Source organism: Comamonas sp. JUb58 (assembly GCF_004364775.1).
Taxonomy (GTDB): domain Bacteria; phylum Pseudomonadota; class Gammaproteobacteria; order Burkholderiales; family Burkholderiaceae_C; genus Comamonas.
In genome coordinates this window covers 1-57,671 of record NZ_SOAL01000005.1, presented here as the reverse complement: position 1 = coordinate 57,671, position 57,671 = coordinate 1, and the positions used below count along the sequence as shown (strand labels likewise).

At 63.1% G+C, this 57,671-nt stretch carries 48 protein-coding genes and 1 pseudogene (1 of these 49 running past the window's edge); 32 read left to right on the top strand and 17 right to left on the bottom strand.

Going from position 1 to position 57,671, the window contains the following annotated elements:
- The 11 genes from EDF71_RS06450 to EDF71_RS06400 all read left to right on the top strand — a co-directional run.
- On the top strand, positions 1-622 hold the 3' portion of the coding sequence (locus EDF71_RS06450) for a hypothetical protein (protein WP_133855779.1). 26 nt of this gene lie to the left of the window's left edge; the window shows 622 of its 648 coding nt (coding positions 27-648); its start codon lies beyond the left edge, outside the window; its stop codon occupies positions 620-622.
- 43 nt (positions 623-665) lie between these two features.
- Positions 666-3,095, top strand: a complete 2,430-nt coding sequence (gspD, locus tag EDF71_RS06445; protein ID WP_166656472.1) for a type II secretion system secretin GspD — start codon at positions 666-668, stop codon at positions 3,093-3,095.
- Positions 3,096-3,246: 151 nt separating this feature from the next.
- Positions 3,247-3,666, top strand: coding sequence for a hypothetical protein (locus EDF71_RS06440; RefSeq protein WP_133855778.1), 420 nt, complete (start codon positions 3,247-3,249; stop codon positions 3,664-3,666).
- A 272-nt stretch (positions 3,667-3,938) separates the two neighbouring features.
- Positions 3,939-5,645 carry a cell surface protein gene (locus EDF71_RS06435; RefSeq protein ID WP_133855777.1) on the top strand — a complete coding sequence of 569 codons (1,707 nt, stop codon included), beginning with the start codon at positions 3,939-3,941 and terminating at the stop codon, positions 5,643-5,645.
- A gap of 118 nt (positions 5,646-5,763) precedes the next feature.
- On the top strand, positions 5,764-6,681 hold the full coding sequence (locus EDF71_RS06430; RefSeq protein WP_208301003.1) for a peptidylprolyl isomerase: 918 nt from the start codon (positions 5,764-5,766) through the stop codon (positions 6,679-6,681).
- Positions 6,682-6,817: 136 nt separating this feature from the next.
- Entirely contained in the window at positions 6,818-7,618 is an 801-nt protein-coding gene (locus EDF71_RS06425) for an ABC transporter permease (protein ID WP_133855776.1), read from the top strand.
- 82 nt (positions 7,619-7,700) lie between these two features.
- Positions 7,701-9,536 (top strand): LTA synthase family protein, encoded by a 1,836-nt coding sequence (locus tag EDF71_RS06420; protein WP_166656471.1) that lies wholly within the window; start codon positions 7,701-7,703, stop codon positions 9,534-9,536.
- A gap of 57 nt (positions 9,537-9,593) precedes the next feature.
- On the top strand, positions 9,594-10,895 hold the full coding sequence (locus EDF71_RS06415; RefSeq protein WP_133855774.1) for an ABC transporter ATP-binding protein: 1,302 nt from the start codon (positions 9,594-9,596) through the stop codon (positions 10,893-10,895).
- A gap of 42 nt (positions 10,896-10,937) precedes the next feature.
- Positions 10,938-11,816, top strand: coding sequence for a class I SAM-dependent methyltransferase (locus EDF71_RS06410; RefSeq protein ID WP_133855773.1), 879 nt, complete (start codon positions 10,938-10,940; stop codon positions 11,814-11,816).
- Positions 11,817-11,828: 12 nt separating this feature from the next.
- On the top strand, positions 11,829-12,698 hold the full coding sequence (locus tag EDF71_RS06405) for a class I SAM-dependent methyltransferase (RefSeq protein WP_133855772.1): 870 nt from the start codon (positions 11,829-11,831) through the stop codon (positions 12,696-12,698).
- 37 nt (positions 12,699-12,735) lie between these two features.
- On the top strand, positions 12,736-13,602 hold the full coding sequence (locus EDF71_RS06400) for a class I SAM-dependent methyltransferase (RefSeq protein ID WP_133855771.1): 867 nt from the start codon (positions 12,736-12,738) through the stop codon (positions 13,600-13,602).
- 42 nt (positions 13,603-13,644) lie between these two features.
- On the opposite strand, the gene EDF71_RS06395 is transcribed toward EDF71_RS06400, so the two are convergent.
- Both EDF71_RS06395 and EDF71_RS06390 read right to left on the bottom strand, forming a co-directional pair.
- Complete coding sequence (locus tag EDF71_RS06395; RefSeq protein WP_133855770.1) at positions 13,645-15,684, bottom strand: glycosyltransferase family 2 protein; 2,040 nt, start codon at positions 15,682-15,684, stop codon at positions 13,645-13,647.
- 64 nt (positions 15,685-15,748) lie between these two features.
- Positions 15,749-19,447, bottom strand: a complete 3,699-nt coding sequence (locus EDF71_RS06390) for a methyltransferase domain-containing protein (RefSeq protein ID WP_133855769.1) — start codon at positions 19,445-19,447, stop codon at positions 15,749-15,751.
- 60 nt (positions 19,448-19,507) lie between these two features.
- Between EDF71_RS06390 and EDF71_RS06385 the strand changes: the two genes are divergently transcribed.
- The 13 genes from EDF71_RS06385 to EDF71_RS06325 all read left to right on the top strand — a co-directional run bounded on the left by EDF71_RS06385 (position 19,508) and on the right by EDF71_RS06325 (position 33,501).
- A complete protein-coding gene (locus EDF71_RS06385; RefSeq protein WP_133855768.1) occupies positions 19,508-20,434 on the top strand; it encodes a glycosyltransferase family 2 protein in 927 nt (308 codons plus the stop codon).
- A 66-nt stretch (positions 20,435-20,500) separates the two neighbouring features.
- Positions 20,501-21,301, top strand: a complete 801-nt coding sequence (locus tag EDF71_RS06380; RefSeq protein WP_243854198.1) for a glycosyltransferase — start codon at positions 20,501-20,503, stop codon at positions 21,299-21,301.
- Complete coding sequence (locus EDF71_RS06375; RefSeq protein WP_133855767.1) at positions 21,301-22,401, top strand: glycosyltransferase; 1,101 nt, start codon at positions 21,301-21,303, stop codon at positions 22,399-22,401. The genes EDF71_RS06380 and EDF71_RS06375 overlap by 1 nt, the downstream gene beginning before the upstream one ends.
- 73 nt (positions 22,402-22,474) lie before the next feature.
- Complete coding sequence (argB, locus tag EDF71_RS06370; protein WP_133855766.1) at positions 22,475-23,368, top strand: acetylglutamate kinase; 894 nt, start codon at positions 22,475-22,477, stop codon at positions 23,366-23,368.
- A gap of 200 nt (positions 23,369-23,568) precedes the next feature.
- Positions 23,569-24,249 (top strand): nucleoid occlusion factor SlmA, encoded by a 681-nt coding sequence (gene slmA, locus EDF71_RS06365; RefSeq protein WP_133855765.1) that lies wholly within the window; start codon positions 23,569-23,571, stop codon positions 24,247-24,249.
- Between the two features lie 172 nt (positions 24,250-24,421).
- Positions 24,422-25,162, top strand: coding sequence for a TetR/AcrR family transcriptional regulator (locus EDF71_RS06360; RefSeq protein ID WP_133855764.1), 741 nt, complete (start codon positions 24,422-24,424; stop codon positions 25,160-25,162).
- Between the two features lie 27 nt (positions 25,163-25,189).
- Positions 25,190-26,992, top strand: a complete 1,803-nt coding sequence (locus EDF71_RS06355; RefSeq protein WP_133855763.1) for an acyl-CoA dehydrogenase C-terminal domain-containing protein — start codon at positions 25,190-25,192, stop codon at positions 26,990-26,992.
- Between the two features lie 66 nt (positions 26,993-27,058).
- Complete coding sequence (locus EDF71_RS06350; RefSeq protein ID WP_133855951.1) at positions 27,059-27,481, top strand: DUF2147 domain-containing protein; 423 nt, start codon at positions 27,059-27,061, stop codon at positions 27,479-27,481.
- Between the two features lie 68 nt (positions 27,482-27,549).
- A complete protein-coding gene (locus EDF71_RS06345; protein WP_133855762.1) occupies positions 27,550-29,958 on the top strand; it encodes a 3-hydroxyacyl-CoA dehydrogenase/enoyl-CoA hydratase family protein in 2,409 nt (802 codons plus the stop codon).
- A gap of 8 nt (positions 29,959-29,966) precedes the next feature.
- The gene (locus EDF71_RS06340) at positions 29,967-30,413 is read left to right on the top strand and encodes an endonuclease domain-containing protein (protein ID WP_133855761.1); all 447 of its coding nucleotides are present in this window, start codon (positions 29,967-29,969) and stop codon (positions 30,411-30,413) included.
- Positions 30,414-30,418: 5 nt separating this feature from the next.
- Positions 30,419-31,618, top strand: a complete 1,200-nt coding sequence (locus EDF71_RS06335) for an acetyl-CoA C-acyltransferase (protein WP_133855760.1) — start codon at positions 30,419-30,421, stop codon at positions 31,616-31,618.
- A 164-nt stretch (positions 31,619-31,782) separates the two neighbouring features.
- On the top strand, positions 31,783-32,625 hold the full coding sequence (locus tag EDF71_RS06330; protein WP_133855759.1) for a thioesterase family protein: 843 nt from the start codon (positions 31,783-31,785) through the stop codon (positions 32,623-32,625).
- Positions 32,626-32,718: 93 nt separating this feature from the next.
- Positions 32,719-33,501 carry an enoyl-CoA hydratase gene (locus EDF71_RS06325; RefSeq protein WP_133855758.1) on the top strand — a complete coding sequence of 261 codons (783 nt, stop codon included), beginning with the start codon at positions 32,719-32,721 and terminating at the stop codon, positions 33,499-33,501.
- Between the two features lie 7 nt (positions 33,502-33,508).
- Here EDF71_RS06325 and EDF71_RS06320 read toward each other — a convergent pair whose 3' ends face one another.
- The 3 genes from EDF71_RS06320 to EDF71_RS06310 are packed head-to-tail and all read right to left on the bottom strand — an operon-like array spanning position 33,509 to position 35,816.
- On the bottom strand, positions 33,509-34,321 hold the full coding sequence (locus EDF71_RS06320; protein ID WP_133855757.1) for a ChbG/HpnK family deacetylase: 813 nt from the start codon (positions 34,319-34,321) through the stop codon (positions 33,509-33,511).
- Between the two features lie 5 nt (positions 34,322-34,326).
- Positions 34,327-34,743: a GtrA family protein gene (locus tag EDF71_RS06315; protein ID WP_133855950.1), complete on the bottom strand. Its 417-nt coding sequence runs from the start codon at positions 34,741-34,743 to the stop codon at positions 34,327-34,329.
- Between the two features lie 5 nt (positions 34,744-34,748).
- The gene (locus tag EDF71_RS06310; RefSeq protein WP_133855756.1) at positions 34,749-35,816 is read right to left on the bottom strand and encodes a glycosyltransferase family 2 protein; all 1,068 of its coding nucleotides are present in this window, start codon (positions 35,814-35,816) and stop codon (positions 34,749-34,751) included.
- A 153-nt stretch (positions 35,817-35,969) separates the two neighbouring features.
- On the opposite strand from EDF71_RS06310, the gene EDF71_RS06305 reads away from it, so the two are divergent.
- Both EDF71_RS06305 and EDF71_RS06300 read left to right on the top strand, forming a co-directional pair.
- The gene (locus EDF71_RS06305; protein ID WP_243854209.1) at positions 35,970-36,431 is read left to right on the top strand and encodes a thioesterase family protein; all 462 of its coding nucleotides are present in this window, start codon (positions 35,970-35,972) and stop codon (positions 36,429-36,431) included.
- Positions 36,432-36,602: 171 nt separating this feature from the next.
- Positions 36,603-37,223, top strand: coding sequence for a polymer-forming cytoskeletal protein (locus tag EDF71_RS06300; protein ID WP_133855754.1), 621 nt, complete (start codon positions 36,603-36,605; stop codon positions 37,221-37,223).
- 106 nt (positions 37,224-37,329) lie between these two features.
- Here the strand turns inward: EDF71_RS06300 and EDF71_RS06295 are convergent, their stop codons facing one another.
- Positions 37,330-37,743, bottom strand: a complete 414-nt coding sequence (locus EDF71_RS06295; protein WP_133855753.1) for an acyl-CoA thioesterase — start codon at positions 37,741-37,743, stop codon at positions 37,330-37,332.
- Positions 37,744-37,784: 41 nt separating this feature from the next.
- On the opposite strand from EDF71_RS06295, the gene EDF71_RS06290 reads away from it, so the two are divergent.
- The 3 genes and pseudogenes from EDF71_RS06290 to EDF71_RS24955 all read left to right on the top strand — a co-directional run bounded on the left by EDF71_RS06290 (position 37,785) and on the right by EDF71_RS24955 (position 41,259).
- Positions 37,785-39,614, top strand: a complete 1,830-nt coding sequence (locus tag EDF71_RS06290; RefSeq protein WP_133855752.1) for an ABC transporter ATP-binding protein/permease — start codon at positions 37,785-37,787, stop codon at positions 39,612-39,614.
- Between the two features lie 94 nt (positions 39,615-39,708).
- A pseudogene (locus EDF71_RS25390) lies at positions 39,709-40,026 on the top strand (nucleotide pyrophosphohydrolase); the annotation flags it as partial.
- 18 nt (positions 40,027-40,044) lie between these two features.
- Positions 40,045-41,259 carry a PIN domain-containing protein gene (locus EDF71_RS24955; protein ID WP_243854208.1) on the top strand — a complete coding sequence of 405 codons (1,215 nt, stop codon included), beginning with the start codon at positions 40,045-40,047 and terminating at the stop codon, positions 41,257-41,259.
- Positions 41,260-41,293: 34 nt separating this feature from the next.
- Here the strand turns inward: EDF71_RS24955 and EDF71_RS25275 are convergent, their stop codons facing one another.
- From EDF71_RS25275 to EDF71_RS06270, 3 genes are all read right to left on the bottom strand, one after another.
- Positions 41,294-41,728, bottom strand: a complete 435-nt coding sequence (locus tag EDF71_RS25275; RefSeq protein WP_208301002.1) for a polyhydroxyalkanoate granule-associated phasin — start codon at positions 41,726-41,728, stop codon at positions 41,294-41,296.
- A gap of 171 nt (positions 41,729-41,899) precedes the next feature.
- Positions 41,900-42,301, bottom strand: coding sequence for a DUF779 domain-containing protein (locus EDF71_RS06275; protein WP_133855751.1), 402 nt, complete (start codon positions 42,299-42,301; stop codon positions 41,900-41,902).
- 137 nt (positions 42,302-42,438) lie between these two features.
- Positions 42,439-43,959, bottom strand: a complete 1,521-nt coding sequence (locus tag EDF71_RS06270; RefSeq protein WP_133855750.1) for an aldehyde dehydrogenase family protein — start codon at positions 43,957-43,959, stop codon at positions 42,439-42,441.
- 297 nt (positions 43,960-44,256) lie between these two features.
- On the opposite strand from EDF71_RS06270, the gene EDF71_RS06265 reads away from it, so the two are divergent.
- On the top strand, positions 44,257-46,245 hold the full coding sequence (locus EDF71_RS06265; RefSeq protein WP_133855749.1) for a sigma-54-dependent Fis family transcriptional regulator: 1,989 nt from the start codon (positions 44,257-44,259) through the stop codon (positions 46,243-46,245).
- Positions 46,246-46,314: 69 nt separating this feature from the next.
- Entirely contained in the window at positions 46,315-47,160 is an 846-nt protein-coding gene (locus EDF71_RS06260; RefSeq protein WP_133855748.1) for a creatininase family protein, read from the top strand.
- Positions 47,161-47,178: 18 nt separating this feature from the next.
- On the opposite strand, the gene EDF71_RS06255 is transcribed toward EDF71_RS06260, so the two are convergent.
- The 7 genes from EDF71_RS06255 to EDF71_RS06225 all read right to left on the bottom strand — a co-directional run bounded on the left by EDF71_RS06255 (position 47,179) and on the right by EDF71_RS06225 (position 53,559).
- Positions 47,179-48,147, bottom strand: a complete 969-nt coding sequence (locus tag EDF71_RS06255; RefSeq protein WP_133855747.1) for a threonine dehydratase — start codon at positions 48,145-48,147, stop codon at positions 47,179-47,181.
- 33 nt (positions 48,148-48,180) lie between these two features.
- The gene (locus tag EDF71_RS06250) at positions 48,181-48,873 is read right to left on the bottom strand and encodes a VOC family protein (RefSeq protein ID WP_243854197.1); all 693 of its coding nucleotides are present in this window, start codon (positions 48,871-48,873) and stop codon (positions 48,181-48,183) included.
- Entirely contained in the window at positions 48,870-49,808 is a 939-nt protein-coding gene (locus tag EDF71_RS06245) for a PhzF family phenazine biosynthesis protein (RefSeq protein WP_133855746.1), read from the bottom strand. The genes EDF71_RS06250 and EDF71_RS06245 overlap by 4 nt, the downstream gene beginning before the upstream one ends.
- A gap of 22 nt (positions 49,809-49,830) precedes the next feature.
- Entirely contained in the window at positions 49,831-50,724 is an 894-nt protein-coding gene (locus EDF71_RS06240) for a PhzF family phenazine biosynthesis protein (protein WP_133855745.1), read from the bottom strand.
- A 77-nt stretch (positions 50,725-50,801) separates the two neighbouring features.
- Positions 50,802-51,443 carry a glutathione S-transferase gene (locus EDF71_RS06235; RefSeq protein WP_133855744.1) on the bottom strand — a complete coding sequence of 214 codons (642 nt, stop codon included), beginning with the start codon at positions 51,441-51,443 and terminating at the stop codon, positions 50,802-50,804.
- A 70-nt stretch (positions 51,444-51,513) separates the two neighbouring features.
- Complete coding sequence (locus tag EDF71_RS06230) at positions 51,514-52,701, bottom strand: PLP-dependent aminotransferase family protein (protein ID WP_133855743.1); 1,188 nt, start codon at positions 52,699-52,701, stop codon at positions 51,514-51,516.
- 261 nt (positions 52,702-52,962) lie between these two features.
- Entirely contained in the window at positions 52,963-53,559 is a 597-nt protein-coding gene (locus EDF71_RS06225; RefSeq protein WP_133855947.1) for a LysE family translocator, read from the bottom strand.
- A 236-nt stretch (positions 53,560-53,795) separates the two neighbouring features.
- Here EDF71_RS06225 and EDF71_RS06220 point away from each other — a divergent pair, with 236 nt between their 5' ends.
- Positions 53,796-55,262, top strand: coding sequence for a PLP-dependent aminotransferase family protein (locus tag EDF71_RS06220; RefSeq protein ID WP_133855742.1), 1,467 nt, complete (start codon positions 53,796-53,798; stop codon positions 55,260-55,262).
- Between the two features lie 31 nt (positions 55,263-55,293).
- Here the strand turns inward: EDF71_RS06220 and EDF71_RS06215 are convergent, their stop codons facing one another.
- The gene (locus EDF71_RS06215; RefSeq protein ID WP_133855741.1) at positions 55,294-57,204 is read right to left on the bottom strand and encodes an ATP-binding cassette domain-containing protein; all 1,911 of its coding nucleotides are present in this window, start codon (positions 57,202-57,204) and stop codon (positions 55,294-55,296) included.
- Positions 57,205-57,671 lie beyond the last annotated feature (467 nt).

Here is a 57,671-nt window from a genome sequence, read left to right as displayed (position 1 = left end):
GATAGCTGCCAATGTCGCGTTGGCCCTGTTGTTGGTCTGGATGTGGTTCAGCCCCAGTGGCGGGCTGAGGAATACCCAGTGGGCAATGCCCCGAGGCCAGAAGGCCAATCTGGATGGGATCGTGCCCCGCCTGGGCAAGGCGCAGGCGATGGACCAAAGACAGTTCCTGGCGATGCTCGACCGTCCGCTTTTCTCGCCCACCCGGCGCCCACCACCTCCGCCGCCTGTCGCTGCGGCAGCAGCGCCGCCTCCACCGCCCGATTACCTGGCCGATGCCGTGCTCAGCGGCGTCTATGTCAGCGCAGATGGCAAAACTGGCGGCGTCATCATCAAGTTCCAGGGCAAGGACAAGTCTCTGCCTCTGCAGGGTTTGCTCGATGGCTGGACCTTGAGTTCGATCGCAGATAACCGGGTGTATTTCACCCGTGCCGGCGTGACCAAGGAAATTGCCTTGCAAAAGGGCAAGCTGCAGCAAGGCAATGGTCCCGCCCTGGAGAGAAATGTGCCGCAAAGAGCCATGCCTGTTCAGACCGGGCAGCCCCCTGCCAATGCCAATGCCGATGCCCCACCACGCCGTCGTGGCGCAAGCCTCGGTGGCTCAAACGCTGGCCTGCGCCCTTGAGCGCGGCAATCTTTATAAATAGATGGATCCTAGGGTTAGAACCATGAAGTCTCCCGTATTTTTCAAGACAGCGCTGGTAGTTGCATTGGGCCAGATGGGCATGTTGCTGCCGCTGCATGCGCAGACAGCGGCAACCCAACCGCCTGTCCTGCCTGCAGCGCAGTCCAATGACTCGCTGCCCGTCATTCAAGCGCCCAGCATCTTGATCGGCCCCAAGTCAGGCGTTGAAGAAGAAGGCACATCGACCGAGCCTCGCGTGCTGCGCGGCACCGACAAGCTGCTCAACATCGACAAGTCGACCCCCATTGCTGGTGGTGCGCCGGTCAGCTTCCGCTTTGAAGAAGCCCCGGTGGCCGAGGTGGTGCGCACGGTGCTGGGTGATATCCTCAAGATCGACTATGTGATGCACCCGCCGCTGCAAGGCACGGTGACCTTGACGACGCCCAAGCCGATTGACCCGGACAAGGCGGTGTTCTTGCTGGAAGCCGCGCTGCAGGCCAACGGCCTGGCAATGGTGCGCGATGCGCGCGGCACCTACCAGGTCGGCAAGCCCGAGGTGCTGCGCAGCCTCGTCGGCAATGTGCGCATGGCCGGTGCCCCCGGCAGCATGGCACCCGGTTATGGCGTGATCGTGGTGCCGCTGCAATACATCGGCGCCTCCGAGATGGCCAACATCCTCAAGCCCATCATTCCGGGAGAGGCCTTGATCAAGGTGGACACGGTGCGCAATGTGCTGATCATGCAGGGCACGCGTACCCAGTCCGAGGGCTGGATGGAGATGGTCAAGACTTTTGACGTGGACCTGCTCAAGGGCATGTCCGTGGGCATCTACCCGCTCAAGCACGCATCCATCGAAGAGGTCAGTGCTGCGCTGCAGATGGTCAATGGTGGTGGTGGTCAGGCGGCCCAGGGCGGCGCTGGCTCTGCAGGTATCGCGGGCGGCACTGCCAGCGCTGCAGCACGCCGTCCCGGCCAGCCTGCCAGCGTTACCGCCGGCGGTAATGCCAACAACCAGCTCAGCGGCAATGCAGCCGCAGCGGCTGCGCTGCTGACATCGCTGGGCGACTCGAACCCACTGTTTGGCGCGCTGCGGGTGCTGCCCATCCCACGCCTCAATGCACTGATGGTGATCACGCCGCGTGCCTCCTATCTGGACGAGGCCGAGCGCTGGATTCGCCGCCTCGATGTGCCGGGCTATGGTGGCAGCGAGCCCGAACTCTATGTGTACCGCGTGCAAAACGGCAATGCCAAGTATTTGGCCCAGGTGCTCAACGGCATCTTTGGTGGCCAGCAGGGCGCCGGTGGCAATATGACCTCGGGCGTGGCACCGGGTCTGAATGGTGTCAACAACAATAACAACAACCGTTTTGGCGGTGGTTTCAACAGCTTCGGCAGTACCTCCGGCTTCTCCTCGGGCTTCGGCAACAACAACAGCAACCGCTTTGGCAACAGCGGAAATTCCCAGCAGCAGGGCGGTAGCCCCAGCATCATTGCCACCGCCATTGGCGATATCCGCGTGGTGGCCGATGAGTTCAACAACACCATCCTGGTCTGGTCCACCGGCTCGCAGTTCCGCAAGATCGAGGCATCGCTCAAGCGCCTGGATGTGGCGCCTATCCAGGTGCTGATCGAGGCCAGCATCATTGAGGTGACACTCAATGACAATCTGGCATATGGCGTGGAATGGTTGTTCCGCAACAGTGGTATCGGGGGACGCGATTACTCGGGCACGGGTAGCCTTGGACGTTTGGGTGCCACGGGGACTGGCACCGGTGCCACGGCAGGCAGCTTTACCTATTCGCTATTCAACAACGGTGGCGATATCGCCGCACGTTTGAGTGCCGTGGCGGGTAAGACCCAAGTGAAGATGCTGTCCAGCCCTTCGGTGATGGTGATGGACAACCACCCAGCGTCCATTTCGGTGGGCGAGCAGATTCCAGTGAAGGTCAGCAGCACCGTCACCTCGACCAGCTTCTTGTCAGACAATTACCAGCTCAAGGACACGGGTGTGATTCTGAATGTCACACCTTCCGTGAACTCCGGGAATATGGTCAGTCTGCAGATCGACCAATCGGTGATCGATAGCGCCGGCCTCGACACCGCGTCGCAACAGACCAAGTTCTCCAACCGCCAACTGACCAGCAAGCTGGCGGTGCGCTCGGGTGAATCGATTGTCATGGGCGGTTTGATCAGAGACCGCAATGAAGACACCAACTCAGGCATTCCCTTGCTGAAAGACATTCCGATCATCGGAAAGGCCTTTAGCACTACCAGCCGAGATACCACCCGTACGGAACTTCTGCTGGTCATGACGCCTCGTGTCATACGTACCGATGTGGATGTGCGCGAAGTCAGCGAAGAACTGCGTGACCGTTTGCGCGGCCTCAATGACGACCTCTTTGTAAAAGATGCCAACAGCGCATCCGCAGAACGCAAGCCCATCAGCACCGTGCAGCCCCTGCAGGCCCAATAAAAAGTGAGCTACTGACGCGCGTTGCGCCTAAGTTTTATATGTAAAGCATGCTAAAAACAAGCGTCATAAAGCGCCATTAGCTCCTATTTTTAATCAAACCCTGCCTTCCATTCTCTCCCCGTAGAGGCCCAAACCATCACCAGGAGCACCCATGCCCACCCGCAGCACCTTCCCCTTCGGCATCCAAGCCGCCATCGCCATCATCGCTGCCGCCACCTTGAGTGCCTGCGCTACGCAGGCCCCGCAGACGCCCGAGCAAACCGTGGCCCAGCGCGCCCAAAATTACTGGGACGCCCGCATCGCCGGCGACAAGGCCAAGGCCTACGGCTACACCCATCCGTCGTACAAGCAGGTTTACACTGAAAAAGACTTTGGCCAGCAATACCCCGGCACCTTTGCCAAATCTGTCACCGTGAAAAAAGTGGAGTGCGACGCAGAAAAATGCGATGTGGGCATTAACATGCGCGTGGTGCCGCCCATCATTGGCAACAAGATGGCGGAAGTGGACATGTACGCCACCGAAACCTGGCTGCTGGCCGATGGCCAGTGGTGGATTTATATCAAGCCCTAATAAAAACCAAGCCAAGGCCGCCAAAATTGGTTAACATCGCAGACCGGTGGTCAGCGTACCACTCGCTGAGCTAGGCGGCCTTTGGGCCGTGGGAGCGCGGGTAGGCCCGCAGTAGCCGCACGGCATAAGAGGGGGATGTTGTAAATTCTCAACAGCCCCGCAAAAAAAACACCGTCTTGCCAGCCTTGCCCGAGTGGCCTTATGCTACTATTTCTTAGCGTAAACAATCGTGGTAGTTGCGCTGACTAACTTTTTTTAACTGGAGTGTGTTTATGAAGAAAAATGTTCTGGCTCTGAGCATTGCTGCCATGATTGGCGGCTTTGCTGGTGCTGCATCTGCTCAAAACGTAGAGCCTGGCACCGGCCCCCTGGCCATCACCAACGACGCAAACTCGACGATGGATGCATCTACTGCAACCAAGTTTGCAGTGTCTGAAGGCGGTTCGGGTCACATTCTGCTGGTGCCTTACTTCACCTCGCAAGAAAAGAACATGTCGGTGATCCACGTGGTCAACACCGACCTGAACAACGGCAAGGCTGTCAAGGTGCGCTTCCGCGGCGCCGCCAACTCTGACGACCTGCTGGACTTCACCGTGTTCCTGTCGCCTGGTGACGTGTGGACTGGTGCCGTGCAAGCCAACGAAAATGGTTCGTACTTCCGTACCAACGATGGTTCCTGCACCATCCCTGACATCCGCAAGCAAGACGTGCAGTTCGGCAAGAGCCGTCTGAACAAGAGCTGGGATGCCGCCAAGCTGACCAACAACACCAAGGAAGGCTACGTTGAAATCCTCAACGCTGCTGACATCCCTGGCGACAAGATCTATGGCGCGAATGGTGACGCACAGTCCCAGCTGTACACTGCTATCAAGCACGTGAATGGCGTGGCACCTTGCACCACCACCGTTCTGGAAAAGACCCTGAACTACGAAGGTGAACTGAATACCGAAGCCCAAAAGGCCAACTACGGTTTCAACACGCCTACGGGCCAGCTGACCGGCGACTGGTACATCCTGAACGTGGACCAAACCACCACGTTCTCCGGTGCTGCTACCGCTCTGAAGGCTACTACCGCTGATAATGCTGCTGCCCGTGGTAACTACGTGCTGTTCCCACAGCAAGGTGAAACAGTTGCAGCTGCCGACAGCTTCACCGCTGACCCACTGCTGATCACCAAGCCTGCCGACAAGACCGGCAAGATCGTCAAGGGTCCTCTGGTTACGCCTAACAACGCTGACTTCCCAGACCTGTCTACGCCTTACTTCGTAGGCGGTGCTGACACTGCCGGTGTGAATGCTGCTAAGCAAGCATTTGACCTGACTGCTTCGCTGGCCAAGGGCGCTGTGAGCAACCAGTACGCTACCGACGCTAGCCTGCAAGCCAAGACTGACTGGGTGTTCTCCATGCCTACCCGTCGTTACAGCGTTGCCGCTAACTACGCTGCTACCACCGTGAACGCCGACAACTACGCAGTGTTCAACCTGGGTGTGAACGCCGCTGGTCAACTGGCAGGTGCCGCACAATCCGCAGCTACCGTGGGTGCAAATCCTACGCAAGCAGCTACCGAACTGAACTACTTCAATGGTTCTACCATCACGGTGGACGCTGCTACGGGTAACCTGTGCGTGGGCTCGACCGCTACCAAGTACTTCGACCGTGAAGAATCGTCGAAGACCGGTGGCGCTTTCACCTCGCCAGTGGACAGCAAGGTGCTGCGCTTCTGCGGTGAAACCAGCGTTCTGTCGTTCACCAACGACAAGTCGGTTCTGGGTGCAACCGTGGCTCACACTGTGACTGCTGAAGCTTATGTGAACGGCTGGGCCAATGTGAGCCTGGGCAAGCCAGCTTCGGCTGTCAACGTGGTGGGCGGTCTGCCAGTGGTGGGCTCCTCGTTCATCAAGCTGACCAACGCTGGTGGCCTGGCCAACGGCTTCAGCGGTACCTACGGTATCACCTGGCCTCACCGCTACGGCAACTAATTTGCGCAAGCAAAAAAGTTGACTTAGCCTAGGCTAAACAAAAAGGCAGGGAACTTTCCCTGCCTTTTTTCTTTCTGACAGATTTTTGATCTCTGATTCTCTGGATATGGAAAAAAGCATGAACAAGCAAATGCTGTGGAGCGCAGCCCGCCCTGTGGTGCTGGCCTTGGGTCTGGCATCGCTGTCCACCTGGGCTCTGGCGCAGGCGCCCCAGGCATTTATCACCGGCAATGGCAAAACCGTGACCTCGGCCGATGTGCAGGCCGATTCCCAGCGCATGCCCGACGATGCGCGTGCCGGCTACATGGCCAACACCAAGATCGTGCAAGAGCTGTCCACCAATCTGTACGTGCGCCGTGTGATGGCCGAGCGCGGCCGCCAGGCCGGCGTGGACAAATCCGACGAAATGCAGGCCGCCATCCAGATTGCCGTGGACAAGATCGTGTCCGACGCCTTTCTGAAGAAGTTCGATGCCGAGCACAAGCCATCGGACAAGGCCATCACTGATTTGGCCAAGGCCCAGTACCAGGCTGAAAAGGCAAAATTTGCTGAGCCCGAGCGCGTGCGCGCCGCGCATATCCTGATCTCGGGCGACAGTGCTGAATCCAAGGCCAAGGCCGAAAAGCTGCTCAAGGAGCTGAAGGGCGGTGCCAACTTTGCCACTGTCGCCAAGGCCAATTCCGAAGACCCGGGCAGCGCCGTCAAGGGCGGTGATCTGGGTACGTTCAGCCGGGGCCGCATGGTGCCGGAATTTGAAGCCGCAGTGTTCGGCCTGGCCAAGCCGGGCGATCTGAGTGGCTTGGTCAAGTCGCAGTTTGGCTACCACATCATCAAGCTGGAAGAGAAGCTTCCTGCCAAGCAACTGAGCTATGCCGAGGTGGAGTCCAAGCTCAAGGAGCAGGCAACGAATGAGCTGGTGCAAAAGGCGCGCACCGAAGCGGTCAAGGAGCTCACCGAAAAAATGACGGTGAACAAGGATGCGATCGAGGCTTTCAGCAAGCAATACGAAGCGCAAGCCAAAACGCAGGCCAAGTAATGCCTGCCTAGCGTGGGGCGCTTGCCCTGCGCCTGCAGGTATCTGCCAGGCCTAGCTGGGCTAAAATTCTACCTATTGCGACCAAGGCTGGCGCTGCGAAAGCAGTGCTGGCTTTTTTGAATTCAAGGCGGTGCCATTGACAAGCATTGGTAATGATGTTCGCGCGGTATGGAATGCGCGCTCTCTGGTGATGGTGATGGTGCGGCGTGAGGTCGCTGCCCGCCATGCGGGCACAGCGGTTGGCATTTTGTGGCCTTATCTGCAACCGCTGCTGACGGTCGCGGCTTATTACCTGGTGTTTGATATCGTGTTTTCCATGCGCCTAGGAGAGGGTGCATCCACGCATGCGGTGGGCACTTTCCTGGTGGTGGGGGCCTTGCCATGGATGGCTTTTTGCGATGCCATCGGGCGCGGCATGGGTAGTCTGCTGGAGGCGGGCGCCATGCTGCAGAAGAACCCTTTGCCGCCGGTGCTGTTCCCCGTGCGTGCCGTGCTGGCCAGCACGGCCATTTTTGGCCCACTGATGTTGCTGGTGGCGTTGTGCTACGCGCCACTGCACCATTTTCAATCGGGGCTGTTGGCATTGTTGCCGCTCATGCTGTTGCAACTGCTCATGAGCTTGCTGCTGGCCTATGCTTTGGCCATTTTTGCAGCCGCCCTGCGTGACACGGTGCAGTTGGTGGGTTTTGCGTTGTCGGTCGGTATTTACCTGACGCCGATTCTGTTTCCTATCACCATGTTTCCCGAGAACTGGCGTTGGGTTCTGTGGTTAAACCCAATGGCGTCGTATGTGCTGGGTTACCAGTCGGTGCTGCTGCAAGGGCAGTGGCCGACCATGGCCGTGTGGGCGGTAGGCCTGGTGTGGATTGGCTTGCTGGCCGGAGTGCTCAACATCCTCATTCGTCGTAGCCGTGACCAGTTGGTGGACTGGCTGTAGCCGCTCCCCACCTTCGCGCTGGCGTTGCCGCAAGCGGATGCGTGCCGGGTTTGCCCCTATTCTTGCCTAGATTTTGATGACCATGTCTTCTCAACGCTCCGGTGCCAGGCGTAAAGGCCTGCTGGGTGCTGCCCTGCTGATTGTTCTCCTGCTGTTGCTGTTGGGCTTGCGTGCCTATGTGCTGGCGGGCATAACCACAGGCTTGACCGATTGCCCTTGGTGCATGGGCGCGACGGCCGTGCAGCAGGACAGCAGCATCTTGGCGCTGTTGCTGGCCCTGACCGGGCTGTCATTGCTGACAGCGCGCTATTGGCTGCAATTGCCGTGGATGCTGATTAGCGCATTGCTCCTGCTGGCCTATGGTGTTGATGCCGTGCTGCTGAAGACCTTGGCGCAGCACCTGTACTTGAACGATATTGCCAAGTTTGGTAAGGAGATCAGTGCGATTGGCCGCTTCAGCGATGTGCTGCTGGCCTCGGCCTTGGGCAAGCTGATGCTGGTAGGTGTGGCGGTGGCTCTTGCCGTTCTTGTGCTGGCGCTTTTGCCTCGGCCACGCCGGCCCAGGGCGGCGATGGTTTGTTTTGCGGCAGCGGGACTGTGTTTTCTCATTGGGCTGTGGTCGCCGATGACGATGAAGTACATCAACTACCCTCTGTTGCAAAACTTCATTGCGGCTAACTTAGGCGACAGTGTGGACCGCAGGTATTCGCCTTCCTATGCGCAAGCATTGCGCCAAGCCTATGTGCCACCAGCACCCAGCTGCGGGCCTGGGCGCAATGTGCAGCCCAATTTGATTGTGTTGACGGTGGAATCCTTGTCGATGTACCACAGCAAGTTGTTTGGCGGCACCAATAACTACACGCCGAATCTAGATGCCATTGCCCTCAGCAATACCTATTTCCCTGATTTCATCGCCAATGGCTTTACCACCGATGGTGGCCTGATTTCTCTCATCACCGGTAAGGCGCCGGTGCCGTCGTTGGGGCGTTACCAGAGCTTTGAGGCATTTGCCGGGTTTGAGAGTCCGCAGGCTGCGTTGCCTGAGATTGTTCACGCTCACGGTTATACGGCCAACTTCTTCACCACGGGCGATCTGGGCTTTCTGGATAAACCGAAATGGCTCAAGGGGGTGGGTTTTGATGCTTGGGAGGGCGCAGAGCACCCGTTCTACGACGGTTGGAAGCGCCGCCACTTCAATGCGGCGGAGGACAAGGCGCTGTATCAGCGGTTTTTACAGTGGCTGGATGCGCGGCAAGGCAATGCCCAGCCCTGGTTATCGGTGCTCCTGACAGTATCCACCCATCCGCCCTTCATCAACCCTGAAAACGAAAGCCAGGATGAGGCTGGTGTTTTTGCTTACGCAGACAAGCAAATTGGCATGCTGTATGCGGAGTTGGAAAGGCGTGATTTTTTTCGCAATGGTGTGCTAATGATAGTCGGGGACCATCGCAGCATGACGCCACTGACGCCACATGAGTTTGCGCGATTTGGCGATAGCGCCTTGGCGCGGGTGCCGTTCGTGGTGGCAACGCAATTGCCCATTGCCAAGGGAGCTGTTGCGGGGAAGTTTCAGCAAGCGGATACACCGTCTTCCATTGCTGCATTGCTAGGTACGCAAGCGTGCCGCACAGATCGGCAAGGTGACCTTCTGAGCATGCCGCCGCAGCCCGCAAAATACGTTGTGCATGTGCGGGGAGACAGGCGCAAGCAGCTGGATATCTATTTTGACGGCCAGCAAGCCGGCGTGGAGTTGGCCGGCGACGATTCGAAATGGCTGGGAGCAAAACCGGAGAACTGGAAACAGATCATGGATGGTATTTCGCTGGACCGTATTGGACGAGGTGGCGTGGAAGAAAATGCGCTGGACTTCATGATCGATATCTTGGCTCCGAAGGCTTCCCCATCCCCCAAGGATTGAGGGAGAGTATCAATGGCTGTGGATTTTCGCTGGTTGGCGAGTGAGGGGCAGACGTAGATGAATGCAAGCAATGTGGTTCTTCAGAAGCCGGTTTTGCAGGTGCAAGGCCTGGGCAAGGAGTACAAGCTCTACGACTCGCCACGCCTGCGCGCGCGCGCCTTGTTGACGGGCCGCGCAACGCACCGCAGCCACTGGGCGCTGCGCGATGTCAGCTTCAGCCTGGAGCGCGGCCAGTGCATCGGGGTGATTGGTGACAATGGTGCGGGCAAAAGCTCGCTGCTCAAGCTGTTGGCTGGCACCATGCAGCCGTCTGCTGGGACGATCGAGCGCTCGGGGCGCATCACTGCCATTCTGGAGCTCGGCGCTGGTTTTCACCCTGACTTCAGCGGCCGCGACAACCTGTATTTTGCCGGCAGCCTGATCGGCATCAGCCATGAGGAAATGCGCAAGCTGGAGCCGGAGATCATTGCCTTCTCCGAGTTGCAGGACGCGATCGACCGGCCGGTCAAAACCTATTCCTCGGGCATGAATGTGCGCCTGGCCTTTGCGCTGGTCACCGCCGTGCAGCCCGATGTGCTGATTGTCGACGAGGCGCTGGCCGTGGGCGACCAGAGTTTCCAGAAAAAGTGCATAGCGCGCATTCTGGACTTTCGCCAAAAGGGCTGCACCATCCTTTTTTGCTCGCACAGCCCCTACCATATCCGCCATCTTTGCGATGCCGCACTGTGGCTGGAAAAGGGCCAGGTGCAGATGTTCGGTGAAACCGAGGCGGTGCTGGTGGCCTACGATGCACGCACCCGCAATTTGCAAAAGGAAAAAGACCGCCTGCAGTGGGGCGAAGATGCGCCGACGAACGCTCTGGCTATGGCGGACCATGCGGATTCTGCAGATCTGCCCGATGCCCCGGATGCACCTTTCGTCGTCAAGCCGCCCGATACCAGCCGGGTCGTTCCGCACGAAGGCGCCTGCATCCTGTCCGCCGATATCGAGAATCTGGATGGCGGTGATCCCCCGGTGCTGCGCGGTGATGACCTGGTGGTGACGATCAAGGTGCGCGGCAATGGTGATGAGGTGCCCAATGTGGGCTTCATGCTGGAGCAAAAGGATGGCGTGGGCATCACCTGCATTGCCACCCACGAAGAGGGGGCGGAGCCGCTGCGTCAGCCCGATGGGAGCTGGCAATCGGTTCTGCGTTTTACCGATTTGCCACTGCACAGCGGGGACTACACGGTGAGCGCCTATCTGTTCGATCGCTCCGGCCTCGCAGTGTATGATCATTGGTTTCAGTACCAGACCTTCCGGTTTGTGTACCCCAAGCCCTTGCCAGGCCTCGTTCGCCTCCCCCATACCTGGAGCTGAGCGCTGCGCACTGGCCGGCGAGCGCATTCCAATCTAATCTTTATGACCACGAGCTCCGAACATCCGCTCATTGATGAGGCCATGCAACTGCTGGCCGATGGCAATCGTGCCGGGGCCTCTGAGCTGCTCCTGCGTGCCCGCGCCGACAAGGCGACCTTGCTGCAGGCGCATGCCTTGATCGAACAGTACGGGCTGGACGGCTGCTTCAGCAATATCTTTGGCCTTGACTGCAGCATCTCCGACAAGGACGATATCTTTGGTTTCTTCTGCGGCCACCCATCGAGCAACAACCCCTTGCGGGACTACCTGGCCGACGGCTGGCGCACGCTGGCCGAGCTGATGACCTTGCTGGAGAGTGTGGGCAAGCCTCTGATGGGCACCCGGAACTTTCTTGAATTTGCCAGCGGGCATGGCCGTTTTACGCGGCATCTGGCCAAGGCTTTGGGCCCTGAGCGTGTGACGGTATCGGATGTGGTGGCCGATGGTGTGGCCTTTGCGAAGGCGACTTTTGGTGTGCAGGGCTTTGCCTCGGTTTCCAAGCCTGAGGACCTGCAGGCGCCGCGCCAATACGATGTGGTGTTCGTGCTGTCGCTCTTCACCCATTTGCCGCGTGCCACCTGGAACACCTGGCTCAAGGCCTTGTACGACCTGGTCGAGCCTGGCGGTGTGCTGGTCTTCACCACCCACGGCGCCAAGGCGACGGCCTATGACCGGGTCGTGCTGGATGACGAGGGCTTTTTCTTCACCCCGTTCAGCGAGTCGAACGCGATCGATTTTCAGGAGTATGGGCTGACCTTTACCTCCGAGCAGTTCGTGCGCGAACAGATCGATGCGGTCATGGGACTGGACAAGCTGCTGCGCTTCTCGCCCGTGCATTTCTGGAACCACCAGGACGCCTTTGTCCTGCAGCGTCCACTTTAAAAAAGGCGTCTGATGGCTTGGATGGATCGACTGCGCGAACGCATCTGGGGCATGGCCCCTTGGGATGCTGGCAAGATTTCCGACGAATGGTTTCGCATCCATTTTGAGTACGCCGCCGATGTAACCCACCAGTGGATTGGCAGTGTGCTGGATGTCAAACAGTCCCGGCTGCTGCAGTTTGGCTGCGGTGACAGCGTGACCGATCTGGGCATTGTGCTGCGCCATGGTGCACGGTCCATCCACTGTGTGGATGTCATGCAGGGCTACCGCAAGCTTCCCGAAGTCGCGCTGGCGCAGTTGGGCATGGCCCGCCTGCCCGCAGCGCTGAGTTACCAAACCATCCAGCCCGGTGAGGTGCTGGCTGGTCAGAAGCCCTTGTACGACGGCATCATGAGCTGGTCGGTGTTTGAGCACGTGAATCGGGAGCAGGTGCTGCCGATCCTGCGCGACCTCTACCAATGCCTCAAGCCAGGCGGCCACTTTTTCCTGCAGATCGAGCCGCTGTATTACTCGGCCTACGGCTCGCACCTGCGTCGCTTCAGCGAGGTGCCCTGGCACCATCTGCTGGCCTCCGAAGACGAACTGTGGGCAGCCGTACAGGCGCACCGCGATGCGATCAAGGCGGACGAGGCGGATCTGGCGCTGGAAGACCTAGGAATGGAGAAGTACAAGCGCTACATCTTCGATGAGTACCTGGCGCTCAACAAGTTGACGGCGGATGAGTTGGTCGCACTTGTCAAGCAGGCCGGTTTTGCCATCCTGCGCGAGAAGCGTGGCGACACCGAGCCCACTGCGCCGATCCCGGAAGCACTGCTGCAGCGTTACCCGCGCGAGGTGCTGGTCAACAACGAGATATTTTTACTGATGCAGCGTCCAGCCTGAGCTGCACGCCGGGCAGGAACGACACAAGGACGATGCCATGCAACTGCTGCGCCGACTGCAGGACAGATTTTTAGGCTTCTCCCCCTGGGACGACAGCCGGATCACCGACGAGTGGTTCCGCTCCCACTTCCACTACGCATCCGATGTGGTGGCGCAGTGGCTCAGCCCGGTGATGGATCTGAAATCCGCCCGCCTGCTGCAGTTTGGCTGCGGCGATGGGATCACCGATCTGGCCCTGGTGCTGCGCCATGGCGCAGCTGCCATCCATGGCATCGATGTGCGCCAGGAATACGCCAAGCTGCCCCGCATTGCGCAGGAGCAGCTGGGCATGCAGCGCATTCCGGCTGCGCTGAGTTTTCAGACGATCACGCCCAGCGCACCGTTGGCGGGCCAGGCGCCGCTCTATGACGGCATCATGAGCTGGTCGACCTTTGAGCATGTGCAGCGCGACCAGTTGCTGCCCATCCTGAAAGACCTGCTGGCCTGCCTGAAGCCGGGTGGGCATTTCTTCTTGCAGATCGAGCCGCTGTTCTACTCGGCCTTTGGCTCGCATCTGCGCCGCTATGACGATGTCGCCTGGCACCATCTGCTGGTGGATGAGGATGCGCTCTGGAAGGTGATTGAAGCCTATGACGGCGAACTCAGCCCCGATGAGGTGGACTTTGGCTTTGCCGATTTTGGGCCGGAGGGATACAAGCGCTTTGTGTTCAAGGAATACCAGGAACTCAACCGCCTGACCGCCGATGAGCTGGTGGCGCTGGCCAAGGAAGCGGGCTTTACGGTGGCACGTGAGGAGCGCCGCCACTATGAGCCGGCGCCCGTGCCGGAAGCCTTGTTGGCGCAGTACCCGCGCGAGGTGCTGACCAACAACGAGATCTTTTTGCTGCTGCAACGCCCCGTTTGATCGCTGGCCGGCAGCCCGCTCAGGGCCCCGGCCAGTGTGCCATCAGGCGGCGGGTTGGGTGCCTGCCGCAGACGCTGCCTGCTGCAGCGGTTCAGAAACACTGGCGCTGTAGCTCAGGCGTTGCATGCGCTGGCCCAGGCCGCTGCGGCTGAAGAGGCGGCGGTTGATCGAGGGCTGGCAGTGCAAGGGCGTGCGTACCAGCCAGCAGGTGTGGCGCACTTCAAAAGCAGGGTGGAAGTAGGGGTCGCCCTGGTCCAGGAAATCGCGCCAGCGGCTGGCGAACAGGGCCGAATCCTCGGGGTGCGGGTCATAGCCTTCGGCCTTGCCGCGGGTGATGGATTCGTGGTGGATCAAGGTGGCTTGCGGGCAGTACAGCACCCGCCAGCCCAGCTGCAAGGTGCGCAGGCACAGGTCCACATCGCCAAAGCCCACGGCCAGCTTCTCGTCATAGCCGTCGATGGCGTCAAAGGTTTCCTTTCGCATCAGCAGGCAGGCAGCGGTCACGGCAGATACCTCATGCGTGCTCACCAGGCGGCCCATGAAGGCGATGTCAACGCGGTCGGGTGGCAGCTTCAGGAACTTGCCATAGTGCTCGGCAATGCCAAAGGCGCCCACGCAGACACCGGCGTGCTGGATCGAGGTGCGATCAGGGTAGAGCAGCTGCGCGCCCACCATGCCAACACTCGGGTCCTGGCACTGCGACAGCATGTGCTCCAGCCAGCCGCTCTCCAGCGCCTCGATGTCGTTGTTGCAGAACAGGTAGTGGCTGTAGGGGCGGGTCAGCTGGCGCACGGCCCAGTTGTTGATGGCCGAGAAATTGAAGGGCCCCTGGTAGCGCAGCACGGTGGCGGTGCCTTCTTGCTGCAACTGGGCAAAGTAGTCCAGGCTGGCCTGCTCGGTTGAGTCATGGTCGATCACGATCAGGTCATAGGCGGCATGCTGCACGGTGGCGCGGATGCTGTCCACGCACTGGCGCACGAGGCTGCCGTAGTTCTTGGTCGGGATGATGATGGCCACGCGCTGGCCATCGGCGATCTGGTGCTGCGTCTCAAAGAAATTGAAGGACACGCCGGCGGCCGAGCGTGCCGCAACGCCGCTACGGTCCAGATGGCGTTGCAGCACGGCGGTCGAGGTGGCCATCACCTGGGCCATCTTGTCGTGGCCGGCCGAGCCGGTGTGGGTGCGCCATTGGTAGAGCAGCTCGGGCAGGTGCACGATGCGGCTGGCCGCTTCGCTGACCCGCAGGATCAGGTCGTAATCCTGCGAAATGCCCAGGGCCTCGTCAAAGCCGCCCAGGCTGCGCAGCAGCGCCGTGCGAAAGCCGACCATGTGCACGATATAGGGGTGGCTGCGCAGGTATTCGGGTGAGAAGGCCGGGCGGTGGAAGTACTGCAGCACCTGCTTGCCATCGGGGTTGACCAGCACTTCGTCCGAATACAGCATGTCTGGGTCATCGGCCATCACGCTTTGGGCGACGCGGTAGATGGCCTGGGGCTGGAGCAGGTCGTCGTGGTCCAGCAGCACCACAAACGGGGAGGTGGCCAGCGCCAGCGCCCGGTTGCTGGCATGCGATACGCCATGGTTGCTCTCGCCCAGGTGCAGCTTGATGCGCGGCTCCTGCGCGGCCAGTGCTTGCAGCATGCTGCGCACATGGGGCTGGGTGGAGGCATCGTCGGCGATGCACAGCTCCCAGTGCGGGTAGATCTGGGCGCGCACCGAGTCAACCATGGCGGTGAGCATGGCCGGGTCGGTGTTGTAGGTGGGAACCAGAATGGAGATGCTGACCGGCTGCGTCAATGCTGCAATCTCGGCGCGCAGCACCGGCAGCACCTCGCTGGCCAAGCGCTGCTGGTAGTCCTGCCAGGCATCGGTGGGGGCAACGGGCACGGTGGGGGCATCGGGGTGGCCCAAGGACAGCAGCTGGTGCTTGAGCATCTGGGTGCCGCCCGTGCGCCAGGCGCGCCAGAGCCGGCGGCTGTTGCTGCCCAACTGGCGTGGATCGGCGGCCAGCAGGTACATGCTGCGGCCCAGCTGGCGCAGCTTATGAGGCAGCTTGCGCAAGGTAGAGAGAGTGGATGACAAGGAGTGGCTCTTTGTTTTTGTAGCGGTGGGTGCTTGATTTGCAAGCACTATTGGCCTATTTTATTTAATTGGCCAATGGGCGCAGGCCCGTCAGGTAATCGTGTCCGTAGCTCCAGGGCTGCAGGTACTGGGCTTTCAGATCGACCGCAGCCGCCGGCGCCGGCAGCGGTGGCTGACCTTCAACGTACTGGCGCTGGCGGATGTCCTGCATCAGCGCCAGCCATTCATCGGCCGAGGTGCTCCAGGGGCGCAGCCAGGTCCAGGGGCGGCCTGCCAGGCGCTCGGGGAAGGCGCCGATATCGGGCGCGATCACCGGCACGCCGGCCTGCAGGCAGGCGCTCAAGGTGTAGCTATAGGTCTCGGGCCACAGCGCCGGGAACCAGACCACATCGGGCTGCAGGCGCGCTATCAGCGCGGGCAGGTCAGCATCGTCGTAGGGGCCATGGATGGTCAGGCTGGCATGGGGCTGGGTGCGCATGCGGCGGTGCGGGTAGCCCAGCAGGTGCAGCTCGACCGGCGCTTCGCTCTGGGCGGCGGCCAGTGCCACCGCTTCCATCACATCACCCCCCTTGGCCAGGCTGACGCCGCCGAGGATGAAGACGCGCAAGTGGGCATGGGGCGCCAGCGGCTGGCCCTTGGGCACAGGCAGCGCGGCGGCATCGGGGATGTCGTGGTGGGTGACATAGCGCACCGCTGCCTCGGGGAAGTACTGGTGCATGCGCAGCGCGGCATCCTTGCTCGGGGCCAGCACATAGCGCGCCTGGTTCAGGAACAGGCGGTGGCGCATGCGCCAGGCATCGATGTACTCGCCGGTGGGCGCCGGCTCGGCCCCCGAGCACTGCGGGCACTGCGGCACACCCAAGGCCGCATAGCGCGGGTTGTGGGTGGGTTCCATCAGGTTGATCTGCGGGCAGATGGCGTAGTAGTCGTGCGCGGTGAAGTCATAGCGCACGCCCAGCAGCTCGGGCAGGCGCATCACTTCCAGGTTCAGGCCCATCAGGTGGTGGAAGTGGATATGGCTCACGCCCAGCTCGCGCAGCAGCGCCACCAGCGCTTCCGATTGCGTGGGCCAGTGGAACTCCTCGTCATAGCCCTCGGCTGCATCCAGCCACTGCAGGCGGATGTAGTTGTCTTCCAGCGGGGTCAGGGCGAGCGATACCGCGCGGTCGCGCAGGCTGTGGGCCAGCTCCTTGACATGGCGCAGGGTGCCGCCGCCGGCGTTGTGCAACACCATCAGGATGCGCGGCAGCGGGTGCTGGCGCAGGCGCGCCTTGTCGATGGCATTGCGTGCGGCCTGGGCCGGGTTGGCTTTCAGGTGGGCTTGCACCAGGCTGTCGTAGCTGGGGTGCAGCTGCAGCAGGGTCTGGTAGGCGGCCTGCTCGCGCGGCGTCTTGCTGTCGCCAAAGCTGACGCCGCCGGTGTGCAGCACTACCGTGTCCAAGGCCAGCAGGTGGTGCCAGCCTAGGTCATGGGCGCGCATGCAGAAGTCGTTCTCTTCGCCGTAGCCCTTGCCGAACTGCGCCACATCGAACAGGCCGGTCTGCGCCAGGCAGTCGCGGCGGATGTACATGCAAAAGCCCACGCCGGTGGGCACTTCGACCGTCTGCCCGGCATTGGCGCTGGCGGCCAGGTGGTTCAGGCGCAGCAGATCGGCATCGGCCGGCAGCGCATTCTTTTCGCAAAAGCGTGGGTAGCTGCAGATCGTCGCGTTGTTGGACAGCGGCGTGACGCTGCCCACATCCGTCGCGCTGTAGGCCGCCCGGTGCAGGCGGTCCAGCCATTCGTGGGACACCTCCGTGTCGCTGTTGAGCAGCAGCACATCATGGCTGGGGTTCAGCGCCATGCCGCGGTTGACGGTTGCCACAAAGCCCAGGTTGCTGTCGTTCTCCAGCAGGTGCACGCGGCTGTCCTGCTGGGCCAGCTCGCGCAGCCAAGCGCTCAGCTCGGGCTCAGGACTGGCGTCATTGATCACCACCAGCTGGCTGTTGGTTTGCGTGGCTGCCTGCAGCACCGACTGCAGGCAACGCTGCGTATCGCCCAGGCCCCGGTAGACCGGAACGATGATGTCGACCATGGTCGCGGGCTGGGCGGCTGCCAGCGGGCGCAGCGGCTCGGCCAGGGTGTCAGCGGGCGCTGCTTCCTCGACCACGACGGCGAGCAGGGCTTCATCCTGCACCTCAGCAATCACCTCCGCTGCATCGATGGCCTCCGACACCGCTTGCACCGGCTCTGGCTCGGGCACATGCACAACGGCCGGGGCGGGAGCAGGCCGCCCGCGCAGCCGGGCCTTGGCGCTGGCCAGCTTCTGGCCGACGCGGTAGGCCTCCGAGGCCTCGATATTGCTCAAATGGGTTTGCAGGTTGCCGATATGGGTCTGCTGGCCCTGGATATGTTCTTGCTGCTGGGCGATTGCGGCTTCCAGGTTGTCCTTCTGGTCCTGCATATGGGCCTGCAGCAGGCGCAGCTGGGTGTGGGCATCGGCCTGTGCCTGCTGGGCGCGCAGCACCTCGGTATCGGCATGGCGGATGCGGGCCTGCAGCTCCTGGGCGCTATCGGCCAGCGCGGCGTAGTCGGCCGACATGGGCCAGCCCAGGCTCACTTCCAGCACAGCGCCTTCGGTATGCAGGCATTCCTGCAGCAGCGCTGGCGCAATCGGCAGGTGCAGGTGCGGGTCATCGCCGGTCAGCAACAGCAGGGTGCTGCCTGGCGCGGTGGCGGGGGCCGGCTGCCAACTGATCTGGCTGTGCGGCACCTGGGCCAGGGCTTCGGGCTGGTCTGCCTCCCAGCGCCAGCGCAGGGCGCCGCTGGCGTCATACAGGCGCATCGCATGCAGGTGCAAAAAGCCAGGGCGGTCGGCCGGGTCCCAGCGCAGGCTGGGCTGGGCGCCGTCAAAGCGGGGCAGGGCAAAACGAATGCTCTGCTGCAGCGCGCCAATCTGGCCCTTGGCAATCAGTTTGTGCGATTCGCTGAACTGGCCCGCATCGGCCCAGTACAGGTTGGTGGTGAAGCTGGCATGCGCCGTGTTGGCCTCGCTCTCGATCGCCAGCAGCGCATGGGCCTGGGCGGCAGCGGCATCGCTGCTGGGGCGGATGCTGCAGATGAACTGGTAGGCCAGCGCATCGGGCTGGGCCAGCAGGTAGCGCATCACGGCGGGCGGCAGGCTGTCGGCGGTGGTGCGGGCAAACTCGGATTCGTCGAGCGGGCGGTCAATGGTCTCCAGCGACTGCACGCTCCACTGGCCCGCCTGCATCAGCCGCAGCAGCGACTGGCGTGTGAAAAAGCGCAGGTGGGTGCTGTCGAGCAGGCCTTCTTCGCGGTAGCGCAGCTCACCCTGCATCAGCTCTATCACCAGGCCGCAGTAGCCGGCGTTGGGGATGGAGACCAGGATTTCCCCGTTCTCGGCCAGCAGATCGCGGCAGTCGGCCAGCAATTGCTCGGGCTGGCGCAGGTGCTCCAGGACATCGGCACAAACGATATAGTCATACTGACGCCGCGTAAAAGCCTCAGCCAGGTTGATCTGTTCCAGATCCGCCACAGCGAGATCGCGATAATACGGCCTGGCGAGCGCGGCCTCCTCGGCACTGAACGTCACACCATCCAGGATGCAGGCCTTGTGTTGTTGCAGGTACTGGCCCAGTACGCCTGGGCCGCAGCCCAGATCGAGCACACGGGCGCCCGGCTGTATCTTGTTCGCCAGCACGGACAGCGAGCTGCGCTGCTGGAGATCAATGTGGCGGGTGTAGACGTGGTGTTCGCGGGTCATGGATATGGGAATGGGTAGGAATTCTGCCGAGATAGGCCTGCACAGGCAGGTGAACAATGAATGACTGACAAGCAAAATCGTGTGGCAATTCTATTGTCTACATTCAATGGCGAGCGGTTTCTGCCTGCGCAGCTCGATTCCCTGTTGGCGCAAAGCCATGCGGGTTGCGATATCTGGGTGCGCGATGACGGCTCCAGCGACCAGAGCCTGGCCATTGTCCGGCGCTATGCCTGCATCCATCCGAACATCCACGTCCAGGCCGGCGAGAACCTTGGTTTTGTAGCTAGTTTTTACGAATTATTGCAAAACGTGGGCGCTGGCTATGACTTCTATTTCTTCTGCGACCAGGACGATGTCTGGCTGCCCAGCAAGGTAAGCCGCGCGCTGGCGCTGCTGGTGGCAGCGCAGGGCGCGGCGCTGTACTGCTCGCGCACCCAGTATGTGGACCGAGATCTGCAGCCCATCGGCCCCTCACCCGATTACGACCACAGCTATATAGGTTGGGGCAATGCGCTGGTACAGAACATTGCGACTGGTTGCACGATTGCGCTCAACAGTGCGGCGCGCGAGCGCCTGCTGTCCCAGCGCCCCGGCTTTTGCCTGGCGCATGACTGGTGGGCCTACCTGGTGGTGTCGGCCTTTGGCCAGGTGGTGTTTGACAGCGAGAGCCACATCCTCTACCGCCAGCATGGCAGCAACACCATCGGCATGCAAAAGCAGGGCCTGGCCGGCCAGTGGGCGCGCGTGCAGCGCTTTTGGCGCAGGCTGCGCCAGGCGGGCCCGGGCTGGATCGACCAGCTGAGCGAGTTTGACCGGCTGCATGGCCCCAGCCTGCCCGATGCCCAGCGCCGCCAGCTGCGCATGCTGATCCGCTCGCGCAGCAGCTGGATCACGGCGCTGCGCGCCTCGGCCCAGCACTATTACTGGCGCATGAGCCAGGTCGATACCGTGATCCTGCGCGTGCTGCTGGCGCTGCGCCTGTACTGAGGCGCTGTTACAACCAGCCGCGCCGGGCTGATTTCAGCGCGGGCCGCTGATGGATAATGCCCGCTGATGTCCGCCAGCCCCACTTCACCGCTCCACTCCCTTCCCCCCATTGCCCTGTCTGTCGTCAGCCATGGCCATGGTGCGATGGTGCAGCAGCTGCTCGATGCCTTGGCCGTGCATGGGGCGGGTGGCGCCGGTGTCAGCCGTGTGGTGCTGACCTTGAACCTGCCCGAGCCCGCGCCCCTGGCACCCACCAGCGGCTGGCCCTTTGTGCTGGAGCTGCGCCACAACACCGTGCCGCAAGGCTTTTCCGCCAACCATAATGCCGCCTTGGCGGGCGCGACCGAGCCGCTGGTCTGCGTGCTGAACCCGGATGTGGACCTGCGCGGCGGCAATCCCTTCCCGGCCCTGGTGCGGGCTGTGCAGCGCCAAGGCGTGGGCCTCGCCTACCCGATGCAGGTAGATGAAAACGGCCATCTGCAGGACAGCGAGCGGGAGCTGCCCACCCCTTGGTCCCTGCTGCGCCGCTATGCGGTCAAGCGCCGGGAGACTCGGGCTGAATGGGTCAACGGCGCGATGTGGCTGCTGCCCACCCCGGTCTGGCAGGGCATTGGCGGGCTCAATACTGCGTACTTCATGTACTGCGAGGATGTGGAGCTGTGCCTGCGCTTGCGCCTGGCGGGTTGGACCCTGGCACGTGCCGATGCGGTGGTGGGGCATGCGGGGCAGCGGGCCAGCCACCGCCGGGCCCGCCATGCTTTGTGGCATATTCGCAGCTTGCTGCGGCTCTGGGCCTCGGCAGTTTTCTGGCGCGCCCGGGCCTTGCTCCGGCGCACCCCCACGGCAGCACTCACGATGACTGAATAATGATTTTCCTGGCAGTGGTCGCTTTTCTATTTACGCTGATTGGCGCGGGTTTCATCGTGCGCCGCATGCGCGGCCACGCCAAACGCTATGGCAAGGATTTGCCCCAGCGCTTCCATATGGGCAATATTCCGCGCCTGGGCGGCCTGGCCATGTTCAGCAGCCTGGTGCTGACGGTCGTTGTCGCCGGCCTGCAGAACTGGTGGGGCTACTACGGCAATGCACTGCACTGGAACCAGTGGGTGCTCTACTTCTTCATGGCCATGCTGCCCGCCGTGGCCGGCGGTATCGCCGAGGACATGACCCAGCGCATGACGGTGCGCTACCGCCTGGTGCTGACCCTGCTGACCGGCCTGCTGGCGGTTTACCTGCTGGGCATGACGGTGCCGCGCATGGGCCTGGTCTGGCTCGATACCGCGCTGAGCGCCGCGCCCTGGCTGGGCATGGCGCTGGCCGTGCTGGCCATTGCGGGCCTGCCGCATGCCTTCAACATCATCGATGGCTACAACGGCCTGGCCGGCATGGTGGCGGTCATCATCTGCGCGGCGCTCACCCATGTGGCGCTGCAGCTGGGCGACCGTGAGCTGGCGGCGATCCTGGTGATCACCGCAGCCGCCACCCTGGGCTTCATGTTCTGGAACTACCCCATGGGCCAGCTCTTTGCCGGTGATGGCGGCGCCTATGTCTGGGGCATCGTGATCGCCTTTTGCAGCATCACCCTGGTGCAGCGCCACCCCATCGTCTCGCCCTGGTTCCCGATGCTGCTGCTCATCTATCCGGTCTGGGAAACCATGTTTTCCATCTACCGCAAGCTGGCCCGGGGCGACTCGCCCGGCATGGCCGATGCGCTGCACCTGCACCAGCTGATCTACCGCCGTATCGTGCGCAGCGTGCTCGATGAAAACGCTGCGCGCCGCATGCTGCGCCGCAATAACCGGACCGCTCCGTATTTGTGGGCGTTCACTTTGCTCACCGTGGTGCCGGCGGTCCTGTTCTGGCGCAATACCTATATCCTGATCGGTTTCTGTGCGCTGTTCTGTGTCTCCTATGTCGCTGCCTATCTGGTGATCGTGCGCTTCAAGCTACCAGGCTGGATTCGCTGATCAGCAGGCAGGCGGCACTTTGGGGCACAATGCGCGTTTTGCATCTTCTCCGCTGCTGTAAAGGCCTGCAACCATGACGACTCCTTCTCTCTCCATTGCCCCGCGCGACAAGGCTGAAATTCTGGCGCAGGCGCTGCCCTACATCCGCAAGTTCCATGGCAAGACCATGGTCATCAAGTACGGCGGCAACGCCATGACCGACCCAGAGCTGCAGGCCGACTTTGCCGAAGACGTGGTGCTGCTCAAGCTGGTGGGCATCAACCCTGTGGTGGTGCACGGCGGTGGCCCACAGATCGAAAACGCACTGAAGCGCCTGGGCAAGGAGGGCAAGTTCGTGCAGGGCATGCGCGTGACCGACTCCGAAACCATGGAAGTGGTGGAATGGGTGCTGGCCGGCGAAGTGCAGCAAGACATCGTGGGCCTGATCAACCAGGCCGGCGGCAAGGCCGTGGGCCTGACCGGCCGTGACGGTGGCCTGATCCGCGCCCAAAAGCTCAAGCTCAAGGACAACAAGGACCCATCGGTCGAGCACGATGTGGGCCAGGTCGGCGACATCCTGTCCATCGACCCCAGCGTGGTCAAGGCACTGCAGGATGATGCCTTCATCCCCGTGGTGAGCCCGATTGGCTTTGGTGAGAACAACGAGAGCTACAACATCAACGCCGACGTGGTGGCCAGCAAGCTGGCAACGGTGCTGCAGGCGGAAAAGCTGATGCTGCTGACCAACATCCCCGGCGTGCTGGACAAGCAGGGCCAGCTGCTGACCGAATTGACCTCGCGCCAGATCGATGACCTGATTGAGGACGGCACGATCTCGGGTGGTATGCTGCCTAAATTGGCTGGCGCCATCGATGCCGCCAAGAGCGGTGTCAATGCCGTGCATATTGTCGATGGCCGCGTGCCACACGCGATGCTGCTCGAAATTCTGACCGACACGGCCTACGGAACAATGATTCGTAGTTATTGATACATTTGATTGCGTAATTGATTTGTGCATCTAGCAATGCACATGATTTTTATCATTTTTCTGCAGTTCTTTTGCAGTAAGATGTTACAGAGGGCCCAAGGTTGCGCTAGCAACCTGTGAGGCGAGTGCCTTACTTTTATCAATAAAAAATACCTGGCGGTGTTGGGAGACTGCGTCGGGTGCAGCCTCATATTCAACGCATGTCTGATCAAGAATCTTCTTTCGCCGCCGACCTCGTCGATGCGCCGCTAGAAGCCGCTAACCCGGCACCTACCCGTAAACGTCCAAAACCCGGAGAGCGTCGAATCCAGATTCTGCAGACGCTGGCAGCCATGTTGGAGCAGCCAGGCGCAGACCGCATCACCACGGCTGCACTGGCCGCGCAAATGTCGATCAGTGAAGCCGCCTTGTACCGCCACTTTGCCAGCAAGGCCCAGATGTACGAAGGCCTGATCGAGTTCATCGAGCAGTCCGTCTACAGCCTGGCCGTGCAGATCACCGGCCGCGATGTGCCCGACCCCGCCAAGACCGTGGAGCAGGGCATTGCCCAGGCCCACCGTGTGGTGGCCATGGTGCTGCAGTTTGGCGAGCGCAACCCCGGCATGGTGCGCGTGATGCTGGGCGACGCCCTGCAGTCCGAAAACCCCCGCCTGCAGCAGCGCATGCAGCAGTTCTTCGAGCGCATCGAAACCACCTTGCGCCAGTGCCTGCGCGTGGTGCCCGGAGCGGACGCCTCGGTCACGCCGACGGTGGATGCCAATGTACGCTCCAGCGTGCTGATGTCCTTCCTGATTGGCCGCCTGCAGCGCTTTGCGCGCTCTGATTTCCGCCGCCTGCCGACCGAGCAGCTCGACAGCTGCCTGTCCTTGATGGCGCACTGACGCCACCCAGCCCCCATCGCAAAAGCTGCTGTGCCTGTCCAGGCCAGCAGCTTTTTTCATGGCTGGAATGGCGGGGTGCTGTGGTTTACCCTTGCTTTGCACTGCAGCCGTTGGCAGCACACTGGGTTTGTGCAAGAATCAAAAAAAGAACGACCGTGCTATTTTTTGATTTATGACCAAATCCCTTGCCTCCACCCCGGGCCCTGCCGAGATCGCCAAGCTGGCCAAAGGCGCCCAAACGCGTGCTGCGATTGTGGACGCCGCCTTGTCGCTGGCCGCGCAAGAGGGGCTCGATGGCCTGTCGCTGGGCATGGTGGCACTGGCCATGGGCATGAGCAAGTCCGGCGTGTTCGCCCATTTTGGCTCACGCGAGGAGCTGCAGTGCTCGGTGGTGCGCGAATACCACGAGCGCTTTGAGCGCGAAATCTTTGTGCCCGCGCTGCAGGTGCCGCGCGGGCTGGCCCGTTTGCTGCACATGGCCACGGGCTGGATGGGCAGCACCGCCCAGCCCAATGATGCCAGCCGCCTCTACGGCAGCCTCTACATCAGTGGCGCGGTGGAGTTTGATGACCGCCCCGGCGATGTGCGCGATGCGCTGTCCGAGTCGGTGCATATCTGGATGGATGCGATGCGCCGGGCGATTGTGCAGTCGCAGACCGAAGGCCAGTTGCGCAGCGATGTGGCGCCCGACCAGGTGCTGTTCGAGCTGCACGGCATCATCTTGTCGCTGCACTACGAAACCCGTTTTCTCCATGGCCCGCTGGCGCTGCGCCATGCCGCCGCTGGCCTGCGCGGCGTACTGCTGCGCCATGCCGTCCACCCCGAGCGCGAGGCCGCGTTGATCGATGCCGCGCTCGCTCCATGCCTGGCGGCGCAGCCCGATGCGGCGGCGCCCGCTTCCGTTTCTGTTTGACCTCGTCATTTTTCCAAAGGACTTTCCATGCCTCAGTACACCCCGCCGCTGCGCGACATGCAGTTCCTCATGCAAGAAGTGCTGGGCCTGCCCGCCCGTTTTGCGCAGCTGCCCGCCTATGCCGATGTCGACAGCGGCACCATGGATGCGATCTTGGAAGAGGCCGGCAAGTTCGCGGTCGAAGTGGTGCAGCCACTCAACCTGTCGGGTGATGCCGAAGGCTGCACGCGCAACCCGGCCGATTCGAGCGTGACCACGCCCAAGGGTTTCAAAGAAGCCTATGCCAAGTACGTGGAAGGCGGCTGGGCGGCCTTGTCCTGCGACAGCAGCTATGGCGGCCAGGGCCTGCCCTTTGTGCTGAACCAGTGTCTGTATGAGATGCTCAACAGCGCCAACCAGGCTTGGGCCATGTACCCCGGCCTGTCGCATGGCGCCTATGAGGCACTGCATGTGTATGGCTCGGACGAGCAGAAAAAGCTTTACCTGCCCAAGCTCACCAGCGGCGAATGGACCGGCACCATGTGCCTGACCGAGCCCCATTGCGGCACCGATCTGGGCATGCTGCGCACCAAGGCCGAGCCGCAGGCCGATGGCAGCTACAAGATCACCGGCAACAAGATCTTCATCAGCGCCGGTGAGCACGACATGACCGACAACATCGTGCACCTGGTGCTGGCCCGCCTGCCCGATGCGCCCAAGGGCAGCAAGGGCATCAGCCTGTTCCTGGTGCCCAAGTTCCTGGTCAATGCCGATGGCTCGCTGGGTGCGCGCAACCCCATCAGCTGCTCGGGCCTGGAGCACAAGATGGGCATCCATGGCAATGCCACCGCGCAGATCGCCATCGACGGCGCCGTGGGCAGCTTGGTTGGCCAAGCCAACAAGGGCCTGCAGGCCATGTTTGTGATGATGAATGCCGCGCGCCTGGGCGTTGCCAACCAGTCGCTGGGCCTGATGGCCGTGGCCTACGAGAACGCGCTGGCCTATGCCAAGGACCGCCTGCAGATGCGCAGCCTCTCGGGCACCAAGGCCAAGGACCTGCCGGCCGATCCCATCATCGTGCACCCCGATGTGCGCCGCATGCTGCTGACCGCCAAGGCTTACAGCGAAGGTGGCCGCGCGATGATGATCGCCACCTCGGCCCAGGTGGACGAAGAGCTGAACCACCCCGATGAAGCCGTACGCAAGGCCCATGCCGCGCAGGTGGCCTTGCTCACCCCCATCCTCAAGGCCTTTCTGACCGACAAGGGTTTTGAGGTGACCGTGCTGTGCCAGCAGGTGTTTGGCGGCCATGGCTACATCCACGAAACCGGCATGGAGCAGTTTGTGCGCGATGCGCGCATCAACATGATCTACGAAGGCACCAATGGCATTCAGGCGCTGGACCTGCTGGGCCGCAAGGTGCTGGGCGACCAGGGTGCGGCACTCAAGGCACTGGGCAAGCTGGTGCAGGGCCTGGTCGAGGAAGAGGGCGTCAACGAGCGCATGGCCGATTTCATCAACCCGCTGGCGCAGCTGGCCGGCCAGATGACCGGCATCACCACCGAGCTGGGCCTCAAGGCGCTGCAGAACCCCGACGAAGTGGGCGCGGCTGCCACCGACTACCTCTGCGTGATGGGCCATCTGGTGATGGGCTACTGGTGGGCACGCATGGCCCAGACCGCGCTGCGTGCACTGGCCGAAGGCGATGTGGCCGACAAGACTTTCTATGAAGGCAAGCTGCAGACGGCTCGCTTTTACTTTGCGCGCCTGTTCCCCGAGGCAGGCCTGCGCGTGCGCACCATGCGCACCGGCAGCAAGCTCTTGATGAATACCGACGCTGCGCTGGCTTGACAGCTGCAGTGCTGCCAAAAAACACCCAAGGAGACCCTGATGCAAACCTTGCTGAAACCTGTGCTGATGGTGGCTGGCAGCTTGGCGCTGGCACTGCCAGCGCTAGCTGCGGACCTGTCGCCGGTGGGCCTGTGGCGCACCTTTGACGAGAAAAGCGGTGAGCCCAAGTCCGAGGTGCGCATCAGCGACAGCGGCGGGGTGCTCAGCGGCAAGGTGGAAAAGCTGCTGCGCAAGGGCGCTGATCCGCAGGCCGTCTGCGACCGCTGCACCGATGACCGCAAGGGCCAGCCGCTGGTGGGGCTGGAGATCATCCGGGGCGCCAAGCAGGCGCAAGGCAAGGCAGTCTGGGAAGACGGCAAGATCCTGGACCCCGAAAACGGCAGCACCTACAGCCTGAAGCTCACGCCTGCCGACAACGGCAACAAGCTCGATGTGCGCGGATCGATCGGCCCCTTTGGCCGCACGCAGACCTGGTCGCGCGTCGAATAGGTTTTGACTGAAACTGGCTGCCAGCCTGTAATTGGAAAGCGCTGGCGGCTCTCAAAAGTGGAGTAACCATGTCCCGATTTGTGGTGAAAAAAGTGGCGGTGCTCGGCGCCGGGGTGATGGGAGCGCAGATTGCGGCCCACCTCGTCAATGTGCGCGTGCCCGTGGTGCTGTTTGATCTTCCGGCCAAGGAAGGCCCCAAAAGCGCAATTGCCCAGAAGGCCATTGCCAACCTGAAAAAGCTCAAGCCCTCGCCGCTCGGCGTGGCAGCAGAAGCCGATCTGATCACGCCCGCCAACTACGAAGAACACCTGGCGCAGCTCAAAGACTGCGACCTGGTGATCGAGGCGATTGCCGAGCGCATGGACTGGAAGCGCGACCTCTACCACCAGATTGCGCCCTTTGTCGCGCCCCATGCGATTCTGGCCTCCAACACCTCGGGCCTGTCGATCACGGCGCTGTCCGAGGCGCTGCCCGAACAGCTGCGCCACCGCTTCTGCGGTATCCATTTCTTCAACCCACCGCGCTATATGCAGCTGGTGGAGCTGATCCCGACCGCAGCGACCGAGCCCCAGGTGTTGGACCAGCTCGAGAGCTTTGCCACCAGCCAGTTGGGCAAGGGCGTGGTGCGCGCCAAGGACACGCCCAATTTCGTCGCCAACCGTGTCGGCGTGGCTGGCATGCTGTCGACCATCGCCGAGGCCGATCGCTTTGGCCTGAGCTACGACGTGGTTGACGACCTGACCGGCAAGAAGCTGGGCCGCGCCAGCTCGGGCACCTTCCGCACTGCCGATGTGGTGGGCTTGGACACGCTGGCCCATGTCATCGCCACCATGCAGACGCAGCTGACGGCGCAGAGCGACTCGTTCTACGCCAGCTACACCACGCCGGCGGTGCTGACCAAGCTGATCGCCGATGGCGCGCTGGGCCAGAAGACTAAGGCGGGTTTTTACCGCAAGACCAAGATGGGCATCGAGCGCTTTGACCCCGAGCACCAGGCCTATGTGCCCTCGGGCGAAAAGGGCAATGACGTCTACACCCGCATGCTGAAAAAGCCGGCCGGCGAGCGCCTGCAGCTGCTGCGCAATAGCGAGGGTGCGCAAGGCCAGTTCCTCTGGGCCATCTTGCGCAACAGCTTCCACTACGCCGCCGTGCACCTGAAAGACATTGCCGACAATGCCCGCGATGTGGATCTGGCCATGCGCTGGGGCTTTGGCATGCAGCAAGGCCCGTTTGAGCTGTGGCAAGAGGCCGGCTGGCTGCAGGTGGCCAAGATGGTGCAGGAAGACATCGACGCGGGCAAGGCGCTCAGCACCGAGCCGCTGCCGCAATGGGTGTTTGAAGGCCCGGTCGCAGAGGCGGGCGGTGTGCACACGGCGCAGGGCTCCTGGAGCGCGGCCGAAAACCGCTTTGTGCCGCGCCGCGATCTGCCGGTCTATGCGCGCCAGCTCTTCCCCGAGCGCGTGCTGGGTGAGGCGAGTGCGCCCGCACAGGACTGGAGCACAGCAGGCCGCACCTTGGCCGAGAGCAAGGCCTCGCGCAGCTGGACCCTGGATGACCAGGTGCTGGTCTTCAGCATCAAGACCAAGATGCATGCCATCAGCCCCGATGTGATGGAAGACCTGCAGGCCGCGCTGGCGCTGGCCGAGAAGGACTTTGACGCGATGGTCGTCTGGTCGGGCGATGCCCCTTTCAGCGTGGGCGCGGATCTGCAGGCGATGATGCCGGCCTTTGTGCTGCAAGGCCCGATGGCCATCGACCAGATCGAGCAGGTGATGCAGCAGCTCTTCCTGTCAGTGCGCTATGCGCAGATCCCCGTGGTGGGCGCTGTGCATGGCATGGCACTCGGCGGCGGCTGTGAGCTACTGCTGCACTGCGCACGCCGCGTGGCGCATATGGAAAGCTATATCGGCCTGGTCGAAATGGGCGTGGGCCTGGTGCCCGGCGCCGGCGGCCTCACCAATGTGGCCTACCAGGCGGCGCGCCATGCGCAGTATTCCACCGGCACGGATCTGCTGCCCTTCCTGGCCAACGGCTTTACCGCTGCGGCCAAAGCCACGGTCGGCACCAGCGCGCTGGAGTCGCAGGCCATTGGCTACTTGCAGGCCGATGATGTCATCGTGCCGCACCGCGACGAACTGCTGTTTGTGGCGCTCACCCAGGCCAAGGCCATGGCGGAGTCGGGCTGGCGTCCACCGCAGCGCAAGCCTTTCCCGGTAGCGGGCCGCAGCGGTGCTGCCACCCTGCGCAGCACCCTGGTCAACATGCGCGAGGGCGGCTTTATCAGCGAGCACGACATGCTGATTGCCAGCCATATGGCCAATGTGGTCTGCGGCGGCGACGTGGATGCCGGCACCCTCGTGAACGAGGAATACCTGATGGCGCTGGAGCGCAAGGCCTTCACCGACCTGATCGTGAAGGAAAAAACCCAGGAGCGCATTCTGGGCATGCTGAACACCGGCAAGCCCGTCCGCAACTGAGGCCCAGCATGCAAGACCGCGCCCTGCTCTCCAACCCCCTCTCCCGCAAGCGGGAGAGGGCAGGGGTGAGGGCGGATGTCAAAGTGCAGCAAGCTCGCGCCCTGCGCCAATCCCCCACCACCGCAGAGCAACTGCTGTGGCGCCACCTGCGCAACCGCCAACTGGCGGGCGCCAAGTTCCGCAGACAGCATCCTCTGGGCCCGTACATCCTGGATTTTGTCTGCCTGGAGCATGGGCTGGTGGTGGAGGTGGATGGTGGGCAGCATGCGGATCTGCAGGCGCAAGCCTATGACCAGCAGCGCAGCGCGTGGTTGCAGCAGCAAGGCTTGCAGGTGCTGCGGTTTTGGAACCATGAGGTTGTACAACAAACGAATGAGGTGCTTGCGCAGCTGCTGCAGGCCCTCACCCCGGCCCTCTCCCGCTTGCGGGAGAGGGAGGTGAATACAGAGGACTAGTGACCATGAGTAAACAAGTTCAAGACGCCTACATCGTTGCGGCGACGCGCACGCCGATTGGCAAGTCGCACAAGGGCTATCTGCGCAATATGCGACCCGATGATCTGCTGGCCACCACGATGAAGGCCGTGCTGGCGCAGGCGCCGGGGCTGGATCCGCAGGCGATCGAGGATGTGGTCTGCGGCTGCGCGATCCCCGAAGCCCAGCAGGGACTGAATGTGGCGCGCATCAGCGCGGTGCTGGCAGGGCTGCCGGTGGGGGTGGGCGGCGTGACGGTCAACCGCTTTTGCGCATCGGGCCTGACCGCTTTGCAGATGGCGGCCGACCGCATCCGCGTGGGCGAGGCCGATGTGATGATTGCCGCCGGTGTCGAGAGCATGAGCATGGTGCCGATGATGGGCAACTCGCCATCGCTGTCACCATCCATCTTTGAGCGCGAAGGCGATGTCGGCATTGCCTACGGCATGGGCCTGACGGCAGAAAAAGTCGCGCAGCGCTGGAAGGTGAGCCGCGATGCCCAGGATGCCTTTGCACTGCAGTCGCACCAGCGCGCGCTGGCAGCGCAGCAGGCGGGCGATTTTGCCGCCGAGATCACGCCGATCACCGTGACCGACCGGGGTGTGGACATTGCCAAGGGCGAGGCGGTGAGCCGCTCGCGCACCATCAGCCTGGATGAAGGGCCGCGCCCGGACACCTCGATCGAAGGCCTGGCCAAGCTGCGCACCGTGTTTGCGGCGCGTGGCTCGGTCACTGCCGGCAACAGCTCGCAGACCAGCGATGGCGCCGGTGCGCTGCTGGTGGTGAGCGAGGCGGCGCTCAAGCGCTTCAACCTGACGCCGCTGGCCCGTTTCGTCAGCTATGCCAGCAAGGGCGTGCCGCCCGAGATCATGGGCATCGGCCCGATTGAGGCGATCCCGGTCGCGCTGCGCCATGCTGGCCTGTCCTTGCAGGACATGGACTGGATCGAGCTGAACGAGGCCTTTGCCGCGCAGTCGCTGGCCGTCATGCAGCAACTGGGCATGGACCCAGCCAAGGTCAACCCCATGGGCGGCGCGATTGCGCTGGGCCACCCGCTGGGTGCCACGGGCGCCATCCGCGCCGCCACCGTCGTGCATGCGCTGCAGCGCAACAAGCTCAAGTACGGCATGGTGACCATGTGCGTGGGCATGGGGCAGGGCGCGGCGGGCATTCTGGAGCGCGTCTAAACCGGCGCAGGCCAGGGCATCTGTCGCCCACTAGGCTGCAACAGATGCCGTTGGCTGCTAATGTCGGGTGGCAGAAAATGCAACTGCAAGACCGGTCTTGAAAGGCTTGGTACGGGCATATGGCGTTTTCAGCGGATTCGAAAATTTCTGCGAAAGATGTCCGAATGAGTGAACTCTCCACCTCCAGCGAACGCCATGCCTTTGACCGTGCCATGGCGATGGAAGCGACCGGCCCGAACCAGTATGCGGCGCAGGCCAGCAGGGACTACTGGAACATGGTCGGGCCCTATGGCGGCATCACAGCAGCCCAAGTGGCCCAGGCCGTGCTGCAGCACCCGCAGCGCCTGGGGGATCTGGTGGCGATCACCGTGAACTACGCCGGCGCGGTGGGCGAGCGCCCTTATGTAATCGAAGCCATCCCCGCCCGCACCAACCGCAGCACCCAGCACTGGATCATCACCCTGCGCGAGCAGGACGCGCAAGGCCAGTGGTCCACCACGACCACGGCGACAGCGATGACGGCCCTGGCGCGCGATACCTGGTCGGACGACGAATACGCCATGCCCGAGGTGCCGCCTGCGAGCGCGGTGGAGCGCTACACCACCGACTTCCGCGTGGAATGGCTGAACCGCTACAACATCCGCCCGCTGCTGGGTGGCTACCCGACCGAGTGGGATGGCGCGAGCAGCCCCAGCCTGAGCCGCATGTGGGTGGGCGACGAGCCCCCGCGCCCGCTGGATGTGCCGGCGCTGACCTCGCTGTGCGATGTGTTCTTTCCCCGCATCTGGCTGCGCCGCGCCAAGCGCGTTCCGGTGGGCACCGTGTCCTTGACGGTCTATGTGCATGCCAGTGCCGAGCAACTGGCCGCCGTGGGCAGCCAACCGGTGCTGGCCCAGGCCCAGGGTCAGGGCTTTCGCGATGGTTTTTTTGACCAGACCGCGCAGATCTGGTCGCCCCAAGGCGTTTTGCTGGCCACCAGCCACCAGCTGGTCTATTACAAGGAATAAAGCGCTCCAAATCCGGTTAGCATGCCAGCGTCTTCGGTGTGCGCCCTGGCAGCGGCCCGGGCCCGGCACCGACCCCTTTTTTGAGAGACTGTTATGACGATCCAATCCTCCTGCGACGATATCCGGGTGCTGGCCGAAGCGGGCATCTGCACCATCACCTTCAACCGGGTGGCCAAGAAGAACTCGCTGACCGGCGCCATGTACCTGGCCTTGGCGGAGATCCTGCAGCAGGCCGCCAGCAGCGCCGATGTGCGTGTGGTGCTGTTCCAGGGCGATGCCTCGGTGTTCACCGCTGGCAACGATCTGGGCGATTTCCTCCACGGCCCCAAGCCCGATGACAATGCGCCGCCGTTCCAGTTCCTGCAGGCGCTGGCTGCCTTCCCCAAGCCCATCGTTGCGGCCGTCTGCGGCCCGGCCGTGGGCATTGGTACGACGATGCTGCTGCACTGCGATCTGGTCTATGCCGGTGACAACGCGATGTTCTCGCTGCCCTTCGTCAACCTGGGCTTCTGCCCCGAAGGTGCATCCAGCCTGCTGCTGCCGCAGCTGATGGGCCACCAGCGTGCCTGCGAGGCCTTGCTACTGGGCGACCCCTTCATGGCTGAGGCGGCACTGGAAGTGGGCCTGGTCAACCGCGTGGTGCCACCGACCGAATGCAACACCATCGCCCAGGCGCAAGCCGCCAAGCTGGCCGCCAAGCCACTGGCTTCGTTGATGGCGAGCAAGCGCCTGCTCAAGAGCGGCCAGATGGCTGCCGTGCAGTCGCGCATCGCCGAAGAAGGCCGTGTGTTTGCCGATCTGCTGCAGCAGCCCGCTGCCAAGGAGGCAATGCAGGCCTTTATGGAAAAGCGCAAGCCCAACTTCAGCGGTCTGTAATCGCTGCTTAGGCTGCCTTGGTGGGCGCCAGCTTGCCAATGCGGCAGCCCTGCGCCGCCAGCAGCGCACCAAACGCCGGCGAGCGCAAATAGGCCCATTCCACCGGCCGCTGCTGACCAATCGCGTCCTCCGGCATCGGCGTTTGTGCTGGGTGGCACATCAACAGACTGCCGTCTTGGCATTCGGCCAGCCATTGCGCCATCAGGGCGCCATAAGCGGCCTCCGTCGGCGCATCAAACCCATAGACCCCCCCAAAGCCCTGGTTGGTGGCCCAGTGCTGGCGCTGCAGCTGGTGGCTCAGGCGGTAGCCGCCCAGCAGCGCGATCGTGGCCGATTTGGCCTGCCAGCGCAAAGCGCCCACAGGGGCCGTGGAGCGGATCCAGATCTGCCGGGCGGCCGCGCCATAGCGGGCGCTGAGCTCGGCCAGCATCGCTTTGCGCACGCCGGGCAGCTGGTGCACATGCTGGTGGCCATCCACATAGACGGGCGGCATGCCCAGCGCATCCTCAAAGGCATCGAGCTGGCGGCGCCAGGCATCGCGCAGCGCAGTGGCAGACAGCCGGGCGGTATAGGCCTGGCTGAGAATGCGCGTGATGGGGGTATCGGGCGCTAGGCCATGGCCTTCGGTCAGGTTGAAATGCAGGCCCAGGTCCAGCTGGTCGCGCACCGCAGGCAAGGCCCGCGCCGCTGTGAGCCAGCCCGGGGCCGTGGTCATGCAGCTGGTGGCAGACAGGCGGCCCAGCGCCGCCAGCTCCAGCACGGCGGCATCAACGGCCGGGTGCAGCGCAAAATCATCGGCGCAGAGGGTGATGTTCTTCATGGTGCTCAGTGCGGTGCAGCATGGGCAAATGCCCAGCACTTGGCCGCGACAAAGGTGAATATCGCTACGACGACAAGCACCGCGACCAGGCTCCAGGCATAGTGCCAGTGCAGCTGGTGCAGGGCCAGGTAGTACAGCAGTTCATTGAGGGCGAAAGAGCTGCAGGCGACCAGAAAGAAGCGCGGCAACGCCTGGGCATGCGGCGCTTTTTTATCGGCAAAGGTCAGCCAGGCGTGGCCGCTGTAGCTGACCACAAAGGCGACCAGAAAAGCCAGCACATTGGCCAGCAGCGGCGCCATGCCCGCGCCGCCGACCAGGAGCAGCACTACCATCAAGTGGGTGGCTGCCGCCGAGCCGCCCACGGCAATGAACTGCAGGCCTTGCGGCAGCCTGCGCAGGCGCTCGGCCAAGGCAGCGATCAGCAAGTTCAGGACTCCGGCGGCATCGGCGCGACCGGTGCTGGCGCCGTGGCCGATGCGGGCACATGCGGGGGCGCAGCGGGTTCGCTGCTCACGGGGCTGCGGTCGTCGTTGTTCGCCACGATGTACAAAGGCCGGCGCTTGACCTCGTCATAAATGCGGCCGATGTACTCGCCCAGCATGCCGATGGACATCAGCTGCACGCCGGAGAACAGCATCAGGCCGGCGGCCAAGGTCGGCCAGCCGTCGATGGGGTTGTCCAGCACGATGGTCTCGATGGTGATGTAGATGCCGTAGATGATGGCCATCACCGAGATGCAAAAGCCCACCAGGCTCCAGATGCGCAGCGGCAAGGTGGTGAACGAGGTCAGCCCCTGGAAGGCCAGTGCAAACAGCCGGTGAAAATTGAAGCTGGACTGGCCGCTGCGCCGGCTATCGGGCACAAAGGGCAGGGCCACGCTCTTGAAGCCGACCCAGGCGTACAGGCCCTTCATGAAGCGGTTGCGTTCGGGCAGCTGGCGCAGCGCATCGACGACCTTGCGGTCCATGAGCCGGAAATCGCCCGCGTTCTCGGGGATATGCACGGCGTTGTCGCGGTTCATCAGGTAGTAGAACAGCCAGGTGCCCCAGCGCTTGGCCTTGGCCTCGCCGGCGCGGTCGGCAATCACGCCGTAGACCATGTCATAGCCGCTCTGCCAGAGCTGCACCATCTCGGCAATCAGGGGCAGGGGGTGCTGAAAATCCGCATCGATCAACAGCACGGCATTGCCGCGCGCATAGTCGAGCCCGGCGGTCATCGCCGCTTCCTTGCCAAAATTGCGCGCCAGCTGGATGTAGTGCAGCGGCAGCTGCTGGCCCAGGCGCTGGGCCACCTCGTCGGTCGCATCCTTGCTGCCGTCATTGACCAGCACGATCTCGCAATCGACCGAGAGCGCGCGCACCGTCTCGTACAAGGCGGGCAGAAAGGCTTCCAGGTTGCTGGCTTCGTTATAGGCGGGCACCACGCAGCTCAGGCGCAAGGGCGGCCGAGGCGCCGTGCGGGTGGTGGGCGGAGCGGGGGGCAGGGTGTCGGGCATAGATGTGCTGTATTTGCGCGCAGTCTAGCGCATGGCGCAGCGGCATCCCAGCAGAATCTGCGATTGCCGTGCCAGGCGCTTGACTGCATACTGCGGTGGATGAGCACCGCCACCTTGCCTACGCCGCACCTTGAAGCACCAGCCTATGTCTCTATGCAGGGTCTGGATAACGCCTATGTTGAAGGCCTGCGCGATATCTTTGAAGAGCGCATCGTCTTCAACAAGCTGCTGGGGCTCAAGCTCCAGGCTGTGCAGGACGATGCGGTCTGGGCCAGCCTGGAGATGCGCAATGAGCTGATCGGCCACTTTGGCCTGCAGCGCGTGCATGGTGGCGTCATCAGTGCCAGTCTGGATGCGCTGGGCGGCATCGCGGTGATGGCGGCCTCTGGCGCCAAACATGCGGGGGAGCCGGTGATGCAGCGCCTGATGCGTTTTGCCAAACTGGGCACCATTGATTTGCGGGTGGACTACCTGCGCCCCGGCACGCATGGCCCCTTTGCACTGCAGGCCCGCGTGCTGCGGCTGGGCTCGCGCGTGGCCACCACGCGCTCGGATTTTTGCGACAGCAGTGGCCAGGTGCTGGCCACCGCCACAGCGGCCTACATCGTGTCCTGATGCGGGCTGGCGGGCAGGTCGGATGTTGGGAAATGTGAGATTTGTCCGACTCATGAAAGTATTGATAGGAAAGGCCGCCATAGTTGCCTGCTGTTACCACTAGTGTCAAATTATGTGAACACCTCAGCTATAAATTGAATAGCATGTAGAAGCTTTTCACAAGGAGAACCGATGGCTGTACAAAACCCTTTTTTCGGCGGGCGCCGTGACAATGACGCTTCCGCCTCCAAGTTCATGGGAGGCAATGCCTCCAGTTCATCGGGCAGCACCTTGCCCAGCACCGCAGCCGGCTCTGCGAGCTCCGTGCTCGGCGGCAACCTGAGCGGCCACAAGGCCGAAGAGTCCAGCAACCCTTCTCCTACCTCTTCCTATACCAGCACCGTGACCCCTGACACCACTCCCGGCACCGGCAGCAAACTGACTGTTGGCCCCAATATCAAGCTCAAGGGCGTCGAGATCACCGATTGCGACACCTTGGTGGTGGAAGGCACGGTTGAGGCCACGATGGATTCCCGCGTGATCCAGATCGCCGCTGAAGGTGCATTCCGTGGCTCTGCCGAGATCGACATCGCCGAGATCCATGGCGAATTCGAAGGCAACCTGACCGTGCGCGACAAGCTGGTCATTTTTGGCAGCGGCCGTGTACACGGCAAGATCCGCTACGGCAAGGTCATCATCGAAGAAGGCGGCCAGCTGACCGGCGAGATCGAGTGCTCCAACAGCACGCGCAAGCCCCTGGCCGCCAGCACCACGACCACCAAGACGGAAAAGCCGGCCGAAAGCCTGGCCTGATCGCTGAGGCCCCCGGCCTCCCGCTTGTGAAAAAGCCGCTGCAGCGCAGGTTTGCGTTGCAGCGGCTTTGGTGTTTATAGGCCGGTAGCTTTTGGCCAGTGTCCGATCAGACCGGCAGCGGCGGCACGGTGCGGGGATGGCCTTCCTCATCGATGGCGACATAGGTCAAGGTCGCCTCGGTCACCTTGAAGAACTGGCCTTGCTTGGAAAGGCGCTCGGCAAATACCTCCACCTGGACCGTCATCGACGTGGTGCCCACGCGCACCAGCTTGGCGTAGAACGACAGGATGTCGCCGACACGCACCGGCTGCTTGAAGATGAATTCATTCACCGCCACGGTGACAGTGCGGCCGCGCGAATGGCGCAGCGGCAGCACCGAGCCGCCCAGATCCACCTGCGACATCACCCAGCCGCCAAAGATATCGCCGTTGGCATTGCAGTCAGCAGGCATGGGAACAACGCGCAAAACCAGCTCTTTGTCCTGGGGTAGCTCGTTGGATGCGGTGCGTGGGGTATTCATGGTCACAATGGAGGTCTATAACAAACCCACAATTGTCTCCGATGCGACGTTATGCCGAGGCGCCTGCCGCCACAAGCCCTACCCCTAGTGATGGGAAAACTCTGACCGCTGGCGACGGACGTACCTTGAAGCGCCTGCTGCCCTATCTCTGGACCTACAAGTGGCGGGTGCTGGCCGCCCTGGTGCTGATGGTGGGGGCCAAGGTCGCCAATGTCGGCGTGCCGGTGCTGCTCAAGCATGTAGTCGATGCGCTCGACATCCGCCCTGGCAACCCGCAGGCCTTGCTGGTGGTGCCGATGGGCCTGCTGCTGGCCTATGGCGGGCTGCGGCTGCTGACCTCGGTATTTGGCGAGCTGCGCGAGCTGGTGTTCTCCAAGGCCACGCAGGGCGCTGCGCGTGCAATTGCGCTGCAGACCTTTGAGCATCTGCATGCGATGAGCCTGCGCTTTCACCTGGAGCGCCAGACCGGCGGCATGACCCGCGATATCGAGCGCGGCGTCAAAGGCGTTGAGTCGCTCATCTCGTACTCGCTCTACAGTATCGTGCCCACCTTGATCGAGCTGGCGCTGGTGCTGGGCATTCTGGCCGTGCAGTTCGATATCTGGTTCGCCATCATCACCATCGTGGCGCTCACGGTCTACATCACCTTCACCGTCGTGGTCACCCAGTGGCGCACGCACTTTCGGCGCGAGGCCAACCTGATCGACTCCGCGGCGCACAGCAAGGCCATCGACTCGCTGCTGAACTACGAGACGGTGAAGTACTTCAACAACGAAGCCTTTGAAGCCCAGCGTTATGACGGGGATCTGGAAAAGCTGCGCCGCTCCCGCCTCAAGAGCCAAAGCAGCCTGAGCCTGCTCAACAGCGGCCAGCAGCTGATCATTGCGGTGGCCTTGGTGGCCATGCTCTGGCGCGCCACCCAGGGCGTGGTCGATGGCCGGCTGAGCCTGGGCGATCTGGTGATGATCAATGCCTTCATGATCCAGCTCTATATCCCGCTCAATTTCCTGGGCACCTTGTACCGCGAGATCAAGCAGAGCCTGACCGACCTGGACCGCATGTTTGTGCTGATGGACCAGCAGCGCGAGGTGGCCGATGCCCCAACCGCCCAGCCGCTGGCGCTGCAGGCCGAGCCCGAGCTGCGCTTTGACGATGTGCATTTTGCCTACCACCCGGACCGCCCCATTCTGCAGGGCCTGAGCTTTGTCGTGCCTGCGGGCAAGACCGTCGCCGTGGTAGGCCCCTCGGGTGCTGGCAAATCCACCTTGGCGCGGCTGATCTTCCGCTTCTACGATGTGCAGTCGGGCGCGATCCGCATTGCCGGCCAAGACATCCGCGATCTGACCCAGGACAGCCTGCGCCGCGCCATCGGCATCGTGCCGCAGGACACCGTGCTGTTCAACGACACCGTCGCCTACAACATCGCCTATGGCCGGCCCGGCGCCTCGCAAGAAGAGATCGTGCAGGCCGCGCAGGCGGCGCGCATCCACGCGATGATTGCCGCTTCGCCCGAAGGCTATGCCACCCGTGTGGGCGAGCGGGGGCTCAAATTGTCAGGGGGTGAAAAGCAGCGCGTGGCGATTGCCCGCACCTTGCTGAAGAACCCGCCCATCCTCATTTTTGACGAGGCGACCTCGGCGCTGGACTCGGCCAACGAGCGCGCCATTCAGCAGGAACTGCAAAAGGCCGCGCAGGGCAAGACCACCTTGGTGATCGCCCACCGCCTTTCCACCGTGGTGGATGCGCATGAGATTTTGGTGATGGACGCCGGCCGCATTGTGGAGCGCGGCACCCATGCGCAGCTGCTGGCGCTGGGCGCGCGCTATGCGAGCATGTGGGCATTGCAGCGCACGGATAAGCAAACACCATAATTGGTCGCTGCTTGCGATAGTGGGGTGCTAAGGTTTTTGTACCAGGATCGGAGTCGATTCAAGCAAAGGCAGCGATCAGAATAAAGGGGTCTCCATGGACATATCCGCCTTGCAAGAGCGTTTGCGCCACTTTGCTGCCGCCCGCGACTGGCAGCCCTACCATGCGCCCAAGAACCTAGCGATGGCGCTGATGGTGGAGACGGCAGAGCTGATGGAGTTGTTCCAGTGGAGCACCCTGACCGAGTCGCGCGGTCTTACGCGCGACCCTGTCCAGAAAGAGCGTGTGGCCGATGAAATCGCCGACGTGCTGCTGTATCTGCTGCAGTTGGCAGACCACACGCAGGTGAATATTGAAGAGGCGGTGGAAGCCAAGCTGCAAAAAAATGCCCAAAAACACCCCGCCAAGCACCCGCATAAGGAGAGGCAACCAGTGGGCAAGCGCGTGCATTTGCTGGTTGACTGGGAGAACGTGCAGCCAGAAGGCCAAGCACTGAAGGCCTTGGTGCCCGAGGCCAGCCATGTCTGGTTGCTCCATGGCCCTTTCCAGAAGGTCAATACCAGCAGTCATATCGAGTGCTTTGATGACGAGCGGGTCGTGACGGTTCCGCGCTCCGGATCCGGCAAGAATGCGCTGGATTTTCAGCTTTGCTTTTATGCCGGCTATCTCTCGTCGAGCCGAAAGGGCGATGAGTTCGTGATCGTCTCCAATGACAAGGGCTATGACGCGATGGTGGAGCATGCGAGGCTGCTGGACTTCGCCGTGCGGCGCAGCGATTACCGCAAGGCGGCACCTGTGGCTTCGATGAAAACTGCCCCGGTAAAAAAGTCGCCCGCTGCCCTTACGCCCTTGCCTCCTAGCGCCGCGCAGATAGCTTGGCGTCTCATCAAGCACCGCAGAAATAGTGGAGCCTCGGGCCAGCCATGGTCCGCTGAAGACATGTATGCCGCCGCTTTCCGCTTGATCGGGGAGTCTATTCCCGCCAAAGCCGAACTCGCCCAACGTGCCTGCGCTTTGGCGCAATTGCGAATCAAGCTCCAGGGTCTGGAGCTCATGGCGTGCCCAGAGTTGGGGCGTCCCGCCGTTGTCGCGTCCTGCGGTGATGGCAATGCAGGGGCTGTCAGTGCAGTTGGAAAAGTGATCGCTAAAGAGTCTGTCCAGCCAGTAGCAGCAGCTCCCGCCAAGGCTGCGATATCCCCTGCGATATCGGTGCCCGCGCTGGTTGCCGCTGGTGCCAAACGGGTCGCCACCGCACTGCAGAAGATGCATGCACACCTGCCAGGTACACAAGCCGCCTTGCTAAAGACGATTCGGACGGTCATTAGACAGCAAGAACAGGTGCCTGACCTGACACAACAGGTCTTCTCCGAATTGATCCGCCGTCAGGATGTGCAATGCCTGCCTGAGGGCAAGCGGGTGCGATTTCCCAGGCTGGAAGCGGCTAGAAAGAAAGCGAATCCGACGCCTGCAGAAAGCCAGCCAAAGCAGGTGCCAAAAAAGCAGGCGCTGAAGAAAGTGGCGGCTAAAAAGACGGTTGCTAAACCAGCGCTTAAAAAGCCGCCCGCGAAAGCTGCGCCCAAAAAAGTTGCGAAAAAAAGCGGCGCTAAAAAATCGCAGGTTTCAGCATCAACGCCGCCAGCGAAGTAGCGCAAACAGGAGCAGGAATGAAGCTGGGGCGGGCTTAGCGCTTAATGCGCGACAGCCGCTTGGCATTGCGCACGGCCTTGGCATGCACGGGAGAGATACCGGCATTGAGCACATCGGTCACTGCCTGTACCTGCTGCGTCACCATGCGGGAGGTGGCCTTGCCCACGCCAAAGGCAGCCAGCGGGCTGCTGTTGGCGTTCAGCATCGGTGTGGTGTACATGCTGGCAGCGGTCTGCCAGTAGGAGGTACAGGCCTGCGCCCACATGCCCATCCAGGACTCGTAAAAGGCCGCCACCTTTTCACTGCCCATGCGGTAGAACTCCTGCTGGTCGCGGGCGGAGGGATGGGTGCCCGCGAGCATCATGCGGCCCACGCGCTGCGCAACCACCTGGGGGGCAGCCAGGCTGAGCTCCAGGCTTTTGTGGGCCAGATTCTGGACCTTGGCTTGGGTTTTGTGTTGGGCGTTCATGGCATCCACAGCGGAGTTGGTACTGGGGAAATTGTAGAAAGGAATGAAGAATGCTGCATTGCAACAATTTCACCTAGCTGCGTCCATGGTCTTTAATTAGATTGTTGATTTATTGAGATAATTTAAATTTTTGCACCAAGATTGTGCGGTAGTCCTGGGGCTTGTAAGGGGCTAGGACGGCGCATTGTTTGCAATGCCCTGCGCATCCTGTTGCGCCAGCGCCGCCAGCTCGGCATCACTGAACACCCGCGAACGCGTATGGAAGGCCTTGCCCTCGGGGCCTTCGAGCGAGAAGGTGCCGCCGCCGTGGGTGTCGATCACATCGATGATGAGCTGGGTGTGCTTCCAGTACGCATACTGGGAGGTGCTCATGTAAAACGGACAGCCGCCGATATCGCCCAGGTAGACATCACCCTGGCCAATGGTCAGCTCGCCCAGCAGATAGCAGTTGGCTGCGCTGTTGTCGCAGCAGCCGCCCGATTGGTGAAACATCAGGCCAGGGCCATGCTTGTCTTTGAGCAAGGCAATCAGCGCTTGCGCGGCCGGGGTGGCCACCACTTTTTCCACAGTCATCGTGCTGTCTCCGGTGAGGGCAGGCGAGGCCTTGCCATGCCTGCCGAGATGGGGGTGTTGCACAGGCGGCGTGCGTGGCCCCGGCTCCCGCTGCGGCTGCAGTGGGGGCCGGGCACACCGCCCAGCACACGGTTCTATTAGAAGAAGCCCAGCTTGTTTTCGGAGTAGGACACCAACAGATTCTTGGTCTGCTGGTAGTGGTCCAGCATCATCTTGTGGTTCTCACGGCCGATGCCCGATTCCTTGTAACCGCCAAAGGCGGCGTGGGCAGGGTAGTGGTGGTAGCAGTTGGTCCACACGCGGCCCGCCTTGATGGCGCGGCCCATGCGGTAGGCCAGGTTGCCGTTGCGCGTCCAGACGCCAGCGCCCAGGCCGTACAAGGTGTCGTTGGCCAGCTCCAGCGCTTCTTCTTCGGTCTTGAAGGTGGTCACGGCCAGCACCGGGCCAAAGATCTCTTCCTGGAAGATGCGCATCTTGTTGTGGCCCTTGAACACCGTGGGCTGCACGTAGTAGCCGCCTTCCAGATCACCGCCCAGCTTGGCTTCTGCTCCGCCAATCAGCACCTCGGCGCCTTCCTGGCGGCCCAGGTCCAGGTAGCTGCTGATCTTGATCAGCTGCTCCTTGCTGGCCTGTGCACCCATCATGCTGTCGGTGTCCAGCGGGTTGCCGTGCTTGATGGCGGCAATGCGCTTGAGCACTTTTTCCATGAAGCGGTCATAGATGGATTCATGGATCAGCGCGCGGCTGGGGCAGGTGCAGACCTCGCCCTGGTTGAAGGCGAACAGCACCAGGCCTTCGATGGCCTTGTCGAGGAAGGCATCGTCATGGTCCATCACATCGGCAAAGAACACATTGGGCGACTTGCCACCCAGCTCCAGGGTGGCGGGGATCAGGTTGTTGGCGGCAGCCTGGGCGATGACGCGGCCGGTGCTGGTCGAGCCGGTAAAGGCAATCTTGGCGATGCGCTTGCTGTTGGCCAGCGGCATGCCGGCCTCACGTCCATAGCCGTTGACCACGTTGAGCACGCCAGCGGGCAGCAGGTCTTCGATCAGCTCGATAAGGATCAGCAGGCTGATGGGGGTGGATTCTGCGGGCTTGAGCACCACGCAGTTGCCGGCGGCAATGGCGGGGGCCAGCTTCCAGGCGGCCATCAGAATCGGGAAGTTCCAGGGAATGATCTGGCCAACGACGCCCAGGGGCTCGTGGTAGTGGTAGGCCACGGTCGTGCTGTCGATCTCGCTGATGCCACCTTCCTGCGCCCGCAATGCGCCGGCAAAGTAGCGGAAGTGGTCGGCCGACAGCGGAATGTCGGCATTGAGCGTCTCGCGGATCGCCTTGCCGTTGTCCACGGTTTCGGCATAGGCCAGCAGCTCGGTATTCGCGTCGATGCGGTCGGCAATCTGCAGCAGCACATTGGAGCGCTCGGTGGCCGACTTCTTGCCCCAGGCATCTGCCGCGGCATGGGCGGCATCCAGCGCCAGTTCCACGTCTTCGGAGGTGGAGCGTGCGGCCTGCGTATAGACCTGGCCGTTGATCGGCGAGATCACATCAAAGTACTGGCCCTTGACTGGCGCCTTCCACTGGCCGCCAATGAAGTTGTTGTACTGCTTCTTGTAGCTGATCTTGGCGCCCGATTGGCCGGGAAATGCGTAATGCATGGTTTGTCTCCTTGGAAATTGGATGTCTCAAGCTGATTCGCGCCGCTGGCATAGCCGCTGAAGGTGCGAGTCACAGCAGACCTATCAAGATGCATGCCAGCGCGAAAAGCAGGCCAAGTGATTGATTTTTATCAGTCTGATGGCGGACGATGACAGGGGCTGGAACAGCGCTGGACAGTGCAGGTGTTCCAATCTGGAACAGTCGGACAGCGTCATGGCTATTCGCCGCAACCCGGCGCGGCCGCTTTCCTATACTGTCCCCATGGGCCTGCGCAGACAGGCTTGCAAGGAGACAACATGGATCCCCAGATCACCTCCCAGGTGCTGCGTCAGGCACGGGTGCATTTGTTGGCACATGGTGAATGCCCGCCCGGGGCCGTGCAGGCGCGCATTGCCAGCTCCTGGCAGCGCAGCCTGCGCGCGGGGGTGCAGCCCGTGGGCCGTGTCTCTGGCGGCGATCCGCTGACGGGCTCCGAAATGCGCCAGGTGCTCACGCGCAGTGAAGACCTGCTCGCCATTGCCCGGCCGGTGATGGACTATGTGTTCGAGCAGATCCAGGACAGCCACAGCATGGTCATCCTGGCCAATGCCCAAAGCACCTTGCTGCACACCTTGGGCGATGCCCCATTTCTGAACAAGGCCGAACGGGTGGCGCTGCGCAGTGGCGCGATCTGGACCGAGGAGGCGCGCGGCACCAATGCGATCGGCACGGCGCTGGTAGAGGCCACACCGCTGCGCGTCGAAGGCGCCGAGCACTTTCTGGAAGCCAACAGCTTTTTGAACTGCGCGGCCTCGCCCATCTTCAGTGCCCAGGGCCAGCTGCTGGGCGTGCTCGATATCTCCGGCGACCAACGCCTGGCCCAGGCCCATACCCTGGGGCTGGCCACCACTGCTGCCCGCATGATCGAAAACCGCTGGCTGCTGGCGCGCCACCAGCGCGATTGGCGCATGCATTTCCACACCCAGGCCGAAGGGGTGGGCACCGCTGCCGAGGGCATTCTGGCGCTGGCGCCGGATGGCTTGCTGCTGGGCGGCAACCGCGCGGCCATGCAAAGCCTCAAGATTGCCGCCGCCGACTGGGGCCATCTGCACTGGGACGACATCAGCGCCATGCCGCTGCGCGATTGGCTGGCCCGGGGCCATACCCACACCGAGCGCCTGCATCTGGCGGCCCTGCACACCGGCCGCAGCGTGTTTGCCCGCCTGGTAATGCCTGCCGGGGCGCAAGCCACATCCACCGCCGCTACGCAAGCGGCATTGCCCAGCGATCGCGCTGGCCGGGCACCGCTGGCGGCCATGCCCCAGCAGCCGGCGCCCGATGCGCTGGCCCAGCTGGACACAGGCGACCTGGCCTGGCGCGCAGCTGCAGAGCGTGGCCGGCGCACCCTGGGCAAGGGCATTGCCTTGCTGGTGCAGGGCGAATCGGGCGTGGGCAAGGAGCTGTTTGCCCGCGCGCTGCACGACAGCAGCGCGCGCCATGCCGGGCCCTTTGTGGCCATCAACTGTGCGGCGATTCCAGAGCATTTGATCGAGGCCGAGCTGTTTGGGTATGAATCAGGAGCTTTCACCGGCGCCCGGCGCGATGGCCAGCTTGGCCGTCTGCGCGAGGCCCAGGGCGGCACCTTGTTCCTCGACGAAATTGGCGATATGCCGCTGGCGCTGCAAACCCGTTTGCTGCGCGTGCTGCAGGAGCGCAGCATCACCCCGCTGGGGGGCGGCAAGGCCCAGCAGCTGGACTTTGCACTGGTCTGCGCCACCCACCACCAGCTGCGCGAGGCGGTGGCGCAAGGGCGCTTTCGGGCCGATCTGTTCTACCGTATCAATGGCCTGGCCTTGCAGTTGCCCGCGCTGCGCGAGCGCAGCGACCGCGAGGCCATCACCCGCCGCTTGCTGGACCAGTTCAACCCCGGCCAAGCAGTGCGGCTGCACCCCGACCTGGCCTTTGCGATGGCGCACTACCCCTGGCCCGGCAACCTGCGCGAATACGCCAACGCACTGCAGACCGCATCGGCGCTGCTGCTGCCCGGTGAAGACAGCATTGGCTGGTCACAGCTCTCCGACGACCTGGCGCAGGAGCTGCTGCGCTACCGCGAAGGCGCGCAGATGGCCGTCGCCGCTTTGGCAGCGCAAGCGCAGCCGCCCAGCCTGCCCGCCACCGATCTGAAAACCCTCTCCCACGCTGCCATTGCACAGATGCTGCAGCAGTGCCGGGGCAATGTGTCGCAGGCGGCCAAGCTGCTGGGCATCAGCCGGCAGACCTTGTACCGCCGGCTCAAGGCTGCTTAGCATCGCCTGCATGGCCTAAGATAGCTGCTGCGCTGGCACATGGTGTGCCGCCTGTTTGTTGGAATACCCATGCCCGCCTCTGAAAACGCTGCTGTCGCCCCCTGGTCTTCCCGATTCTGGGCAGAGATCAGCACCCGCGAATTTGCCCAGGCGCAGACCAGCGGCCTGGCGGCCAGCACGGTGGCAGTGCTGCCGGTGGGCGCGGTGGAGCAGCATGGCCCGCATTTGCCGGTCTCCGTTGATGCCACCTTGCTGCAAGGCATTGTGGCGGCGGCCATGCCGCTGCTACCGGCCGATGTGCCGGTGCTGGTGCTGCCGGCGCAGAACATTGGCCTCAGCACCGAGCACCTGAACTTTCCCGGCACCCTGAGCCTGCCGCCCAAGCTCATCATCGATCTCTGGACCGCGCTGGGCCAGGCGGCGGCACGGGCGGGCATCCGCAAGCTGCTGATGTTCAACACCCATGGCGGGCAGGTGGCGGTGATGGATATCGTCGCGCGCGAGCTGCGCATGGCCCATGGCATGCTGGTCTACAGCAGCAGCTGGGGCGGTCTGCCGTTGCCGGCCGAGGTGACGGGTCTGTTCAGCGCCGAGGAGCACCGCTTTGGCATCCATGGTGGCGAGGTGGAGACGTCGATGATGCTGCACCTTGCACCGGCACAGGTGGATATGGCGCAGGCGGGCTGTTTCCATTCCACGTCCCAAGACCGGGCGCGGCGCTTTGCGATTGTGGGCAATGGCAAGAGCGCCAAGATGGGCTGGGCGATGGAAGACTACAACCCCTGCGGCGCCGTTGGCAATGCCGCTGGCGCCACGGCAGACAAGGGCCGTGCGGTGGTGGAGGCAGCGGCCCAGCAACTGGCCTTGCTGCTGCAGGAGATCCACCAGCTGGAGTGGACGGTAGCACCCCGCTGATGCCTTGCTGGCGCAGAATCAGCCGGCAAGTACCTGGCTGAACACGGCCGCATCCACATTGCCACCCGTCAACGCCAGGCCAATGGTCTGGCCGGCGATCAACTCACGCTCCTGCAGCGCGGCGGCCAGTGCAGCGGCACCGGCGCCTTCGGCCACATTGTGGGTGTCGGTGAACAAACAGCGCATGGCTTCGCGCACCTCGTCATCGCTGACCGCTACCAGGTGGTCCAGATGCTGGCGCAGCACGGGCAGGGCCATCGGGTCAGCACGGCGCACGGCCATGCCGTCGGCAATCTCGGTGCTGACCACCGCCTCGACCACTTCACCGGCGGCGATGGAATCGCGGTAGGTGGTGGCGCCGGTGCTGATCACCCCGACAATGCGCACCGGGTGCTGCAAGGCCAGCTTGGCGGCCACGGCAGCGCAGGCGCCCGAGCCCAGGCCAATCGGCACATAGATGGTCTGCAAATGCGGCACGGCGCGCAAAAACTCCCACCAGTAGGTGCTGACCCCGCTGACCAGGTCCGGGTGGTAGCTGGGCACCATGTGGGCGCCGGTCTGCTCGGCCAGCGCAATCGCATGCTCGCGGGCGGACTGGAAGTCGTCGCCGTGCTCGATCAGCTCGGCGCCCAGCGAGCGCATCGCCATGTTCTTCTCGACCGAATTGCCATGGGGCACGACGATGGTGCAGCGCACGCCATGGCTGCGCGCGGCCCAGGCAATGCTCTGGCCATGGTTGCCACGCGTGGCGCTGATCACCTGGGTGGGCAGGGTGCCGCGCGCGGCCATCTGCGCAAAATAGGCCAGGCCGCCCCGGATCTTGAATGCGCCCACCGGCGTGTGGTTCTCGTGCTTGAGCCAGCACTCTGCCCCCAGGCGTTCGCCCAGCAGCTGCCAGCGGTACTGCGGCGTGGCCTGGAACTCACGGTAGACGATGCGGGAGGCGGCCTCAATCTCGGCGAGGCTGGGAAGGGAGATGGCTTGCATAGATCAGAAAAAGAAGGTGCGTTGAAGAGCGGGTCAGAGAGGGCTGCGCAGCTGCACCGGCCCCTTGGGCGTGTGCAAATCGGCGACCAGCGCCGGCGTGCTGGCCTGGGCCACTTGCAAGGCCGGGTTGCCAACCAGGCCCAGCGCTTGCAGTGCCGTTTTCAGAGCATCGGCATCGGGGTGCAGCAACTGCAACTGCTGCAGTGCAACGCCCTTGTCCGCCATGCTGGCTTCCGGGTGCCGGTCCCCCCATTCAATCAAGGTGGGCAGCAGGCCTTGCAGCAGGCGCTGGCCGTCGGGGCGCAGTCCAATCTGCCAGGCCAGCAGGCCCCGGGGCGTTTGGCGGCTGGCGGCCTGGGGCGTGCCGGCGCCATGGCCCAGCGCGCGCAAGGCCTCGGTGGCCTGCGCGATGCCCTTGACGCGTGCGACCCAGTGGGTCAGCTGCGGCCCCTGGCTGCGCACCCGGGCCTGCAGCGCGTTGTCGTCCATGTCAAACCAGCGGCGGTGGCCGCTGGGCGCCTGGCCTTGCGGGTCGATCGCGATGATCTCCAGGTAGCTGGCCGCAAAGGCCGGGCTGCTGATGCGCAGCAGGCGGTTGTGGGTGCCCATGAAGGCATGCTGGCCGCCTGCATCAGGCGTCACGCCCAAGGTCGCCTCGCACCAGGCCAGGCCTTCGTCCAGGCTCGCCGCCATGACGACGAGGTGGTCCAGTCCGGCCTGGCTCACAGCAGGACCTCGCCCTGGATGCCGGCGGACACATGGCCGCCGACCCAGACCTGGCCGGCGGCATCCTGCGCGATGTTGACGATGCCGCTGCGGTCCAGGTTGATGCCCTGGCTGGCGACATAGGGTGCCTGCAGATGGCCATCGGCCAGCAGCCACTGGGCCAGGCTGGCATTGAGGCTGCCGGTGATCGGGTCTTCGCTGAGGCTGGCGCCGGTGTTGAACCAGACCCGCACCTCGATATCAACCTCAGGCGGGCGGCTGACCTGGCCCGAGGCGCCGTCAAAGGCACGTGCCTCGCGGCTGGCGCGGCCGATCAGCGACTTGCCCGCTTGCGGGTACAGTGCGGCCACGGCCAGCTCCATGCCCAGGCCATGCAAGGCTGTCAGATCCGGCTGCATCGCGAGGACGGCGTCCGGGTCATCCAGCAGCAGGGCCCAGAACACGGGGCCGTTGTTGAGCTTTTGGCTGGCCAGCACCTGGCCCGCTTGCAGGCCGGCGGCCTGCAGCACTGGGGCGAGTTCTGCATCCGCAATCTCGCTGCGGCTGAGCGAGGGGGCGGCAAAAGCCAGGCGGCCGCTGCGCGCGTCCTGCTGCAAGGGCACCAGGCCCTTGGCGCATTCCTGTACCACGCGGCCGGCTTGCTGCGGCTGGCCGCCGGCTGCCAGCCAGGCATGGCAACTGCCCAAGGTGGGGTGGCCGGCAAAAGGCAGCTCGCCGCCGGGGGTGAAGATGCGCACCCGGTAGTCCGCACCCTGGGCGCGGCCCTCGGGCGTGGGTGGCAGCAAAAAGGTGGTTTCAGACAGGTTGGTCCAGCGGGCAAAGGCCTGCATGGCTTCGTCGCTCAGGCCTTCGCTGTCCAGCACCACGGCCAGCGGGTTGCCACGGTAGGCGGTTTCGGAAAACACATCGACCTGCATAAAGGCGCGTGTACGCATGGGAACTTCCTTTCTTCAGTATTCAGAGAATGACCTGGCCCGTCAGCACGCTGTGCACCTGGCCCTGCACCCAGACCTGGCCTTGCGCATCGGCCACCAGACGCATGCGGCCTGCGCGGCCGATGGCCGCCCCTTGCAGCGCGCGGTATGGCAAGGCGATATGCCCGGCAGCGCCCAGCCACTGGGCCAGGCTGGCATTGAGGCTGCCCGTGGCCGGGTCTTCGGCGATGCCGTGGGCGGTCAAGGTGATGCCGCGCACCTCCAGCACGGGCTCTGCGGCCATCGCACCGCTGCTGGGTGTGTGGATGGCGCAGAGGCCGGCTTTGACGCCCAGCGCCCGCAGCGCAGCCGCGTTGGGCTGAGCACGGGGCAACACATCGGTATCGCGCACCAGCAAACCCATCCAGCGCGATCCATTGTCCAGCCACTGCGCGGCGACCAGATCCTCGGCCTGCAAGGCCAATCCGGCCAGCACCTCTGCCTGCACACTGGCCGGCACCTCGCTGCGCTGCAGTGGCGGTGCGGCAAAAGCCAGGCCTTCCTGGTCGATGCTGCTGGCAGAGGGTGAGCGTTGGATGCTGACCAGGCCCTTGGCGCATTCCTGTACCACCCGCTGCGCCTGGCGCGGCCTGCCGCCGGCGTTGAGCCAGGCCTGGCAGCTGCCCAGCGTGGGGTGGCCGGCAAAGGCCAGCTCGCCTGCCGGGGTGAAGATGCGCAAGCGGTAGTCGGCGCCACCGGCGGCCCCCTCGGCCGTGGGCGGCAGCACAAAGGTGGTTTCGGACAGGTTGGTCCAGCGTGCAAATTCCAGCATTGCCGCATCGCTGATGCCTTCACCATCGAGCACCACGGCGAGCGCATTGCCCTGCAGGGCCTGGTCGGCAAATACATCGAGCTGGGCAAAGCGGCGTGGCTGCATGGTGGGCGCGTCTTGGTAGGGAAAATTGAGCAGGGCGCGCCGTGGTGGCGCGTTGCGGGGAGCGGGCTGGGCGGCGCTTATTCGATGCGGATATCCAGCACGCCCCGGCTGGCAGGGCGGGCCAGGATCGCGGCAAACCAGCGTTCCACATGCGGGTAGTGGGGCCGCTGGTAGGCGGCGGCGGGCAGGTTCCACCAGCGGTGCACCTCGCAGGCGATGGGGATGTCGGCCATGCCGAACTGCGCGCCTTGCAGGTAGGCATGGCTGGCCAGATGGCGGTCCAGCAGTTGCAGCAGGGGCTCCATCGCGGTGATGGAAGCGGCGATCTTTTGCGCATCGCGCTGCTCGGGGGCGGTGCGGATGAGCTGGATAAAGGCATCGCGCCCGGCGGGGTTCATCGTCGTTTGCTGCCAGTCCATCCAGCGCTCGGCATCAAAGCGCTGGGCCAGCGCTGCCGGGTAGAGCACGCCGGGCGAGTAGCGGGCGCAGAGGTAGCGCACGATCACATTGGATTCAAACAGGGTCAGCTGCATCGCGCCTTCGCCTTCTTCGATCGCCGGCACCATCGCATTGGGGTTGCGGGCCAGGTATTCCGGCGTCTGCGTGCCACCGAACTTGCCGCCGGTGTCTATGCGCTCAAAGGCAACGCCCACTTCCTGCGCGGCCCAGACGGCCTTGCGCACATTGATCGAGCTGATGCGGCCCCAGATTTTCAGCATGTGTCTTCCTTGAAATTGGCGCGCGGCCCGCGCTCAGGCGGGCTGCGTGGTGGTGGTGTGGCCAGCTGGCTTATCGGGCGGCCAAGGTGGCCCGCACGGTATCGGCCAGCGCCTTGATGGCGATATGGATCTGCTCTTCCGAGGCCGTCACATAGGACAGGCGCATGGTGCGGTTGTCTGGCTGGCTGGCATAGAAGGCGCTGCCGGGCACATAGGCCACATTGCGCTCGACGGCGGCGGGCAGCATGGCGACCGTATCAATGCCTTCGGGCATGCGTACCCAGAGGAACATGCCGCCCGTCGGCGTGGTCCACTGCACATCCAGGTCGGCGAAGTGCGAGCTCAGCGCGGCCAGCATCGCATCGCGCTGCTTTTTGTAGAGCGCGCGGATGGTGGGCACATGCTGGTCCAGAAAACCGCTTTGCACCACCTCGGCCACCATGCGCTGGTTGAAGGTGGGCGTGTGCAGATCGGCCGCCTGCTTGGCCTGCAGCAGCTTGGCGTAGACCGCCTTGGGCGCCACCACATAACCCAGGCGCAGGCCGGGTGCCAGCACCTTGGAGAAGGAGCCCAGGTAGACGCCGCCTTCAGGGTTGCGGGCCGTCAGGGGGGCAGGGGGCGCCTGGTCGTACCAGAGGTCGCCGTAGGGGTTGTCTTCTAGAAACGGAATGCCCAAACTGGCCAGGCGGTCCACCACGGCCTGGCGGCGGGCCTCGTCCATGCTGCGGCCGGTGGGGTTCTGGAAGTTGGGCAGCAGGTAGACCATGCGCGCCTTGTCTGCGCCTTCGCCGGCCTTGCGCGCCAGGTCATCGGGGATCACGCCCTGGTCATCGCTGTCCACCCCCACCACCTGGGGCTGCTGGGGTGAGAAGGCCTGCAGGGCGCCCAGATAGGTTGGCGTCTCCACCAGCAGGCGGCTGCCCTCGTCGAGCAGGATCTTGCCCATCAAATCCAGGCCCTGCTGGGAGCCGGTGGTGATCAGTACCTGGTCGGGGCTGACGTCCCAGGGCAGTTGCTTGGCGACAAACTCGCGCAACGGTGCATAGCCTTCGCTGGCAGCGTATTGCAGCGCGGAGGCACCGTCTTGCAGCAGCACCTTGTCCGCCGCTTCCTTGAAGGCGGCGATCGGGAAGGTCTTGGGGGAGGGCAAGCCACCGGCCAGGCTGATGATGCCGGGCTTCTCGGTCACTTTCAGGATCTCGCGGATCACCGAGGGGTTCATGCTGGCGGCGCGTTTGGCCAAGGTCCAGTTCGTCATCATTTCCTCATCTCTTTGACAACCGACCGGGGCGACAGCGCCCTGGCCGGGGTGGATGCAGCGCAGAGCCACCGTAGGTTGGGGTATTGGCAGGGGCCGGGCGTCTGGGATTGCGCACGGCGGGCGGCCACTGCCGGCAGGCTTTTGGCCTGCATGTTGCTTTGCGAGGGCAGGCCTGTGCTCTGGCCTGCCGGTGGGGCTTTGATTGTCTGATTTGTGGAGGGCTTGTGGGCAGCGGCACAGACTTTGTTACCTGCAGGCTCAGGCCTTGATCATCCATATTGCCGTCAGCACCAGGATCAGCGCCATGGTCCGGTTGAACCAGAGCAGACGCTGGCCCTGGGCCAGCCAGCTGCGCAGCATGGCGCCGACCGAGGCATAGAGAAAGTTGCTGGCAAAGGCGTAAAACAGCATGACCGGCAGCACGATGGCCAGGCGCGCCAAGGCATCCTGAAAGCCGACAATCCAGCCCGCGACAATGGCCAGCGCCAACAGCCAGGCCTTGACGTTGACAAACTGCAGGCCCACGGCCTGCCAAAAACCGAGCAGATGGCCGTTCTTGGTCTCGGCCAGTTGGCCGCTGCGGCTGAGCTTGTAGGCCAGCCAGACCAGGTACACAATGCCGACCGCCTTGATGGCGCCTTTGAGGAAGGGCGCGGCCATCACCAGCGCACCCACGCCGCTGGCGCAGAGCAGCAGCAAAGCGCCCCAGCCAATCGGCACGCCCCAGACAAAGCGCATCGCCGGTTTGAGCCCCCAGTTGGCGCCCATGGCTGCGGCCATCGTCGTATTGGGCCCGGGGGTAAAGCTCATGGCCGTGGCCAGAACCAGAAATGCGCTGAACTCTACGGCGGTCATTGTCGTTGTCATGGTGATCGTATCCACTGCCCTGGGGGAGGCCCATCATGCACTGCCGCTGCTGCATTCCAGTGGCGCGAAGGCGCGGGCCGGTTGCAACGGGGACAGTCTGGGCCTGCAGGGCAGGCTTGCCTCAAATAATGTAGCTTTGATAACAATACAGTTACAGTACAGACAGAAAATCAATACCATGAACTGTATTGGTGCCAAAACCGGTACATCTGCCCTATATTGCCATGCTGACCCGCGACACCACCCATACCCTGACCGAGCAACTGGCGGCGCGCTTTGCCGAACGCATCCGCTCGCGCCTGTTGCCAGCCGGTGCGCGCCTGCCATCGGTGCGGGCCTGCGCTGCCCAGCAAAGCGTGAGTCCCTATACCGTGGTGGCCGCTTATGACTTGCTGCAGGCCCAGGGCTTGGTGGAGGCGCGCCGCCAGCGCGGCTTCTATGTGCGCGACTATGTCGCCAAGGCCGTGGTCACTTCGCCTGCCGTGCCGCCGGTGGCCAAGGACAAGACCTTGAAGGATGCGGTGTCGCTGTCGCTACCGGCCGCCTCAGCGCGCATCAATGCCACCTCGCTGATCCGGGGGATGATGCACAAGGCCACCCATCCACAGCCGGGGGCCGGCATGTTCCCGCCCGAATGGCTGCAGAACCAGTTTCTGCAATCGGCGCTGCGCAAGGTGGTGGGATCGGACGCGCTGCATGCCATGCACTGGAGCTACGGCGCGCCCATGGGCGATGAGCTGCTGCGCGCGCTGCTGACCGATCGCCTCAAGGAACTGGGCTTGCCGGTGGGGATGGAGCAGGTGATGACCACGATGGGCGCGACCCAGGGCCTGGACATTGTCAGCCGCACCTTGCTGAAGGCGGGCGATGCGGTGATGGTGGAGGAGCCCGGTTGGTCGGTAGAGTTTGCCCGGCTGGCAGCGCTGGGCATGCAGGTGCTGCCGGTGCCGCGCGGGCCCGATGGTCCGGATCTGGCCGTCATGCGCCATTACTGCGAAACCCATGCGCCCAAGCTCTATGTCAGCGTCAGCGTGCTGCACAACCCCACCAGCTACAGCCTGCACCCGGCAGCGGCCCATCAGGTGCTGCAGCTGGCGCAGGCCTTCAATTTCTATATCGTCGAAGACGACACCTACAGCCATATTGCGCCAGAGCATGCGACAAGGCTCAGCGTGCTCGATGGCCTCAAGCGCAGCATCTATGTAAGCGGCTTTGCCAAGATCCTGGCGCCCAATTGGCGCGTGGGCTATATGGTGGCGCCGCCGGATCTGGTGGACCGCATGCTGGACACCAAGCTGCTGTCGACCCTGACCAGCCCGGCGATGATGGAGCGCGCGATGGCGCTGTGCATGGAAAACGGCCAGCTGCGGCGCCATATCGAGCGCATGCGCAGCCACCTGGTGCAGGCGCGCAAGCACAGCGTGCCGCTGGCGCTGGAGTCCGGTTGCCGTTTTGTCACCGAGCCCGCTGGCATGTTCGGCTGGGTGGATACCGGCATGGATACCGAGGTGCTGGCCCAGCGCATGCTCGATGAGAACTACCTGATTGCGCCCGGCAGCCTCTTCCATGCCAGCCGCCAGCCGTCCACACTGATGCGCATCAACTATGCCTGCACGCAGGAACCGAGCTTCTGGCGCGTTTACCAGCGGGTGCGTGCCGAGTTTCCGCAGGCCGAACCTATGCCGCGCTGAGCCTGGGCGGGCGCAGCGCGGTGGTGCAGCATCAGCTGGACAGCTCTTCCCAGCGCATCAGGGCTTCCAGCAGTTCGCCTTCAATCACCGTATCGCGCTGCTGCAACTGCATGGCCTGGCCATAGTCCTTGCTGAACAGGCTGCCATCGGCCAGCTTGGCCTGGATGCTCTTTTGCTCCGTCTCCAACTCCGCAATGCGTGCGGGCAACAAATCCAGATCGCGCTGGTCCTTGTAGCTGAGCTTGCGCTTGGGTTGGGCAGCAGGCGCAGCGGCCACTGCTGGCGCTGGTGCCGCTGCGGCGGCCTTGGTGTCCTTGGCGACTTTGTTGGCCTGGGCGGCATCCCGCTGCTCGGCGATCTCGCGCGAACGGCGCGACTGGATCAGCCAGTCCTGCACCGAGCCTTCGTATTCGCGCCAATCGCCATCGCCTTCGGCGGCGATGATGCTGGTGACCACGTTGTCCATAAAGGTCCGGTCATGGCTGACGAGGAACACGGTGCCGTCGTACTGCTGCAGCAAGTCTTCCAGCAGGTCCAGGGTGTCGATATCCAGGTCATTGGTCGGCTCGTCCAGCACCAGTACATTGGCGGGGCGGGCAAACAAGCGGGCCAGCAGCAAGCGGTTGCGCTCACCCCCCGACAAGGAGCGCACAGGGGAGTGCGCACGCGCCGGTGAGAACAGGAAATCGCTCAGGTAGCTTTTCACATGCTTGCGCTGGTTGCCGATCTCGATCCATTCGCTGCCCGGGCTGATGAAGTCCTCCAGGGTCGCATCCAGATTGATCGCATCGCGCATCTGGTCAAAATACGCCACCTGCAGGTTGGCGCCCTGGCGGATCGTGCCGCTGTCTGCGGCCAGCTCGCCCAGAATCATCTTCAGCAAGGTGGTCTTGCCGGCGCCGTTAGGGCCGAGCAGGCCGATCTTGTCGCCGCGCAGCACCGTGGTGCTGAAGTTGCGCACAATGGTCCGGTCGCCAAAACGCTTGCTGACGTCGGTCAGCTCGGCAACGATCTTGCCCTGGTAGCCATTGCCGGTGCCCGACGCGATATCCATCTTGACACTGCCCTGGGCGGTGCGGCGGGCCGCGTGTTCATTGCGCATCACCTTGAGCCGCTCGATCCGGCTTTGGCTGCGGGTGCGGCGTGCCTCCACGCCCTTGCGGATCCAGATCTCTTCCTGCGCCAACAGCTTGTCGGCCTTGGCGTTGATCACCGACTCTTGCGCCAGTTGCTCCTGCTTTTGCACTAGGTACTGGGCAAAGTTGCCGGGGTAGCTGCGCAGCTGGCCACGGTCCAGCTCCACGATGCGGGTTGCCACCGCATCCAGGAAGGAGCGATCATGGGTAATAGTGATGATGCTGCCCTTGAATTCCTTGAGTAGCTCTTCCAGCCAGGCAATAGAGTCCAGGTCCAGGTGGTTGGTGGGCTCATCAAGAAACAGCACATCGGGGCGCAGCACCAGCGCCTGCGCCAGGGCCACGCGCTTCTTCACACCGCCGGACAGATTACCGACAAGCGCCTCCGGATTCAGGTGCAGACGCTGCAAGGTCTCTTCCACGCGCTGCTCCCAGTTCCAGGCATCAAAGGCCTCGATCTGGGACTGCAGTGCATCCAGGTCTTCGCCATCTTCGGCCGCAAAATAGCGGTTACGCACAGCGGAGACAGCAGCCATCCCATGGGAGGCTGCTTCAAACACCGTGTGTTCCGGGTTCAGGTTGGGTTCCTGGGCCACATAGGCGATGCGTATTCCGTTCTGCAATTGGAGGTTGCCGTCATCGGCCTTCTCCATGCCGGCCAGAATCTTAAGCAGCGAGGACTTGCCTGCGCCATTGCGGCCAATGAGGCCAACCCGCTCCTGGGACTCCAGGGCGAAGTCTGCGTGGTCCAGTAAGGCAACGTGGCCAAAGGCCAGTTGCGCGTCTAATAAGGTAATCAATGCCATGTTGGCGCCATTATCGGGTGCGCGCCAACGGCGGCCCGGTTGCAGGGGGATCGGCGCCGGTAGGCGCTGCATCTGCTGCTGCCATGGTCTTGCATCGTCATCTGTAGGTCATGCAGATGCTGTTCAATCAGAAATTTTCGCCAACTGCGTGACGCCCCGGGAAAACGCCTATACAATAGCGTCTATCGACAGCACGATGCCTTGCAAAGCTGCCAGACTCGAAAGAGGGCGGTTCGCAAGGTTTGTTTTTTTGAGGTGCTGACAAAGGGCTGGTGGAAACGCTGAAAACTTTGTCAAACAGTTCAAAAAGCTGTGCTACAATACAAGGCTTCGCTGATCGCGGCGAAGAGGATCTAAGGGTTGATGCTCTTGGGTTAGGTCTTTAAAAATTAACAGCCGATAAGCGTGGGCGTTTGGTGGCGATTGCCATATGTTCTTCGGAGCAAAACAAGCGCTCACTTTAAACA

Coding starts and splice junctions, on each gene's coding strand:
- gspD (WP_166656472.1), top strand. CDS start 666: ATGAAGTCTCCCGTATTTTTCAAGACAGCGCTGGTAGTTGCATTGGGC.
- EDF71_RS06440 (WP_133855778.1), top strand. CDS start 3,247: ATGCCCACCCGCAGCACCTTCCCCTTCGGCATCCAAGCCGCCATCGCC.
- EDF71_RS06435 (WP_133855777.1), top strand. CDS start 3,939: ATGAAGAAAAATGTTCTGGCTCTGAGCATTGCTGCCATGATTGGCGGC.
- EDF71_RS06430 (WP_208301003.1), top strand. CDS start 5,764: ATGAACAAGCAAATGCTGTGGAGCGCAGCCCGCCCTGTGGTGCTGGCC.
- EDF71_RS06420 (WP_166656471.1), top strand. CDS start 7,701: ATGTCTTCTCAACGCTCCGGTGCCAGGCGTAAAGGCCTGCTGGGTGCT.
- EDF71_RS06415 (WP_133855774.1), top strand. CDS start 9,594: ATGAATGCAAGCAATGTGGTTCTTCAGAAGCCGGTTTTGCAGGTGCAA.
- EDF71_RS06410 (WP_133855773.1), top strand. CDS start 10,938: ATGACCACGAGCTCCGAACATCCGCTCATTGATGAGGCCATGCAACTG.
- EDF71_RS06405 (WP_133855772.1), top strand. CDS start 11,829: ATGGCTTGGATGGATCGACTGCGCGAACGCATCTGGGGCATGGCCCCT.
- EDF71_RS06400 (WP_133855771.1), top strand. CDS start 12,736: ATGCAACTGCTGCGCCGACTGCAGGACAGATTTTTAGGCTTCTCCCCC.
- EDF71_RS06390 (WP_133855769.1), bottom strand. CDS start 19,447: ATGACCCGCGAACACCACGTCTACACCCGCCACATTGATCTCCAGCAG.
- EDF71_RS06385 (WP_133855768.1), top strand. CDS start 19,508: ATGACTGACAAGCAAAATCGTGTGGCAATTCTATTGTCTACATTCAAT.
- EDF71_RS06380 (WP_243854198.1), top strand. CDS start 20,501: ATGTCCGCCAGCCCCACTTCACCGCTCCACTCCCTTCCCCCCATTGCC.
- EDF71_RS06375 (WP_133855767.1), top strand. CDS start 21,301: ATGATTTTCCTGGCAGTGGTCGCTTTTCTATTTACGCTGATTGGCGCG.
- argB (WP_133855766.1), top strand. CDS start 22,475: ATGACGACTCCTTCTCTCTCCATTGCCCCGCGCGACAAGGCTGAAATT.
- slmA (WP_133855765.1), top strand. CDS start 23,569: ATGTCTGATCAAGAATCTTCTTTCGCCGCCGACCTCGTCGATGCGCCG.
- EDF71_RS06360 (WP_133855764.1), top strand. CDS start 24,422: ATGACCAAATCCCTTGCCTCCACCCCGGGCCCTGCCGAGATCGCCAAG.
- EDF71_RS06355 (WP_133855763.1), top strand. CDS start 25,190: ATGCCTCAGTACACCCCGCCGCTGCGCGACATGCAGTTCCTCATGCAA.
- EDF71_RS06350 (WP_133855951.1), top strand. CDS start 27,059: ATGGTGGCTGGCAGCTTGGCGCTGGCACTGCCAGCGCTAGCTGCGGAC.
- EDF71_RS06345 (WP_133855762.1), top strand. CDS start 27,550: ATGTCCCGATTTGTGGTGAAAAAAGTGGCGGTGCTCGGCGCCGGGGTG.
- EDF71_RS06340 (WP_133855761.1), top strand. CDS start 29,967: ATGCAAGACCGCGCCCTGCTCTCCAACCCCCTCTCCCGCAAGCGGGAG.
- EDF71_RS06335 (WP_133855760.1), top strand. CDS start 30,419: ATGAGTAAACAAGTTCAAGACGCCTACATCGTTGCGGCGACGCGCACG.
- EDF71_RS06330 (WP_133855759.1), top strand. CDS start 31,783: ATGAGTGAACTCTCCACCTCCAGCGAACGCCATGCCTTTGACCGTGCC.
- EDF71_RS06325 (WP_133855758.1), top strand. CDS start 32,719: ATGACGATCCAATCCTCCTGCGACGATATCCGGGTGCTGGCCGAAGCG.
- EDF71_RS06320 (WP_133855757.1), bottom strand. CDS start 34,321: ATGAAGAACATCACCCTCTGCGCCGATGATTTTGCGCTGCACCCGGCC.
- EDF71_RS06310 (WP_133855756.1), bottom strand. CDS start 35,816: ATGCCCGACACCCTGCCCCCCGCTCCGCCCACCACCCGCACGGCGCCT.
- EDF71_RS06305 (WP_243854209.1), top strand. CDS start 35,970: ATGCAGGGTCTGGATAACGCCTATGTTGAAGGCCTGCGCGATATCTTT.
- EDF71_RS06300 (WP_133855754.1), top strand. CDS start 36,603: ATGGCTGTACAAAACCCTTTTTTCGGCGGGCGCCGTGACAATGACGCT.
- EDF71_RS06295 (WP_133855753.1), bottom strand. CDS start 37,743: ATGAATACCCCACGCACCGCATCCAACGAGCTACCCCAGGACAAAGAG.
- EDF71_RS06290 (WP_133855752.1), top strand. CDS start 37,785: ATGCGACGTTATGCCGAGGCGCCTGCCGCCACAAGCCCTACCCCTAGT.
- EDF71_RS25275 (WP_208301002.1), bottom strand. CDS start 41,728: ATGAACGCCCAACACAAAACCCAAGCCAAGGTCCAGAATCTGGCCCAC.
- EDF71_RS06275 (WP_133855751.1), bottom strand. CDS start 42,301: ATGACTGTGGAAAAAGTGGTGGCCACCCCGGCCGCGCAAGCGCTGATT.
- EDF71_RS06270 (WP_133855750.1), bottom strand. CDS start 43,959: ATGCATTACGCATTTCCCGGCCAATCGGGCGCCAAGATCAGCTACAAG.
- EDF71_RS06265 (WP_133855749.1), top strand. CDS start 44,257: ATGGATCCCCAGATCACCTCCCAGGTGCTGCGTCAGGCACGGGTGCAT.
- EDF71_RS06260 (WP_133855748.1), top strand. CDS start 46,315: ATGCCCGCCTCTGAAAACGCTGCTGTCGCCCCCTGGTCTTCCCGATTC.
- EDF71_RS06255 (WP_133855747.1), bottom strand. CDS start 48,147: ATGCAAGCCATCTCCCTTCCCAGCCTCGCCGAGATTGAGGCCGCCTCC.
- EDF71_RS06245 (WP_133855746.1), bottom strand. CDS start 49,808: ATGCGTACACGCGCCTTTATGCAGGTCGATGTGTTTTCCGAAACCGCC.
- EDF71_RS06240 (WP_133855745.1), bottom strand. CDS start 50,724: ATGCAGCCACGCCGCTTTGCCCAGCTCGATGTATTTGCCGACCAGGCC.
- EDF71_RS06235 (WP_133855744.1), bottom strand. CDS start 51,443: ATGCTGAAAATCTGGGGCCGCATCAGCTCGATCAATGTGCGCAAGGCC.
- EDF71_RS06230 (WP_133855743.1), bottom strand. CDS start 52,701: ATGACGAACTGGACCTTGGCCAAACGCGCCGCCAGCATGAACCCCTCG.
- EDF71_RS06225 (WP_133855947.1), bottom strand. CDS start 53,559: ATGACCGCCGTAGAGTTCAGCGCATTTCTGGTTCTGGCCACGGCCATG.
- EDF71_RS06220 (WP_133855742.1), top strand. CDS start 53,796: ATGCTGACCCGCGACACCACCCATACCCTGACCGAGCAACTGGCGGCG.
- EDF71_RS06215 (WP_133855741.1), bottom strand. CDS start 57,204: ATGGCATTGATTACCTTATTAGACGCGCAACTGGCCTTTGGCCACGTT.